This is a genomic window from Rugosimonospora africana (genome assembly GCF_016862975.1).
Lineage (GTDB): Bacteria > Actinomycetota > Actinomycetes > Mycobacteriales > Micromonosporaceae > Rugosimonospora > Rugosimonospora africana.
In genome coordinates this window covers 1-42,726 of record NZ_BONZ01000071.1, presented here as the reverse complement: position 1 = coordinate 42,726, position 42,726 = coordinate 1, and the positions used below count along the sequence as shown (strand labels likewise).

Here is a 42,726-nt window from a genome sequence, read left to right as displayed (position 1 = left end):
TGAGTAGGGATCCCGGTCCCCCCGCCGGCCGGTCCGGCCCTGCCGATGGGCCGGCCGGTTCGGCCTACACGTGGGCCGGCCCGCGTCCAGGCTGGACGCGGGCCGGCCGGCGGCGGATGTGTCAGGCCGGGGTGGTGCTCATCCGGGGGCGTTGGGTGGGCAGGTCGGCGCCCGGGTAGGTGGTCGTTGTTCGCCGGCCCTCGCGCGGCCGGCCGCCCTCCGTGAGCAGTGCCGCCACCGGCAGCGTCGCGGCGCCGAACGCGACCGCGTCCGGGCCCAGTTGGCACAGCTCGATGGAGGTCTGGCCGAGCGGGTGGCGTAGCGCGTGCGCCGCGGCCGCCTCCCGGATCTGGGGCATCAGCTGGCCGCCCAGCGCCAGGCCCGCCCAGCCGCCGAGCACGATGCGCTCGGGGTTGAACAGGTTGATCAGGTTCGCGATGCCGGCGCCCAGGAAGCCGGCCGTCTCGTCGAGCACCCGGGCGGCCGTCTTCGACCGTCCGGCAGCGGCCAGAAGCGCGTCGACGCTGGACTGTTCGTCGTCGCCGGGTACGGCGCGGCCCGACCGGGCCTGCCGGTACCGGTCCAGGATGCCCTCCGCCCCGACGTACGCCTCCAGGCAGCCGTGCGAGCCGCACCGGCACGGCCGGCCGCCGTACATGATGGTGGTGTGCCCCCACTCCCCGGCGCTGCTCGTGGTGCCCCGGTAGGTGCTCCCGTGGGTGATGACCGCGGCGCCCACGCCCGAACCGACCAGGACGATCACCGCGTGCCGGGCGCCACGCCCGGCGCCGAACCACATCTCGGCCTGTCCCTGTGTCTTCGCGCCGTTCTCGAAGTACAGCGGTAGCTCGATGCCGCTGGCCCGGAGCATGTCCTCCAGCTCGACCGCGTCCCAGCCGATGGTCTGGGCGTGAACGAGCACGGAGCGGCCCTGCTCGACCGTGCCGGGGAGACCGATGCCCACGCCCAGGACGCTGCGCTCCTCGATGCCCGCCTGCGCGATGACCTCGCGCAGGCCCGAGGCGATCTGCATGACGATGGTGGCCGGATCGGGTCGCGGCCCGGACAGCGGGTGGTCCACAGTGGCCAGTCGGGTCATGGCGAGGTCGTACAGCTCCACCTTGACGCCGGTCTCGCCGACGTCGATGCCGATGACGTGCCCGTAGAGCGGATCGACGCGGAGCAGGACGCGCGGCCGGCCGCCGTCCGACTCGACCAGGCCGGCCTCGACGATCAGCCGTTCCTCGACGAGTTCGGCGGTAACGTTACTCACCGTGGCCGCGCTCAGGCCGGTGAGATGGCTCAGCTCGTGGCGGCTGAGCGGACCGTCGAAGAACAGCTTCGACAGCAGCGCCGCCCGGTTGTGGCGGCGCAGGTCGCGGACCGTGGTGCGCTTAGATTCCATCGCCTTCCATCTCTCCGAATCTCGTCCTCACCAGCACACCTGTGCGTCCGGACGGCAGTCTTGACTACAGCATGCCTCACGCATTAAATAAGGGTCATATTTTAAACCATGAATTAGGTAATGTCGCGGGTCTTTTCGCGTCACTTCGAGAGGGTGTCGCGCACTGTCCATCGAGGACACACCGCGCTGGCTTGCCGGGCGTAGCGCGAGGCCGCCCGGCTTTTCGGGTGCCCAGCGGCGGGCGGGTGTGCCCGCGACGGGCCGCGGCGACCGCCGGGCGGCGGGCGTGTGTGTGCCCGCGGTGTCTGCGGTGACCGCCACGCGGCGGGCGTGCCTGGCCGCGGTGCCCGGAGACGGAGAAGGCCGGCCCGGGAGAATCCGGGCCGGCCGAAGGCGTGTGACGGCCCCGAGGAGCGCGCCCCGCTGGGATCAGTCGTCGGCGAGCCGTGCCGGGAACCCGCCCGTCGCGATCGGGCCCCACCTGTCGATGGTGACCCGGATCAGCGACTTGCCCTGCTTGCGCATCGCCTCCCGGTACTCGTCCCAGTTCGGGTGCTCGCCGGAGATGCACCGGAAGTATTCGACCAGTGGCTCCAGTGCCTCGGGCAGGTCGAGGACCTCGGCGCGGCCGTCGACCTGGACCCACGGGCCGTTCCAGTCATCGGACAGCACGCACAGCGACACCCGGGGGTCACGGCGTGCGTTGGTAACCTTTGCCCGCTCCGGGTACGTCGAGATGACGATGCGCCCGGCGGTGTCCACGCCGCACGTCAACGGCGAGAATTGCGGACGGCCGTCGGCGCGGGTGGTGGACAGGATCGCGCGGTGCCGGGTGGAGAGGAATTCGACGAGGTGGTCGCGGTCGATGTGGGTGGTGGTCGCGATGGTGCGTGGCATACCTCCACTCTACGAATCCAGGGTGGCGGCGACCCAGACCAGTCGGACGACCAGTCTGGTTCGGCGCGTCCGACGCGGGGCGGCGTGTCCCTTGATGGGGCGAAAGCGAGGCTTGCTAGCGTCTCGGCTAGCAATTCGGCTAGCCGAGGAGTGAGCGTGGAACGGGTAACCGGACCCGAGATGCCGGCGCGGCGGTCGCGCTGGCCGAGAGTGCAGCTCAACACGAGGGTACGGGTGGAGGTTGAGCAGTTGCTCCAGCGGTTCGTCAACGACAACGACACCACCGTGCAGAATTCGGTCGACCTGGCGCTGGTCGAGTTCCTGGCGGCGCGCGGCTACCCGCTGCCCGCGGGCAACAGCGTCGCCGGACACCGGGGAGTGACGCGGTGACCGGGATTCCGAACCACGCGCCGCCGGGCCGCCGGTCCGACATGCCGGTGGCCGAAACGGAGATGGACGCGCACCTGCAGCGCACCGTGCGGCGCACCTCCGTCATGCGCCAGGGCTTCTACTTCGTGGTACTCATCGTCGCGCTGGCCGGGCAGGTGTCCGGAGCCGTGGAGACGTTGGGCATCCCGCTGGCCGCCGCCGTACCTGCGGTCGCCGCGCTGGAGCTGGGCGGGATCGTGGTGCTCGCGAACGCCGACGTACGCCGCCGGCTCGGTGAACGGGCGGTTGCCTCCCGGCTGCTGTCCGTGGCCATCGCCGCGGGCGCGGTGGCGTTCAACTGGCTCGCGCACGCCAATCACCTGCTGGGCGGGTTCTTCGCCGGCATGTCCGCGCTCGGCTACCTGGTCTGGCTGATGCACACCGAAAACCAGCGCCGGGACCGGCTGCGCGCCAAGGGCGACCTGCCGCCGACCACCCCGGCCTACGAGGTCGTCGAGCACTGGCTGCGCCATCCGTGGCTCACCCACCGGGCGAAGAGCATGGCCAAGGCCGACCCCCGGCTGGGTTTGTACGACTCGCTCACCGCGGCGCGGGCGGAGGTCCGGCGGGAGCGCCGGCAGGCGGCGATCTCGAAGGTGTTGCACCGCAAAATCCGGGGGGCGGTCGACCCGAACACGGCGGACATCGCCATCGCCGTGTACGACCTCGACGAGATCGCGACCCGGCTGGCCGAGGGCGCGGACTACGACGGCCTGACCGCCCTCATCGCGGCGGATCTGGCACCGGCTCGACTCGGACTGGACTCGGGGGCGCTCCCGGCGCCGGCCGCACCCGTGCGACCGGCGCAAGCGCAGCCGGCGCCCGAGGCGGCGGCGACGACGGCGACCGCGCCGGCCATCGACGCTCCGCCGGCCACCGATGCTCCGGTGCTGGATGACGCCCTGGCTCTGGATGACGCCCCGGCGCCGGCCGGGAACGCGCGTGCCATCGACAGCCCGACCATCGAGAGCCCGGTGATCGGGCCGCAGGCCCGGGCCGTGGCGAGGGTGGAGCCGGGTACCGTCTTCGACTCGTCCCTGTACCGGAGCCTGGAGGAACTCGGGCTGGGTCGGCAGTCCGAGCCGGGGTCGGGCCCCTCGGAGGAGCCGGCGCGCCGGGAGCGCACCCGCCGCTCTACCGGCAGCCAGCGCGGCTCGGCCCCGGTGAGGACGGCGCCGGCTGCGGATGCTCCGGCGTTGGAAGGCGCCCCGGCCGCCCCGGTGACCGGTCCGCTGGCGGACACGCTGCCGCCCCCCAGCGAGTCCACCGGTGGACGCGCGCGCCGGGAAGGGGCGCTGCGCAGCCTGGTGCACGGCACGCTGGACCGGCACGTGCAGGCCGGCGACGAGCGGGACGAGAGCTCACTCGTGGAACTGGTCGCCGACGTGCTGGACCTCGACGACCTCGACCGGATCACCGCGGCCACCTACGTACAGAGCTGGAACCGGGAGGGCTCGCGGGTGGCGGTACCCGCTCGTAACGGCTCAGCCTGAGGCGCGGCGCACATGGACCGCCCGCCGTCTGCGGCGACGGCGGGCGGGGTCCTACGGGCGGTACGGGTCAGCGCCGGGAGATCTCCGGCAGGGTGACCCCCAGCTGCGCGCGCAGGCCGGCCTGGCCCACCGAGACCCGGCCCCGCGCGAACGCGTCGAGGTGGCCCCACCGGCCCGGGATGTCGAGCAGTTCCATGTGGCCGATCCCCTCGGGCAGCACCGGCTCGACCACCAGGTGATCGCCCACCGGCTCCAGCCCGAGCATGACCTGGATGAGCAGCATCGGTGCGCCGGTCGACCAGGCTTGCGGGCTACACGCGGTCGGGTACTGCACCGGGTACATGGTCTCTTCGCGGCGGTACCCGGCGAACGCCTCGGGCAGCCGCCCGTTGAAGAACTCGGCCGCGTCCAGGACACCGGCCGCGACCCGGGCCGCCTCGTCCCTGAACCCGTACCGGCGCAGTCCCCAGGCGATGAACGAGTTGTCGAACGGCCAGACGGTACCCACGTGGTACCCGATCGGGTTGTACCGGACCTCGCCCTCGGCCAGGGTACGGATGCCCCAGCCGCAGAACAGCCGCGGTCCCATCAGATGCCGGACCAGCGAGCTGGCCTTGGCCGGCTCCACGATGCCGCTCCACAGCAGGTGGCCGATGTTCGACGACAGGGTGTCGACCTTGCGCCCGTCACCGTCCAGGGCCAGCGCGAAGTACTCCCCGTCCTCCACCCAGAAGTCCTCGTTGAACCGCCGCTTGAGGTCGGCCGCCTCGGTCTCCAGCCGGCTGGCCAGCGCCGGATCGTTCCAGAACTCCCGGGCCAGCCGGGCGCCGCGAATCTTCGCGTCGTACGCGTAGCCCTGCAGCTCGCAAGTCGCCCGCGGGTACCCCGGCATGCTGCCGTCGCGGTAGGACAGCGCGTCCCAGGAGTCCTTCCAGCACTGGTTCTCCAGTCCGCTGTCCTCGTTGCGGCGCTGGTAGGAGATATAGCCGTTGCCCATGAGATCGGCGTACTCGTCGATCCAGTTCAACGCCGCCCGAGCCTCGTACTCCATCCGCTTGACCAACGCCGTGTCGCCGGTCCACCGCTCGTACTCGTCCATCAGGATCACGAACAGCGGGGTGGCGTCGGCGGTCCCGTAGTACGGGGAGTGCGGCCGCTCCTCGAACGCGGTCATCTCCCCGTACCGCAACTCGTGCGGGATCTTCCCCGGCTCCTCGTCGCGGAAGTCGTCCAGCCGGCTGCCCTGCCACTCGCCGAGCACGGTCAGCGTGGTCGCCGCCAGTTCCGGCGTGAACGCCAGCGTCTGCAGGCTGGTCAGGATGCTGTCCCGGCCGAACATCGTCATGAACCAGGGCAGGCCCGCGGACGGCAGCGCCCGGCTGCGCGCGATGGTGGGGGAGAACCGCAGTGAGGCCAGGTCGATCAGGCTGCGCCGGTAGGTGCGCTTGAGCGGGTCCCAGTCACACTCCAGGCGGGGCGCCTGACCGACCCACTTCTCCAGATCCTGCACCATCTCCGGCATGCTGCGGCTGCGCCCGCTGCCCCAGGCGTGCCCGATGTGCACCTCGCGACCGCCCAAGCCGCGGATGTCCGCGTCCACCTGGATCTCGGTCTCCCACCTGCCGTCCGGTTCGACCCTGAACTTGAAGGTGATGCCCTGCTTGTCGAGCTTCGCATCCCGGGACGTGCTGATGATGGTCTGCCGGTTGTACGTCTGCCGCTCGTACCCGAGGATCAGCCGCTCCGGCTCGACCGTCGCGCTGTACTTGCCCTTCTTGGTCAGTGCGTCCTTGACCTCGAAGAGGTCGGCGAAATCGGAGCCGACCTCCAGGTGGATGCTGAGGTCGACCGCTTCGTCGCCGTGGTTGAACACGGTCAGCACCTCGTGGAAGCCCTCGCATACGGTGCGCTTGCGGACCACCGACAACTTGTTGTCGGAGTACACCGTTCCGGGGCCGGGCACGAGGAAGAAGCGGGTCTGAAAGTAGTGCAGGTCGTCGATGGACAGCGGGCTGAGCCGCTCGCCGTTGATGGTCATCACCCAGGTTGACAGGAAACGGGTGTCGTAGGAGAACATGCCGGTCGGCTCCGACGGGGATGCCTCGATGTCGCCGCTGGTGTCGCTGACCACGAAGGTGTTGCCGTCAAGGATGTTTACGGACGTCTCGCTCATGGCTCACCTCTCCTCGGCGCGGGCCGCTGTCGGGTCGACGGTCAACCCATGGGAGGTCGGGTACCCGGCGCTGACCCGGGGATGGCCGCGCTTCACGTTGTCCGGGTTCGCCGCCGCGCTGCGGGCGAGGTTGCGGGGGCCGGTGGACGTCGGTGGTCCGGGCAGCAGTCGCTGAAGCAGAACGGCCAGCTCCAGGTCGCCACTGGCGGCCGCCTCGCCGCGCAGCAGCGCCGCCATCGCGTTCATCTCGCCGGCGGCCATCTTCTCGAAGACGGGCGCCGGGGCGTAGAAGACCGTACTCGGCTCCCCACCCTCGCGCTCGACGGTGACGTCACCACGCCGGATGGTGACGAACCAGTGGTCGACGCTCTTTCCCCGATCCAGGTCGACCCGCACGCATCCGCTCACTTTCTCCAGAAGGGGCTCGTGCGCCCGTCTGGCCAGCCCTTCGAAGAACGCCTCGGTCGCACTCGTCATCGCTCGCCCCATCCCGTGCCGCGGAAAGCATGGATTCACCATCACCGGACACCGAGTGACCGGGCCTCACACCGGGAGGGTGAAGTCGGGGGTCTCTGCGCCGCGGGACCGCGCGAGGCCCGATGGCACCCGCTGCGGGCCGCCGGCGCCCGGTGCGGGTTCGCGGGTGCCGATGGCGATCAGGCAGCCTGCCTGCCGGTCTGCGCCGGCTGGCGGTGTTCGTGGCCGTCGCGCGCGTGCCGGACTGATCGGGCAGATTACGAGGAAGATGCCATAAGCCCGCCGAGTCCGCTGTTACGCTCGGTGTTGATTGATGAACCCTGTGTACTCAGAAATGGTTGTGTCAACGGCGTCGTCGGGGGGTGGCCAGGAATGGTCCGCAAGATCCTGACCTGGCTCTTCATAGGCTTTCTGATCTTCTTTGTGGCGAAGCGACCGGCTGCGGCAGCCGTCGTCGCTCGATGGATCATGGGCCTGCTGGGCGGCATCGCGACCGGTGGTAGCGATTTCATGAGCAACCTGATCCATTGACCCCGCGAGCGCATCCGGACAGGTCGGTACGCCGGTGACGAGCTGCGGCCAGAGGGCGCGAAAGGCGGGGGGAGCCGGCTGATCCGGCGCCGGGTACGGCGAGGGGCCGATCACCCACGGGGGAAGGCGGTCGGCCCCTGCTTCCTGCAACGTTACTTGACCGCGCAACAAGTTGTCGACACCCAAATTTCGGGAAAACCAACTGCGTCCGAACGGCCACTGTCCGTAGACGATCGGAGCAGCTGAGGGGACCGATCCGTCCGGGGTGACATAGGGTGCCGCCATGGCAAGCCGCAAGGAAGTTCTGGAGGTCGCCGGCCGGGAGGTCACCGTCACCAATCCCGACAAGGTGTTCTTCCCGCAGTCCGGTCGCACCAAGCTCGACCTGGTCCGCTACTACCTCGCGGTCGCCGACGGCGTACTGCGTGGCGTGGGCGACCGGCCGATGGCGCTGAAGCGGTACGTCAACGGTATCGAGGGCGAAGCCTTCTACCAGAAGCGCGCGCCGCAATCCCGGCCGGAGTGGATCGGGACCGTCGAACTGCGCTTCCCGTCCGGCCGTACCGCGCACGAAATCGTCGTCACCGACGCGGCGCAACTCGCGTGGGTGGTCAACCTCGGCTGCGTCGACCTGCATCCGCACCCGGTACGCGCGGTCGACCTGCAACACCCCGACGAGTTGCGGGTCGACCTCGACCCGGTCCCCGGGGTGCCGTGGTCGGACGTGCGCGAGGTCGCGCTCGTGGTGCGCGAGGCGCTGACCGACTTCGGGCTGACCGGGTGGCCGAAGACATCGGGATCGCGCGGCTTCCACGTGTACTGCCGGATCGAACCCCGGTGGACCTTCCCCGAGGTGCGCCGCGCGGCCGTCGCGCTCGCCCGTGAGGTCGAGCAGCGGGTACCGCAGCTGGCCACCAGCCGGTGGTGGAAGGAGGAACGGCACGGTGTGTTCGTCGACTACAACCAGAACGCAAAGGACCGCACGACCGCGTCGGCGTACGCGGTCCGACCGACCGCCGACGCCAGAGTCTCCACACCGCTGCGCTGGGACGAGGTGCCGGACTGCGTACCGGAGGAGTTCACAATGGACAGCGTGCCGGCCCGGTTCGCCCAGTCGGGTGACCCGTGGAGCGGCATCGACGACGCACCCGGTTCCCTGACCGCGCTGCTCGAACTCGCCGAACGCCACGCTGATGCCGGACTGGCGGACGCACCGTGGCCGCCGCACTTCGAAAAGCAGGAGGGCGAACCGACCCGGGCGCAGCCGTCGAGGAGGCGTGCGCCGGACGCGGGCACGGTACCGACGCCGGCCCCCGGGAAGTCGAGCGGACCGACCGGCCGCCGGCGCAGCACCATGCCGCTGATCGAGATTGCGAGAGCGGCCCGCAAAGACGAGGCGATGGCCGGACTGGAGCGCTGGAAGGCGCGGTACCCGCGGGTGTGGGAGTACCTCGAACCGGCCGACGTTCTCGTCGACTCGATGCGTGGGCGCAGCAGTACGTGGACCCGGATCCGGGTGAACCTGCACAACGTCCCGGAGGATGAGCGCCCGGCGCAGGAAGCTCTCGAGGTCGACTTCGACCCGTGGGGCGGCCGTCCACCGTCCGCGAATCCGTAGCGACCGGCAACCTCCTCGGGGACCCTCCACAGTCGACGATCGGGCCCTCGACGGGGTCGTGACGGCTCCCGCACACCGTCTGAAGGCGTGTCGGCGGAAAAAAAATTGTTGACCACCCCCGGCCGCGATTGCCGACCGGTCGATGTAGACATTGACTGCGGATCCCTTTATCGCACAACGGTTTTATGCGTTTCCGAATCGGGTAGAGATAGCGTCAGAAGGCAGCGCGCGGATACGTCTACTGTGGAGGACGCTCGACTTTCTGCGCGAATCGGTGGCGCTTAGGAGTTTTGCGGTGCACAGTAATCACATGGATAACAGCGGGTCCGCCACCAGGTACTACTGGTGTCTCCGGCATAACCGCGTTGAGACGAGCGGCAACGCGTGCGCGGAGCGGTATCGGCTCGGGCCGTATGGCACCGAGGCCGAGGCGCAACACGCACTCGAGAAGGTCGCCGATCGAAACGCGGAGTGGGACGCGGAGGACGCCCGCTGGTCAGGGGAGAGGTTGTGACCGGGCCGGAACAGACCGACTCGGAACCACAGCGATCTCCATCGGTTCTCTGAAGGAGAGAGACACTATGGCCGTAGCGAATAAGGCCACGACCACACCGGCCGCGAAGCGCTCGGCTGCGAGGAAGACCGTAGCGGCCGCCGGATCCACCGCGCGGAAGACCGCCACCAAGACCACCGCGGCCAAGCGCACGACCGCTGCCAAGAAGACCACCGCGAGGAAGACGACCGCCGCCAAGGCCCCGGCGAAGCGGGCCGCCGCCAAGAAGACGACCGCCGCGAAGAAGACGTCGCCGGCGAAGCGGACCACCGCCCGCAAGACCGCGCCGGCCAAGAAGGCGACGACGGCGAAGCGGACAACCGCCCGCAAGACCACCGCGGCGAAGAAGGCGACACCGGCGAAGCGGACCACCGCCAAGAAGACGACTGCCAAGAAGACCACCGCTGCCAAGAAGACCACGGCGGCGAAGCGGACCACCGCCCGCAAGAGCACCACGGCCAAGGCGACCACGGCCAAGCGGGCCACTCCGGCCAAACGCACCGCGAAGAAGGCGGCGCCGGCGAAGCGCGCCACGGCCACCAAGCGCGCGACGGCCACCAAGCGCGCCACGGCTACGAAGCGGACGAGCGCCGCCAGTTCCAGCACCCGTCGCACCGCCACCGCGAAGGCGATGCCGCGGCCGGCGCGGCGCACGAGTTCCGCTCGGCGCACGCCCGCGTCGTCATAACGCTCCGCCCTCTAGCGCGGACACCACAACAACAACCGCATCGACGGGACGCCGGCCAGGTCGGCGAGTGCCGCGCGCCAGCGCTCCCGCCGTGAGTCACAGTGCCCTGCGCCGCGAGTTCCGGCTGCTTCCGCAGCCCGCTCGCGGCGCAGGGTCGTTTTCCGCCGTGCGGGCGTTCTGCCGCTCCGCCGTTCTGTGGCCCCGCAGTCCCGCCGTTCTGGGGCCCCGCAGCCCCGCAGTCCCGCAGTTCTGCGGCCCAGCCGCGCGAGCGGCCGAAGAAGTGCGGGCGGCCGAAGAAGCGCGGGCGGCCGAAGAAGCGCGGGCGGCCGAAGAAGCGCGGCGCCACATCCGTTTCGGGCGTGTGACGCGTGGCTCACTATTGTTCTGCCGACGCCGTCGGTCGCAAAGCGGAGCCATCCTCGGGGCAGGGCGCATTGCGCACTCCAGAGCACGCGCATTGTGACGCGGTTTTCACGGCGGCCGGCGTGATAGAAGTCGCGGTCGAGTAATTCTCCGGTTCTGCCAGGATGGAAGCATGGCACTCGATCTGAGCACGCTCCCCGACGTCTCCAACCTGTCCGTCGGGATTCTCGGCGGCACCGGCGATCAGGGTCGTGGACTCGCGTACCGGTTCGCCCGCGCCGGGCTTCAGGTCCGCATCGGCTCCCGGTCCGCCGACCGGGGTAAGAGCGCCGCCGAGGAACTGGCCGCGCTGCCCCGCGTCGCCGATGGACTGCTCACCGGCGGGGACAATGTCTACGCGTGCGGCGCCGACGTGGCGATCGTCGCGATTCCCTGGGACGGACACGGCGAACTCGTCGCCTCGCTCCGGCCCTATCTGGCCGGCAAGGTGGTCGTCGACTGTGTGAACCCGCTCGGCTTCGACAAGCAGGGCCCGTACCCGTTGACGGTGGCCGAGGGCAGCGCCGCCCAGCAGGCGGCCGCGTTGCTCCCCGAGTCGACCGTGTGTGCCGCGTTCCATCACGTCAGCGCCGTTCTGCTCGTCGACCCGCAGGTCGGCCGCATCGACCTGGACGTGCTCGTCCTCGGCGAGGACCGGGAGGCGGTGGCGCTGGTACAGGCGCTGGCCGGGCGCATCGACGGCATGCGCGGGGTCTACGCCGGCCGGCTGCGTAACGCCGGTCAGGTCGAGGCGTTGACGGCGAACCTTATCGCCATCAACCGGCGCTACAAGTCGCACGCCGGGATCCGGCTCACCGACGTCTGATCGCGCCGTCACACGAGACGACGTGAGGTCGCGCCGCCGACCGGAACGACATGAGGTCGCGCCGCCGACCGGAACGACATGAGGTCGCGCCGCCTACCGAGGCGACCTTCGCGCGCGCCGTTACACGAAACGTCGCCGCCGCCCGGCTGACGACCGGACGGCGGCGACGATGACGGACGGAACCGTTCTCAGAATGTGTGCTCCGGCCCCGGGAAGGCGCCGTCGCGAACCTCCTCGGCGTACCGGGTGGTGGCCTCCCGCAGGACGCCGGCCAGGTCCGCGTACCGCTTGACGAACCGCGGCATGTGGCCGCCGGTACGCAGGCCGGCCATGTCCTGCCAGACCAGCACCTGGGCATCGGTGTGCGGCCCTGCCCCGATGCCGATGGTCGGCACCGGCACGTCGTGCGTGATGCGCTTGGCCACGTCGCCGGGAACCATCTCCAGTACCACCGCGAACGCCCCGGCCCGCACCACCGCTTCGGCGTCCGCGATCACCTCGTCGGCCGCGTCGCCCCGGCCCTGCACGCGGTACCCGCCGAACACGTGTTCGCTTTGCGGGGTGAAGCCGATGTGTGCCATCACCGGAATGCCGGCCGCGGTCATCGCCTCGATGGCCGGCGCGGTGCGCCTGCCGCCCTCCAGCTTCACCGCGTGGCTGCCGCCCTCCTTCATGAACCGGACGGCGGTGCGCAGCGCCTGGGTCGGCCCCTCCTCGTAGGAGCCGAACGGCAGGTCGGCCACCACCAGCGACCGCGATGTGGCGCCGACCACCGCCCGTACCAACGGAATCAGTTCGTCGACGGTGACCGGCAGGGTGGTCGGGTAGCCGAACACGTTGTTCGCCGCCGAGTCACCGACCAGCAGTACGGGGATGCCCGCCTCGTCGAAGATGCCGGCGGTGTACTGGTCGTAGCTGGTGAGCATGGCCCACTTCTCGCCACGTTCCTTGGCCAGGTGCAGGTCGCGGGTGCGCACCCGGCGGGTGGCGGGTCCGCCGTACAACGACGGTACGGAATCCTGGGACATCGATGTCTCCTCTGATCCTCGAGGCCGCGCCCGTGCGGTCCCCGGGTATACCGCCGATCGTCGCACCGGCTCCGGCCGTCCCGTCAGGTTTGAGTGGAGGATTTCACAGGATCGTGCGCCGGCGTGGCGATCGGGACGGCGGCCTCCCGGTACCGGTTGGTGATGGGCAGCCGCCGGTCGCGCCCGAACGCCTTGACGGAGATCTTCGTGCCCGGCGCCGACTGCCTCCGCTTGTACTCCGCCAGATCGACCAGGCGCAGTACCCGGTCCACCAGCGCCGCGTCGTGCCCGGCCAGGATCAGCTCCTCCCGCCCGAGGTCGCCGTCGATGTACCCGGCCAGGATCGGGTCGAGCGTCCCGTAGTCAGGCAGCGAGTCGGTGTCCAACTGGCCGGGGCGCAGTTCCGCGCTGGGTGGCTTGCGGATCGTGTTCTCCGGGATCGGCGGCTGCTCGCCGCGCCGTACCGCCTCCTCGTTGCGCCAGGTCGCCAGCCGCCAGACCATCGTCTTGAAGACGTCCTTGAGCGGGTTGAACCCGCCGACCGAGTCGCCGTACAGCGTGGAGTAGCCGACCGCCAGCTCGCTCTTGTTGCCGGTGGTCAGCACCAGGTGACCCTCCTGATTGGACAGTGCCATCAAGACAATGCCGCGGACCCGGGCCTGGAGGTTCTCCTCGGCCAGGCCGGACAGCGGGCTGCCGGCCTCCGCCATGTTCGTCAGGAAGGCGTCCACCATCGGCTGGATCGGCTGCACCCGGTAGCTCAGGCCGGTGCGCTTGGCCAGGTCGGCGGCGTCGTCCTTGGAGTGCTCCGACGAGTACGAGCTGGGCATCGACACGCCGACCACGTTGGACGGGCCGAGCGCGTCACAGGCGACCGCGGCGACCACCGCCGAGTCGATGCCGCCGGAGACCGCGATCACCACCGAGGGGAACTTGTTCTTCCGTACGTAGTCGCGCAGCCCGTGTACCAGCGCCTGCCACACCTCGGCCTCGTCGACCACCCGGTCGGCCATGCCCCCGTCCGCGGCCGGAGCGGCGGAACTACGCGGCGGGTGCTCGCCTCCGCCAAACCCCGGCTCCGGCTGTGCTCCCGCGGAAGCCGGCATCGCGCGGGACACCAGCACCCGCTCGATGTGCATCGCGTCACGCACCCCGGCCGCCTGCCGCTTGCCGATCCCGGCGCCGCCCTCCGAATCGCTGTCCACCTCGTCGTCGAACACGTCGGCCGGCCCCGACCGGCTCGCGTCCACAGTGGACTCGGGCAGTTCCAGGTCGTGTACCAGCAACTGCTCGGTGAACTGGACACCCCGGGTCAGCAGGTTCCCGTCGGCGTCGACGATCAGCGAGTCGCCGTCGAACACGAGTTCGTCCTGACCGCCGATCATGTTGACGTAGGCCACCGCTGCTCCGGCCTCCCGGGCCCGCCGGGCGACCAGCGACAGCCGCACGTCGTCCTTGTTCAATTCGTACGGCGACGCGTTGATGTTCACCACCAACCCGACTCCCGCCTGCCGGGCCACCGCGAACGGGCCGCCGGCCTGCCAGATGTCCTCGCACACGGTCAGCGCCACGTCCACCCCACCGATCCGGGCCACCGTCAGGGTGTCGCCCGGCACGAAGTAGCGGTTCTCGTCGAACACGCCGTAGTTGGGCAGGTGGTGCTTGAAGTACGTGGCCACGACCCGGCCGCCGTACAGCAGCGCGAGCGCGTCGCGCGGGCCGCGGTCGATGGGGGACGGAACGTCCTCGGGCGGGCCGGCGATCGTCACCGTGGCGCCCAGCCGGGCCGGGCCGTCCGCGTCGATGTAGCCGACAACGGTCGGCAGCTCGCCCAGTCCGTCGGCGGCCAGGTCGGCCGCGAGCTGGCGGAGCGTGTCGCGGGACGCGGCCACGAACGACTCCCGGAAGACCAGATCCTCGACCGGGTACCCGGTGAGCATCATCTCGGGGAACGCGACCAGGTGGGCGCCGGCTTCCGCGGCGCGGCGGGCCCACTCCCGGATGATCGCCGCGTTTCCAGGGATGTCGCCTACCACCGAATTGACCTGGGCCAGAGCGATACGCATAGTCGCCATGCCTCCATCTTCTCTCAGTGGATCGTCCCCGACACCCGGTGGGCAGGCCGCCGCACGGGACCCCGATCACCGCCGCCGGCCGCGCTGCCGCCCGGAGTACCGTGGGCGCCCGGCGACCCGGTGGCGACTGTGGATGGATGGCGTAACGTCGGCGTAACCGAACCGGGGGAGACTTGCCCGGTTGGGACCTTTTCAATCGGGCCCACGGTGTCGAGGGGTTGAGGTGGACCGTCAGCAGGAGTTCGTGCTCCGTACCCTGGAAGAACGTGACATCCGGTTTGTCCGGTTGTGGTTCACCGACGTGCTCGGCACGCTGAAATCGGTCAGCGTGGCGCCGGCCGAACTGGAGGCCGCCTTCGACGAGGGCATCGGCTTCGACGGTTCGGCGATCGAGGGCTTCGCCCGGGTGCACGAGTCGGACATGGTGGCCATGCCCGACCCGACCACCTTCCAGGTCTTCCCGTTCGAGGGCGGCGGCAGCGGCGAGAGCGCCCGGATGTTCTGCGACATCCTGCTGCCGGATGGCACGCCGTCCTGGGCCGACCCCCGGCACGTGCTGCGCCGGATGCTGTCCAAGGCGGCGGAGAAGGGCTTCACCTTCTACACCCATCCGGAGATCGAGTTCTTCCTGCTGGAGTCGCTGCCGCCGGACGGCGCCGCGCCGGTACCGGTCGACGCCGGTGGCTACTTCGATCACACCACCCACGCGGTGGCCCGCGACTTCCGCCGCCAGGCGGTGCTGGCTCTGGAGCGCATCGGAATCTCGGTGGAGTTCAGCCACCACGAGGTGGCCCCCGGGCAGCAGGAGATCGACCTGCGCTACGCCGACGCGCTCACCACGGCCGACAACATCATGACCTTCCGGCACGTGGTCAAGGAGGTCGCCCTGACCCAGTCGGTCGAGGCGTCGTTCATGCCCAAGCCGTTCACCGACCAGCCGGGCAGCGGGATGCACACCCACCTGTCGCTGTTCGAGGGCGAGCGCAACGCGTTCCACGACGGCGGCGACCCGATGAAGCTGTCCAAGGTCGCCCGCGCGTTCATCGCCGGCCTGCTCGTCCACGCCCGGGAATACACCGCGGTCACCAACCAGTGGGTCAACTCCTACAAGCGGCTGTTCCCCCAGGCCCTGCCGGACCGGATCACGGAGTCCCCGGCGTACGTGTGCTGGGGTCACCTGAACCGCTCGGCGCTGGTGCGGGTGCCCGCGTACGGCAAGCCGAACTCGGCCCGGGTCGAGGTGCGCTCGCTCGACTCGGCGTGCAATCCATACCTTGCCTTCGCCGTCATGCTCGGTGCCGGGCTCAAGGGCATCGAGGAGGGGTACGAGCTCCCGCCGGGTGCCGAGGACGACGTGTGGGCGCTGTCCGCCGCCGAGCGCAAGGCGATGGGGTACGAGTCGCTGCCGCAGAACCTGTCCGAGGCGATCGACGTGCTGGCCAGCTCGGAACTGATGGCCGAGATCCTCGGTGAGCACGTGTTCGACTTCTTCCTGCGCAACAAGCGGCAGGAGTGGGAGCAGTTCCGCCACCAGGTCACCCCGTACGAGCGGCAGCGGTACCTCGGCCTGATGTAGCGGCCGGTCGTCAGCGATTCCGGGAATCCCGGTTGCCCGCCGGGGTTACCGGCCGCAGGATCGGGCGGTGACCATCCGCGCTCTGACCGCCGGTGATGCCCCGGCCTGTGACGCCATCATCGCCGGGCTGCCGTACTTTTTCGGCATCGACGCCGGGGTGTTCGAGTGCGCGCGTGCGGTACGCAGCCAGCGCGGCTGGGTGGTGGAAGAGGCCGGCCGGGTGCGTGCATTCCTCACCGTGGACCGGCCGCTGGGCACCCCGCCGGACAGCGTGGCGCCGGAGATCAGCTGGATGGCGGTGGACGCCGGGCGGCGCCGCGACGGGCTCGGTGGCGCGCTAGTGCAGGCCGTCGCCGGCGAACTGGCCGCGGAGGGTGAGCGGGCGCTGTCGGTACTGACGCAAGCCGCCTCGGTACCGGAGACCGGCCCGGACACGTACGCCGGTACCCGGGCCTTCTACCGCAAGGTGGGGTTCATCCCGATCCGGGAATTCCACCCACCCGGCTGGGACGTACCGGCGCTGCTGCTGGTCCGGCCACTACCGGGTCACGGCTGAGCCCGGGTCTCTTCCGGGGCGATTCCGCTCCGTCGCGGGGATGTCGTACGTCACGCCTAATCTCCAACCGTGAACCGGACGGATCGGCTCTACGCGATGGTCGAGGAGCTGCGCGCCGTCGCGCCCCGGCCGCGCAGCGCCAACTGGCTGGCCCGGCGTTTCGAGGTGTCCGCCCGCACCATCGAGCGGGACATCAACGCGTTGCAGCAGGCTGGCGTGCCCGTCTACGCGGAGCCCGGTCGCACCGGCGGCTACACGCTGGACAAGAGCCTCACGCTCCCGCCGGTCAATATCAGCCCGGAGGAGGCGGTCGCGATCGCGGTGGCGCTGGAGACGTTGCACGGCACGCCGTTTCACCACGCGGCTCGTTCGGCGTTGCGCAAGCTTGTCGCCGTGATGCCGGCGACCCGCGCCGCCGAGGCGCACGAGCTGGCAGGGCGCATCAAGTTGGTCGGGCCGGCCGATCTCCAGTGGCCGCCGGCCGAGGTTCCAGCCGTCATCGCCCAGGCACTGTCCGCCCGCCGGGTGCTCCGTTTCGGGTATGTCGACCGGCACGGCGAGCCGACCGCGCGGGAGATCGAGCCGATCGGATACCTGGGGGGTCGCGGCGAGCGCTGGTATCTACTGGGTTGGTGCAGGATGCGCGGAGCGCTGCGGGCGTTCCGGCTGGACCGGATCGCCGACCCGGTCGCGACCGACGAGGTCGCCCCGCCCCGCCGCCTCGATCCGGCCGACCTCGCCGACATCCCCGCGCGACTGCGCGAACCGACGCTGCGCTGAGCCCCTGAGCCCCTGAGCCCCTGAGCCCCTGAGCCCCTGAGCCCCTGAGCCCCTGAGCCCCTGAGCCCCTGAGCCGCTGAGCCGCTGAGCCGCTGAGCCCGCCGGGCCGTCGAGCCGCCGGGTCGTCGGGCCGCTGAGCGCGCCGGCCGTCGAGCCGCCGGGCGAGGTGCCGCCCGCCGCCCCGGAAACACCGACATACCGTTGTCGCCACGCCTCGCGAAGCTGGCCGGGAGTTCACCACAACGAGAGGCGACAACGATGCCCACGATGACCAACGCGGTCACCTGGTTCGAGATCGGTTCGAGCGACCCCGCCGCGACGACCCGGTTCTACGGCGACCTGTTCGGCTGGACGTTCTCGACGGACAAGGCGTATCGCGAGATCAGCGCGCCGGCCGAGGGGGCGATCGGTGGTGGGGTCTTCCCGCTGGACGGGGACAGGCCCGGATACGGCATCTTCTACGTCCAGGTCGAGGATGTGGCGGCCACCGTCGCGGCGGCGGAGGCGGCCGGTGGGAAGGTACTGGTACCGCCGACGGGTGACCCGGGCGGGCTGATCTTCGCGCACCTGCTCGACCCTGCCGGTACGCACTTCGGCGTGTTCACCCCACCGCCCGCTCAATCCTGAACGGAGAGCGGAGGACGCCGGCCCCGGCTCTCCGACTGGTCTGGCTCGGCGCGTCTGACACCGCGCGACGACCCAGACCAGTCGACCTCCGCGGGGCGGGGCGGCTCGGCGTCGGGCGCGCCGAGCTGGGTGCGCGCGTAGCGGGTCTTGTCCGGGTTCAGTACGGCGAAAATCTCCGCGATCCGGCCCTCCCGGACGCCGATGCCGACGACCTGTTCCTGGTCGCCCATCCGCAGGTACGCCGCCGGCTGCCCGTTGACCTCGACGAACCGGACATCGGTGGCCGCGTCGAAGCGGGCGCGCAGCCCGGCGATGAACCGCAGGACGTTGTCCACGCCGGTGACCGGGTTGAGCGCGGCGCGGACCTTCCCGCCGCCGTCGTTGTACGCCACCACGTCCGCGGCGAGCAATTGCTCAAGGTCTGACAGGTCTCCGGACTGGGTCGCCGTCACCAGGCTCTCGAACAGGAACGCGTGCCGCCGCGTGTCGGCGTCGAACCGGCTGGCGCCCGAGGCGATCCGTGCCTGTGCCCGGTGATGCAGCTGTCGGGCGTGCTCGGCGGTCATGTCGAGTACCTCGGCGATGTCCTCGTACGGCAGCTCGAACGCGGAGCGCAGCACGAACACGCCGCGCTCCGGCGGGGTCAGCTGCTCCAGCAGCCGCATCGTCGCCATCGACAGCGAGTCGCGCTGCTCCACCGTTTCCAGCGGGCCGAGCGCCGAGTTCCCGGTGAGTACCGGTTCGGGCAGCCACGGCCCGTAGTAGGTCTCCCGGCGTACCCGGGCCGAGCGGAGGTGGTCGAGAGCCAGCCGGGTCACCATTGTGGTGAGGAACGCCAGCGGCTCCCGGATGTCCGTCCGGTCCAGTTGGAGCCAGCGCACGGTCGCTTCTTCCACGATGTCCTCCGCGTCCCAGGCGCTGCCCAGCAGCCGGTACGCGACCCCGAGGAGACGTGGCCGGTAGGCTGCCAGCTCCTCGGCGGTTTGATCTTGATCCACTGTACGAGCCTACGTCAGTGGTTGAGCTCGGCCGGGAATCCGTCGCGCCAGCTGCGGTACCCCGGGCGCCAGTCGAGCGCCAGCCGGGCCCTGGTGTTGTCCGCCCCGCGCAGCTGGTTCATGAACGCCACGCCGTAGCTGCCGACCATCGTCCGGGCCAGCCACGCCGGTGCCGGCTTCGGCCGCTTCGCCCCGAGCAGGCCAGCGAGGACCGGGAGCCACTCGTGCAGCGGCGCCGGCTCGTCATCGACGATGTTCAGCGTGCCGGCGATGTCCTTGTCCAGGCCGGCGAGGACCGCCATGGCGGCGTCCCGCGTGTGGGTGAACGAGAACGTGGCGTTCCCGCCGCCGACGAGCGGTACCTTGCCGGCCGCGACGTCCGCGGTGAACGATCCGTCCCGGGCGAACGCGGTACCCGGGCCGTACAGGTGGCCGAACCGCAGCACCAGTCCGTGCTCCCGCGCGGTACGGTCCTCCAGCTCCCGCAGCGCCGCGACGACCGGCTGGAACTGCGCCGGTCCCCGGGCCCACAGCGGCGCGTCCTCGTCCGCGAGCCCGGTCCCGGGCGCGTACGCGTAGGCCAGGCCCTCCGAGATCACCCGCTTGGTGCCCGCCTGCCGCGCGGCGTCGAGCAGGTTCCGCGCCCCCTCGGTACGCAGCCGGTTCGTCATCGCCATGTCCCGAGCCAGTTTGGCCGGGTTGATCCGGGCCGGGATCGCGGTGAGCAGGTTCACGACCGCGTCCGGGCGGACCGTCTCGACGGCTGCCCGCACCTGGTCCGGCTGGAGCGCGTCGGCGACGACGTGCCGACCGGCCGCGGCGGGGCGGCGGACCATCCCGACCGCCTCGTGGCCCGCGCTGGTGAGCAGCGGCATCAGCTGGCGCCCGATGACTCCGGTCGATCCGGCAACGAGGATTCGCATGGTCTGTCTCCTTCTCCGTCGGGTGTTTCGCGGAGCTGACGAGACAGCCCGGCCGGTGCGTGACAGCCGGAGGCGGTGACCTGAGCCACTAGCCTGGCGCGTTCGCCGTCTGGCTCGGCGCGTCTGGCGCCGCGCCACTTCGACCAGTCTGGCTCGGCGCGTCTGGCGCCGCGCCACGACCCAAACCAGTCGCCAGACTGGTCGGTCAGCGGGGGCGGCGCACGGCGGACGAGGCGGTCAGGGTGCCGGCTTCGACGTCCAGGGTCGCCGGTACGCCGACCGGCACGGACAGCGCTCCCTGCCCGTGCCCCACCGGGAGCCCGCCGAGCACCGGTACCCCCAGATCACCCAGCCGGTCCACCAGAACGTCCATAATGGACATCGGCCAGTCGTCCTCGCACCCGGTGAACTGACCGATCGCGATGCCGGCCAGCCCGCGCAGTACGCCCGACCGGCGCAGCTGAGTGAGCATCCGGTCCACCTTGTACGGCGGCTCGTCGACCTCCTCGATCATGAGGATCGCGCCGTCCAGGGACGGGAAGTCCGGCGTACCCAAGGACGCGGTGAGCAGGCACAGGTTGCCGCCGAGCAGGGTACCGGTGACCGCCGGCCCGGTTACCGTGACCGGCCCGGTCTCCGCCTCCGGATCGCGGGTCAGCACCACCCGCCGGTCGCTCATGATCACGCTGCGCAGGGACGCCAGCGACGCGGCCGGGAACGCGCCGGTCAGCTGGGTGAGGACCGGCCCGTGCACGCTGGCCAGCCGGGCACCCCGCCAGAGTGCCAGGTGCAGGGCGGTGATGTCGGAGAAGCCGATCACCAGCTTCGGGTCCCGGAGGATCACGTCCAGATCCAGCTCGTCGACGATGCGCTGGGCGCCGTACCCGCCCCTGGCGCAGACCACCGCGCGTACCGCCGGATCGGCCAGCGCCGCGGCGAGCGAGGCACCCCGCCGCTCGTCGGTACCCGCCAGGTATCCGTGCCGGGCGTACACGTCGGTGCCGAGTACCACCTCGAGCCCCCACCCGGACAGCAGCGCCAGACCCTCGGCGATCCGCTCCTCGCGCACCGGCCCGGACGGCGCGACCACGACGGCGGTGTCGCCCCTCCGCAGCGCGGGAGGGCGGCGGATGGCGAGCCTCGACATGACAGGCGAGACTAGCCGGATAATCTCGACTGCGTGGCCAACAACCGGACTCTGGTGATCGAGATTGACCCCTCCGACGACATCCGGCGCCTCGGCGACTGGCTGACCGGCGCGGGCCTGGCGCTGGAGACCGTCCGGCCGCACGCCGGCGACCCCCTCCCGGACTCGCTGGACGGCTATGCCGCGCTGGTCGTCATGGGTGGCGCTCAGGAGGCATACCCGGGGCCCGACGGGCGCCCCGCCGAGCCCTGGTTCCCGGCGCTGGAGGGGCTGCTGCGCAAGGCGGTCCGCTACGAGGTGGCCACGCTCGCGGTGTGTCTCGGCGCACAGTTGCTGGCCAGCGCGCACGGCGGCCTGGTGGAGCGCGGCGAGGCCGGCCCGGAGATCGGGCCGGCGCTGGTCGGCAAGCGCGACGCCGCGGAGAAGGACCCGCTGTGGGTCGGGGTGCCGATGGCGCCCGACGTCCTGCAGTGGCACCAGGACGAGATCACCGAACTGCCCCTCGGCGCCACCCTGCTGGCCGCGTCGACCCGGTACCCGCATCAGGCGTTCCGGCTGGGCGGCCGGGCCTGGGGCATCCAGTTCCACATCGAGTGCGACGACGCCATGATCGCGAACTGGGTGGCCAATGACCGGCCGCTGCTCGATGATCTCGGGTACGACCCCGAGGTGGTGATCGACGCGTGCAATCTGATCATGGTCGACCTCGAAGAGGCATGGCAGCCGTTCGCCGAGCGGTTCGCCGCCGTCGCGAAGGGTGAGCTGGCCACGCCGCCGCCCGAGCCGCCGGGCCGCCGCCTGCCGCTGCTCGGCTCCTGATCATGGCGGACCTGGGCCGGTCCGGCAGGCCGGTGAGCGCGGCCGGCCGGCTGGCCCGGTACGGACTCGTCGACCTGGATCGGGCGCGGGGGATGCTCGGCCCGGAGCAGCTGCGGCTGTGGGACGAACAGCGGCAGCAGCCTGCCGACCAGGGCGCCGACGCGGTGCTGGCGGCGCTGTCCCGGGCAGCCGATCCGGATCTGGCCCTGCGCCAGCTCTGCCGGCTTGAGGAGGCCGAGCGGGCCGCCGCGCCGGGGGCGCCCGGCGACGACGGTGGCCAGGCCGGGACCGCCGGCCCGGGTCTGCTGGCCAGCCTGCGAACCAACGCAAGCCTGCGCGACCGGCTGATCGCCGTGCTCGGCGCGAGCGACACGCTGGGCGACCACCTGGTGGCCAACCCGGGGGAGTGGCGCACGCTGAAGTCGCCCAGTGGGTACGCGCTGAGCTTCCCGAATCCTCAGGAGCGGCCGCTTGACCGCGACGCCTCGTCCCTCGGCGCCGCTGGCGGCCGCGCGGGCGACACCGTCCCGCGGCTGCGCATGGCGTACCGGCGCAGTCTGCTGCGCATCGCGGCCGGCGACCTGACCGGCGCGCTGGACCTGGAACAGACGATGACCGCGCTGTCCGCGTTGGCCGACGCCACCCTGTCCGCCGCCTTCGCGCTCGCTACGAGAAACCTGGGTCGTGGCGCGGCGGCGGACACGCCCGCCGGCATCCCGCTCGCGGTCATCGCGATGGGCAAGTGCGGCGGCCGGGAACTCAACTACGTTTCCGACGTCGACGTCATCTTCGTGGCCGCCGACGACGAGGACCTGGCGCCCGCCACCGCGATCGCCGCCCGGCTCATCGAGATCTGCGGGCAGGTCGCCTGGCCGGTCGACGCCGCGCTGCGTCCGGAGGGCAACCACGGGCCGCTGGTACGGACGCTGGCCAGCCACCTGAGCTACTACCGGAAGTGGGCGCGCACCTGGGAGTTCCAGGCACTGCTGAAGGCCCGGCCGGCGGCCGGGGACCTGGCGCTGGGGGCCCGGTGGCTCGCCGAACTCCAGCCGCTGATCTGGCGGGCGGCCGAGCGGCCCGAGGCGGTGACCGACATCCGGGCCATGCGGCGCCGGATCACCGACGCGATACCGGCCGCGGAACGGGACCGGGAGATCAAGCGCGGTCCGGGCGGGCTGCGCGACATCGAGTTCGCGGTGCAGTTGCTGCAACTGGTTCACGGCCGGGCGGACGAGGCGTTGCATTCACCGTCTACATTGGATGGACTGCGGGAGCTGACCGCGGGCGGGTACGTGGGACGGGCCGACGGTGAGGCGCTGGACCGGGCGTACCAGTTCCTGCGAACCGTCGAGCACCGGTTGCAGTTGCAGAAGCTGCGGCGCACCCACACGGTACCGGCGGATCCCGGTGCGCTGCGCTGGCTGGCGCACGCGATGGGATACCACGGCACCAAGGAACGCGACGCCGTGGAGGGGTTCCGCGCCGACTGGGTAGCGCACGCGGCCGAGGTACGGCGGCTGCACGCCAAGCTGCTGTACCGGCCGCTGCTGGAGGCCGTGGCGCGGGTACCCAGCGACGACCTGCGACTGACCCCGGACGCCGCCCGGGCGCGCCTGGAGGTTCTCGGCTTCGCCGAGCCGGCCGGAGCCCTGCGTCACATTCAGGCGCTCATCGGTGGTGTCTCCCGCACCGCCGCCATCCAGCGGCAACTGCTGCCCGTGCTGCTGTCGGCGTTCGCCGACGCCCCGGAGCCGGACCGTGGCCTGCTGGCGTACCGGCAGGTGTCCGAGAAGCTCGGCGCCACCCCGTGGTACCTGCGGCTGCTGCGCGACGAGGGACCGGTCGCGCTGCGGCTGGCCCGGCTGCTCGGCCTGTCCCGGTACGTGACCGAACTGCTCAGCCGCGACCCCGAGGCGCTGCGGCTGCTCGCCGACGACTCGGAGCTGACGCCACGCGACCGCGGGCGGCTGCTCGAAGGATTCGTCTCGGCGGGCGCCCGGCACGACGACCCGGCCGCCGCGATCGCGGCGATCCGAGCCTTACGTCGCCGGGAACTGTTCCGGATCGCCTGCGCCGACCTGCTCGGCCGGCTGGACATCGACGCGGTCGGCACCGCCCTGGCCGACGTGGCCGACGCGACGCTGACCGCGGCGCTGGCCGTCACCAACCGCGCCGGGCTGCCGTTCGCCATCATCGGCATGGGAAGGCTCGGCGGGTACGAGATGAGCTACCCGTCCGACGCCGACGTGCTGTTCGTGTACGAGCCGCCGCCCGGTACGCGTGACGACGAGGCCAGCGGCCGGGCGCTCGCCATCGCCGAGGAGTTGCGTACCCTGCTCGCCGCCCCCGCACCCGATCCACCGCTCGGCATCGACGCCGACCTGCGCCCGGAGGGGCGGCAGGGTCCGCTGGTGCGCAGCCTCGCCGCGTACGCCCAGTACTACGCCCGGTGGTCGCGCGTCTGGGAGGCGCAGGCATTGCTGCGGGCCAGGTTCGTGGCCGGCGACACCGAGCTGGGGGAGCGGTTCCTCGCGCTGGCCGGCCAGGTCCGGTACCCGGCCGGCGGACTGTCCCGCGAGCAGGTGATGGAGATTCGCCGGATCAAGGCCCGGGTGGACAACGAGCGGCTGCCGCGCGGCTCGGATCCGGCCACCCACGCGAAGCTCGGCCGGGGCGGGCTCGCCGACGTCGAGTGGACGGTGCAGCTGCTCCAACTGCGGTACGGCGACACGGTGCCACAGCTGCGTACCACGCGTACGCTGCCGGCGCTGGAGGCGGCCCGCCGGGCGGAGCTGATCGACGGTGCGGACGCCAGCGCGCTGGCCGTCGCGTGGCGCTCCGCCTCACGGGTACGCAACGCGCTGATGCTGGTCCGCGGCCGGCCCTCCGACCAGTTGCCGCGCCACGGACCGGAGTTGGCCGGCGTGGTCGCCATGCTGGGGGGCGGCGACACCGGCGAGTTCGTCGACGACTACCTGCGCGCCGCCCGCCGGGCGCGTCAGGTCTTCGAGCGGGTTTTCAACACAAGTTGAGCTCGCTACGGCTTCAGGGTCAGAGTGTCCACTGAGGACGATTTGATCGTCGCCTCGTTCCAGCGCATCGGCAGCGTCTTCCCGGTGCGCCACAGGTCGAACTGGTCGTGATAGTGGTCGCTGAACGCGTGCCCCGACTCGCCGGTCAGCTGCACCCAGCGGGACGCGTCCAGGTTCGACAGGTCCACGATCATGCGCATCGACGGCACCGCGTTCACCTCGTACCCGGCCGAGGGATCCCAGCCGGTGGCGTTCACGAGGTTGCTGCCGCCCGAGACCCCCACCGGCCCGTAGTTGAACAGCCACTCGATCGGGCCGATGCCGGACGTGCCGAACGACTGGTTCTGCACGTACAGAGTGTGGATCGCGCCCCACCGCCAGTCGGCCGGGTCGTCCCCCAGTTTCTTCGTCAGCTCCGCGGTGGCCGCCGCCATAGCCTGTCCCAGGATGTCGTCGCGGGTCTCCACCGCCGGGGTGGACCGGTTGTCCCACCACGGCGAATCGGGCTGGCTCAACAGGTTCGTGACCACCAGCCACCACCGGTCGCTGCCGTCCGGCTTGCGGTCCGCCGGAAGCTCGTCGAACGTCTTGCTCAGCAACTGGCGCCACACCACATTGAAGTACGCGGCCGCGGCCGAATCGCGGCCCGTCGCGCTGTCCGGGTCGCCGTCCGCCGGCTCCTGGAAATCCCAGCCACGCAACAGATCCTGCGCCTTCACGGCCGCACCCCGCTGCGGTACAACCAGCAGCGCCGGCACCAGAGCCGGGGCCAGCCCGTTGCGGTTGTCGAACTGCATGCGTTGGACGTCGGCGACGGAAACCTTCGCGCCACTGGCGATGGTCGACGAGATCATGTCCTTGATGCGCTGGCTGCGGTACCCGTAGGACCAGTCGTCCGTGAGGAAGTGCGGATAGTTCGCCGGGTCGATGACGGCCTGGTTCGCGGTCGCGAAGAAGCCCTCCGGCGGATTGAGTTCGGAGGGCAGCTCGTCGAACGGCAGGTACCCGGTCCAGTCGTACGCCGAGTCCCAGCCCGGTGCCGGCCAGCGCCCGTCGCCCTTGCCCCGAACCGGGATCCGGCCCGGCGACTGGTACCCGATGTTGCCGTTGGTGTCCGCGTACACGATGTTCTGCGCCGGTACCTCGAACTGCGCCGCCGCGGCACGGAACTCGTCCCAGTTTCCCGCGGCGTCCAGTGCGAACAGCGCGTCCATCGTGCGGCCCGGGTCCAGTGCGGTCCAGCGCAACGCGACCGCATAGCCGGCGCTGCCCGCGTCGGCCGCCGGTGCCGCCGCGGTGGGGGCCGACGACCCGCTCGGGTCCACGTCGGGCTTCGTCCCGATCGCGCGCAACTCCGCCGAGGCGTCGGACAGCAGCGGCCCGTTGCCGGTGGTGCGGATGGTCAGTGTCACCGGCTTCCCGCCGGCCACCTTGATGGTTTCCTTGCGAATGGCCAGATCCCGCCACCGACCGTCCACTTCGTACTGGTCGCCCCGCACCCGCTCCAGGTACAGGTCGCTGACGTCCGGGTCCAGATTGGTGAAGCCCCAGGCGATCCGGGAGTTGTGCCCGATGATGACGCCGGGTACCCCGGAGAAGGTGAACCCCTCGACGTTGAACTGGCAGGCACAGTGCAGCCCCATCTGGTACCAGATGCCGGGCATCGACGGTTCGAGGTGCGGATCGTTGGCCAGGATCGGCTTGCCCGTGGCGGTGTGCGTGCCGGAGATGACCCAGGAGTTGGAGCCGATTCCGGGAAACGCGTTGTCGACGAGGTCGGGCATGCTCCGCATCGCGCGGTCGACGTCGGCCAGCGCAGGGGCCGCCGCGGCCGGCATCGCCCCGGCCGACGTGTGGGCCGCGGTGGTCTTCGCCGCCTTCGGGGCGGTCACGATCGGGCTGTGCTGGTCGTACGGGTATGCCGGGTACAGCTGCTCGACCTGGGTACGGGACAGGCCGGCGGCTAGCAGGCTGGCCCGTTCGATCTCGTCGTCCATGTTGCCGAGCAGGTCCCATGCCAACGCCTTGAGCCAGGCCAGCGAGTCGATGGGATCCCACGGCGCGATCCGGTACCCGGGCGCGCTCAGCTTCAGCACGCTGTACTCCAGGCTGATCGAGGTCGCCCGGTGCGTGCGCAGGTACGCGTTCACCCCGTCCGCGTAGTCCCGCAGGTACTCGCGGCTCTGCGGGCTGATCAGGTTCCACTCCTGCTCGGCCACCCGCCGCCAGCCCATGGTGCGCAGGTATGCGTCCGTCTCCACCTCGGTCGAGCCGAACATCTCGGAGAGCCGGCCGCTGGTCAGGTGGCGGCGGAAATCCATCTCCCAGAAGCGCTCCTGCGCGTGCAGGTATCCCTGCGCGATGAACAGGTCGGTGGCATTGCTGGCGTACACCTGCGGGATAGCATGCGCGTCGTGGTACACGGTCACCGGTGCGGAAAGTCCGGCGATGCGCAGTTCACCGCCGTACTGGGGGAATGATGTGCGTACCGTCCAGACACCGCCGATCGTCGCGGTGACGACGAGTACCAGCACCACGATGAGCGACCACCGGACGACTCGCAGCCACCGGCGGCGCCTGCGCGGTTGCGGCGTTGCGGTGTCTTCGGTCGGATTGTCGATCGGTTCCGATGTATCGGTGTCGGCTCGCGGACTGGGTACGGCCTCGGACGATCGGCCGACGACGCTGTCGCTCACGACCAGCGATCCTAGTCTGAGTTGATCGATAGTCCATATAGACCGTATAGCCGTCAAGGACGGTCCGGTGCGTCAGTGGTGACAGCCGGTGCCCGGATTGTGGGCGCGCAACCGCTGCGGGCGTAGGCCAGAATTCAGCCATGACCCAGTCCGAGCCGCCAGCGGGGTCGGGCGAGCCCCGTCCCGCGCCGGGATTCCCTCCGCCACCCAACCGCCCGACGGTGCCGCAGGCCGGTTATCTGCCGCCCCCACCGAGCCCGATGCCCGGTTACCCACCGCCCGGATACGGTTACCCGCCGCCTGGGTACCCGCTGGGCGGGCCGGTCCTTCCGCCCGGCATCGCGCCCAACGGCCAGCCGCTCGCCAGCTTCGGTGACCGCCTGCTCGCGTACCTCATCGACTCCGCGATCATCGGTGGCGCGCTCCTCGTCGTCGCCGTTCCCGCGATGATCATCGTTCTGATGTCGTCGATGCACAATCTCCGACTCAACGCCGACGGCACCCTGGATACCGGGAACGTGTTGTCGTTCTACGGGCTGTTCTTCGCCGTCGACGGCGCGCTCCTGCTTCTCGGCGTGGCCGCGGCATACGTGTACCAGGTCGAGATGATGTACCGCAGCGGCCAGACCGTCGGGAAACGCGCCATGAAACTGCGGGTCGTCTGCCTCGACCCGGGTGCGCCGATGACCCGGGGAGTGGCCGCCAAGCGATGGCTGATCGGTTGGGTGGTGGGCATCATCGTTGGCCTCTTCGCCTGGATCGACGGGCTGTGGCAGCTGTGGGACCAGCCGTTCAAGCAGTGCCTGCACGACAAGGTCGCGGGGACCGTGGTGGTGAAGCAGGCTCCGTGACCCGGTGGCCGTGATCACAACGACTCCTCGCCCGGTCACATCTGTCCGATGCGGCGGGTCAGCCCAGCGACGAACTCACCACACGCCGCAGGGCCAGCCCGAAGCGGCGTTCGCCGCAAGCTGAGGAGCAATGAACATGTCTACCGCCGCCATCGTCGTCACCGTGGTCGCCGCCGTCTGGGTCGGCTTCTCGGCCGTCTCGGTGTTCGCCCGCGCGCAGTGGGTCGTGAAGCCCCTGGCCGACTACGGCGTACCCCGTTCCTGGTGGCCCTGGCTGGGCACGGCCAAGGCAGCGGGGTCGGTCGGTCTCCTGGTGGGCCTGGCCGTGCCGGTCATCGGGGTGCTGGCCGCGATCGGTCTGGTGCTGTACTTCACCGGGGCGGTCATCACCGTGGTACGGGCGCGCTCGTACTCGCACATCCCGTTCCCGCTGATGTACGTGGCCCCGGTGATCGGCGCCCTGGCGCTCGGCCTGGCGGCCCGCTGAGTGCGGTTCGCGGCTGGCGCAGCCCACGGGAACGGCGCCGCGAAGGCCGGCAACGTATCGTGAGCGAGGTCGAATCCGAGGACTCCGCCCGTATGTGAACGGCGGCCACGCCGGCTTGGGAGCCGGGCGTGACCGCCGTCGCGCAGTGAATCCGAGTGCGGATCAGACGTCGTAGTACATCGCGAACTCGTGCGGGGTCGGGCGCAGCCGGACCGGGTCGATCTCGTTGGTCCGCTTGTAGTCGACCCAGGTCGAGATCAGGTCCTCGGTGAACACGCCACCCTCCTGGAGGTACCCGTTGTCCGCCTCCAGCGACTCCAGCACCTTCTCCAGCGAGCCCGGCACCTGAGTGACGTTCGCGAACTCGTCCGGCGGCAGGTCGTACAGGTCCTTGTCGATCGGCTCCGGCGGCTCAACCTTGTTCTTGATGCCGTCCAGGCCGGCCATCAGCATCGCCGCGAAAGCCAGGTACGGGTTCGACGACGGGTCCGGCACCCGGAACTCGATGCGCTTGGCCTTCGCGTTCGTCCCGGTGACCGGGATGCGGGTGCAGGCCGAGCGGTTGCGCTGCGAGTAGACCAGGTTGACCGGCGCCTCGAAGCCGGGCACCAGCCGGCGGTACGAGTTGACGGTCGGGTTGGTGAACGCCAGCAGCGACGGCGCGTGGTGCAGCAGACCGCCGATGTACCAGCGGGCGTTGTCCGACAGGCCGGCGTAGCCGGTCTCGTCGTAGAACAGCGGCTCGCCGCCGGCCCACAGGCTCTGGTGGGTGTGCATGCCGGAACCGTTGTCACCGAACAGCGGCTTGGGCATGAAGGTCGCCGTCTTGCCCGCGGCCCACGCCTCGTTCTTCACGATGTACTTGAACAGCTGCAGCTGGTCGCCCGCGTGCAGCAGCGTGGAGAACTTGTAGTTGATCTCGGCCTGGCCGGCGGTGCCCACCTCGTGGTGCGCCCGCTCCACGGTGAAGCCGGCGCCGATGAGCCGCCCGACGATCGCGTCACGGAGGTCGGCGTAGTGGTCGACCGGCGGTACCGGGAAGTAGCCACCCTTGTACGCGGTCTTGTAGCCGCGGTTGCCGCCCGGCTCCTGGGCCCCGCTGTTCCACCAGCCCTCGATCGAGTCGATGTAGTAGAAGCCGTGCTGCGCCGAGGTCTCGTGCCGAATCGAGTCGAAGATGTAGAACTCGGCCTCCGGCCCGAAGTACGCGGTGTCCGCGATCCCGCTCGCGGCGAGATACGTCTCCGCCTTCTTGGCGACGTTGCGCGGGTCGCGGCTGTACGCCTCGCGGGTGAACGGGTCGTGGATGAAGAAGTTCAGCGCCACCGTCTTCTCGACGCGGAACGGGTCGACGAACGCCGTGGCGACGTCCGGCAGCAGCAACATGTCGGACTCGTGGATCTGCTGGAACCCGCGGATGGACGAGCCGTCGAAGGCGAGGCCCTCGGTGAACACCTTGTCGTCAAACGATTCGACGGGCACGGTGAAATGCTGCATGACACCCGGCAGGTCGCAGAACCGGACATCGACAAACTTCACGCCTTCGTCTCTGATGTACCGAAGGAGCTCCTCGGAATTGGCGAACAACACGTCCTCCTGGTCAGCCACAGGTGGGTCAGCAGCGGCAGCGCTGGATAGTTGTCGCGACGCTATGACTACGGGATTGCCCGAGCATGTCTCGAATGTTTCCACCATGTTACGGCCGCCCGGGTGTGGCGCAGGCCATGCGCTGCCGATTGGCCAGGTTGGGCGACTACGCTTTGCGGCATGGCTCAGCGCTCGACAAGACCAGGTTCGTACCCTAGCGTGCCGACCGGCGCGCAACCAGCCGGTACGGCGATGGAGCCGGCGGGCCTGGGCCGGCGCTTTGCCGCACTCATGATCGACTGGATTCTCTGCCTGCTCGTGTCCCGGTTGTTCGTCGGGTCCGTGAGTCAGGCATGGGCGCCGCTCGTCGTGCTGATCGTCGAATACACGTTCTTCGTCGGCCTCTTCGCGCAGACCCCGGGCATGAAACTGACTCGGATCCGCTGCGAGTCGGTCACCACCGGGGGAGCGCCCGGGATTCCCCGCACCCTTCTCCGGTCGGTGCTGCTCGCCCTGCTCATCCCGATCCTGTTCATGGACGAGCGGCGCCGCGGCCTGCACGACCGGGCAGCCGGCACGATCGTGACCGAGCCGCCGGCCCAGTAGGCCGAAACGCCAGAAAGCCGAAACCCTAGGAAGCCGAAACCCTAGTAGGCCAAAACGCCCCGGTGCCGCGCGCCGTCGAGCGCGGGCCACCGGGGCGGAGGGCTGTGCGCGGGTTAGCGGGTGCGACCGCCGCGCGGCATGTTCTGCGGCCGCATGTTCTTCGGGATGGCGCCGCGGGGCATCTGAGGCCGTGCGGACAGCGCCTTGAGCCGGGTCTCCAGCGCGTTGACCTCTTTGCCGGTGATGGTGCGCGGCAGCTTCATCAGGGTGGTGCGCAGCTTCGCGATCGGAATCTGACCCTCTTCGTTGCCGATCACGAAGTCGTGCAGGTCGGTCGAACCGATGACCTTGGAGAGCCGGCGCTTCTCCTGCCCGAGCATGCCGCGAATCCGGGACGGGTTGCCCTCGGCCAGCAGAATCACGCCGGGTCGGCCGATCACCAGGTGCACGAAGTCGAACTGGGTGGTCGACGCGATCGCGGGAGTCACCCGCCAGTCGCCGCGCATCGTCTCGACGATCTGGGCCGCCGCGCCCGGCTGCCCCTCGGCCTCGGTCATCATCGCTTTGTTCGACCGGAAGTTCAGCACGATCAGCGTGGCCAGCAGCGCCACGAGCACGCCGAGCGCCAGGTAGATCCAGCTGAAGCCCAGCGCGATCAGGACGCCCACGGCGGCCAGCGGCACAACTACCGCAACCGCTACCAGCGGGACAAACAACTTGTCGCGCTTGGCGGTGAACGAAAAGACCATCCCGATCTGCCGGAGTCGCTGGAAGAACCCAACCTTCTCCGGCTCTGCTGCCTTCGCCATGGCGCAGAGTCTAGTGGTCCGGGCCCACCTCGGGCCGCCGGGACCGCAGAGCCCCGCGCGGGAGGGGGGTCAGCGCGCCGCGCGTGCCTCGATGGCCTGCTGGTAGAGCCGCCCGGCGCGGTACGACGAGCGGACCAGCGGGCCGGACATCACCCCGGCGAAGCCGATCGCGAGCGCCTCCTCGCGCAGCTCCACGAACTCCTCCGGCTTCACCCAGCGCTCGACCGGGTGGTGGCGGGGGGTGGGGCGCAGGTACTGGGTGATGGTCAACAGCTCGCAGCCGGCCTCGTACAGGTCGTGCAGCGCCTGGGTCACCTCGGCCCGCTCCTCGCCCATGCCGAGGATCAGGTTCGACTTGGTCACCAGCCCGGCTGAGCGAGCCTCGGTGATCACGTTCAGCGACCGCTCGTACCGGAAGGCCGGGCGGATCCGGCGGAAGATCCGGGGGACGGTCTCCACATTGTGGGCCAGCACCTCGGGCTGGGCGCCGAACACCTCGGCGAGCTGATCGGGTTCATCGTTGAAGTCCGGGATCAGCAGCTCCACGCCGCAGCCGGGCAGCAGCGCGTGGATCTGGCGCACCGTCTCGGCGTACAGCCAGGCGCCGCCATCGGGCAGGTCGTCGCGGGCCACCCCGGTGACCGTGGCGTACCGCAGGCCCATCGCCGCCACCGACTCGGCCACCCGCCGCGGCTCATCGGCGTCGAACTCCGCCGGCTTGCCCGTGTCGATCTGGCAGAAGTCACAGCGCCGGGTGCACTGGTCGCCGCCGATGAGGAAGGTCGCCTCGCGATCCTCCCAACACTCGTAGATGTTGGGGCAGCCCGCTTCCTGGCAGACGGTGTGCAGGCCCTCCCGCTGCACCAGGCCGCGAAGCTGGGTGAACTGCGGTCCCATGCTCGCTTTGACCTTGATCCACGGCGGTTTGCGCTCGATGGGGGTCTCGGCGTTTCGGGCCTCGATCCGGAGCAGGCGGCGGCCCTCGGGAGCGACAGTGGTCACGACGCCGAGAGTACGCCGACAAGGCCTCCAAAGACCTCGTCAGCGGTCCTTACGCGACGGAGGTCACGTCCCGGCCGGATCGGCGACGGCAAATTTCGAATGCGCGATCGCGGATTGTGCGTCTAGCGTACGGCGCAACGGTGATGACGGAACCGAGTAGCACACCGATGCGCCAGCACAGAGAGCCGCCGTAGCTGAGAAGGCGGTGTGGCGCCGGTGTGCGAAGACACTCCCGAGCCGTGGCACGGCCAATGAGGCCGCCGGTTTACCCGGGCGCGAGCGGCGCCGGAAACGAGGCGGCGAAGGTGTGGTGGCACCGCGAGGCACCCTTCTCGCCCACACCCCCAAGGGACGTGTTTCGGGTCGAGGTGGTCTGGGTCGCGGCGCGGCGCCAGACGCGTCGAGCCAGACTGGTCGAGGTGTGACATGCAACGAATTCTGTCCGACCAACTGCCGTACCAGGCCGGCCGTCCGGTCACCCTGTCCGGCTGGATCCACCGGCGCCGGCTACTCAAATCGGTGGCGTTCCTCATCCTGCGGGACCGGGCCGGTCTCGCCCAGGTGGTCGTCGCCGAGCCGCACGCCCGCGCGGCGCTCGACCGGCTGGGTGAGGAGACCGTCGTCCGGATCACCGGACAGGTACGGGAAAACCCGGCGGCACCGGGCGGTTTCGAGGTCGTACAACCGGTGATCGAACCGCTGTCCGACCCGGCCGAGCCGCCACCGGTGGAGCTGCACCGCCCGCAGCTGAACGCCGGCCTGTCCACGCTTCTCGACCACGCCCCGGTCACTCTGCGCCACCCGAGCTGGCGACGGGTGTTCGAGGTCTCCGCCGCGGTGGTGAGCGGCTTCCGCGGTGCCCTCACGGAATCCGGGTTCACCGAGATCCATACCCCGAAACTGGTCGCGTCGGCGACCGAGTCCGGCGCCAACGTCTTCTCGCTCGACTACTTCGGTACCCGCGCCTATCTGGCGCAGAGTCCGCAGCTGTACAAGCAGATGATGGTCGGCGTCTTCGAACGGGTCTTCGAGGTGGGGCCGGTGTTCCGGGCCGAGCCGCACGACACGTCGCGGCATCTGGCGCAGTACACGTCGCTGGACGCCGAGCTCGGTTTCATCGGCGACCATCGTGACGTGATGGCGGTGGTACACAAGGCGATCGGCGGCATGGTGGCCGGGGTGTCCACAGTGGACGCCGTGGTGCCGGAGGCGATCCCGGAGGTGCACTTCGCCGACGCGGTACGGATGGTCGGCGAAGCGCTCGGCGAGGACCTGTCGGCCGAGCCTGACCTCGCGCCGGCGCACGAGCGCTGGCTGGGGGAGTGGGCGGCCCGCGAGTACGGCAGCGACTTCCTGTTCGTCACCGGGTACCCGTTGGCGAAGCGACCGTTCTACACGCACCCGGAGCCGGGGCGCGAGGGCTACACCAACAGCTTCGACCTGTTGTACCGGGGCGTCGAGGTGGTCACCGGTGGGCAGCGGCTGCACCGGTACGGCGACTACCTGGCCGCCCTCGCCGAACGCGGCGAGCCGGCCGACCAGTACGAGCCGTATCTCCAGGCGTTCCGGTACGGCATGCCGCCTCACGGCGGGTTCGCGATCGGACTGGAACGGTTCGTGGCCCGGCTGCTCGGGCTACCGAACGTACGGCAGGCTGCCCTGTTCCCCCGCGACCTGCACCGGCTCACCCCGTAGGTGGATGATCGTCAACTTGGACTTGACGAGCGCCATGCGTCAAGTCAGACTTGACGCATGACGCCACTCGACGTGAACCTGCGACACCTGATCGAACAACTCGACGCGGACCTGGCCGACGCGGACGCGTTAACCAAGGTCACCGAGGCGCAGCAGCGCGCTCGGTCGCTGAGCGGGATCGGCGACCAACTGATCGACCACTTCGTCCAGCGGGCCCGGGAGGGCGGCACCTCCTGGAGCCAGCTCGGCGAGGCGCTCGGCGTGTCCAAGCAGGCCGCCCAGCAACGCTGGGTGCCGGGCAAGAGCGGCAACCTGTTCAGCCGGTTCACCGACCGGGCCAGGCACGTCGTGGTGCTCGCCGAGGCGCGGGCCCGCGAGCTGCGCCACGGCCGGGTGGACACCGAGCACATGTTGGCCGGCCTGGTGGGCGAGGAAGAGGGGATTGGCGCCCAAGCCGTGTTCGCGCTGGCCGGCTCCAAGGAGGCGGTCGAGCGGGCTCTCGGCCCGGTGCTGGCGCCGGGCACCGACAACCCACCGGCGCACGTCCCGTTCACCGATCTGAACAAGCAGGTGTTCAAGGAGTCGCTGAACGTGGCGCTGGAGATGGGCCACAACTACATCGGCACCGAGCACATCCTGCTGGGCCTGCTACGGGTTCCCAGCGGCAAGGCCGCGCAGATCCTGGAGCAGGCCGGGGTGACATACCAGGCGGCGCACGCGGAGCTGATCAAGAGGATCGATGCGATCCTCACCGCCCGGCGGGCCGAGGCCAAACAGGCCGGGGGCACCGGTGAGGGCGGAGCCAACCAGGCCGAGGGCGCCGGTGAAGGCGGCGCCGAGCAGCAGGGAGCTGGGGCCTAAGCGACCAGCAGGCCGAGGTGCCGCTCGACGATCGGGAGCACCTCGGCCACGGTCACGTCGCGACCCAGCTCGGCGGAGAGCGAGGTGGTCCCGACGTCCCGCAGCCCGCACGGCACGATCCGGTCGAACGCGGTCAGGTCGCAGTCGCAGTTGAGCGAGAACCCGTGCAGGGTGACCCCACGGGCCACCCGGATGCCGATCGCGCCGACCTTGCGGTCCGGGCCCCGGTGGTCCGCGGTCACCCAGACGCCGCTGCGGCCCTCCACCCGGGAGGTGGCCAGGCCCAGCTCCGCGCACACCGTGATCAGCACCTGCTCGACCCGGCGGACGTAGGCGACCACGTCGATCGGGTCGGGCAGGGTCACGATCGGGTACCCCACGAGTTGACCCGGCCCGTGCCAAGTGATCTTGCCGCCCCGGTCGACATCGACCACCGGCGTGCCGTCCATCGGCCGGTCGAGCGGCTCGGTGCGCTTGCCGGCGGTGTACACGCTCGGGTGCTCCAGCAGCAGCACCGTGTCCGGGTTCTGGCCGGCGACCACGGCCTCGTGCAGCCGGCGCTGCTCATCCCAGGCCGCCTGGTAATCGACGAGTCCGGCGCGCACGACCGCCAGCGTGGGAGCGGCGGGCGTGGCGGCCTGGACAGCGGTACTCGACATACGGCGAGCGTAGTCCGGTTCGCCGAAGACGCACTCCGGTCGGTGCCCCGGCTCACAACCGGTCAAGGTCACACCCGGATCCCGGTCAGACCGCCCCGATTCGGCATGGCGTACCCAGTCCTGGGTAGCCGATCGGAAACCAGACGATCGAGGCGTCGAGGGGGACGGCGTGGCCCAACACCGCGCGGAGCGCCACCGGCACCCGCTGCGCTGGCTGCTGCCCGCACTCGCGGTACTCGCCTGGCTGGTCGTCGGCGGAACGCTCGGCCCCCTGTTCAGCAAGACCACCGACGTACAGAAGAACAACAACGCGGCGTTCCTGCCCAGCAACGCCGAGTCCACCAAGGTCCAGGCGCTGGACAAGAACTTCACGTCGACCGAGACCACCCCGGCGATCGTCGTCTACTTCCGGGCGGGCGGCCTGACCCCGGCCGACAAGGCGAAGATCCAGTCGGACGTGTCGCAGATGAGCCAGCGCTTCGCCGGCAGGATCGCTGGGCCGCCGGCCGGACCGGTGATCTCCAAGGACGGCCAGGCGGCGGCGGTCACCCTCCAGTTCACCAGCTCCGATCAGAACGCCCTCAAGACCGAGATCCCGGCGCTGCGCGCCCTGGCCGGCACCGCCCCGGGGCTGTCCGCACACGTGGCTGGGCCGGCGGGCATCCTCGCCGACCTCGTCGACTCGTTCAAGGGGCTCGACGGGATCCTGCTGTACGTCACCGGGCTCATCGTGCTGGTCATCCTCGTCCTCGTGTACCGCAGCCCGATCCTGCCCGTACTCGTGCTCGCCTGCTCGGTACTCGCGCTGACCCTGGCCAACGGCCTGGTGTACCTGTTGGCCAAGAACGACGTGCTCACCCTCAACGGGCAGAGCAACGGCATCCTGGACGTGCTGGTACTCGGCGCGGCCACCGACTACGCGCTGCTGCTGGTCTCCCGGTTCCGGGAGGAGTGCCGGGTGCACCGCGGCCGGTTCGACGCGATCCGGGCGGCGCTGCGCGGCGCCGTCGAGCCGATCGGGGCCAGCGGCACCACGGTCGCCATCGCGCTGCTCTGCCTGCTGCTGTCCGACCTGTCCTCCAACCGGAGCCTGGGTCCGGTCGGCGCGATCGGCATCGGGTGCTCCCTGCTGGCGATGCTCACCCTGCTGCCGGCCGTACTGGCGCTGTTCGGCCGCGCGGCATTCTGGCCGTTCCGGCCGCACTTCCAGTCCCACCCGGCCGAGCAGCACGGAGTCTGGTCGCGGATCGCCCGGGCGGTCGGCCGGCGGCGCCGGCCGGTGTGGATCATCACGGTCCTGGTGCTGATCGGGCTCGGCAGCGGCCTGTTCCAGTTGAACGCGAACGGCATCCCGGAGGACAAGTCGTTCTCCAAAACCGTCGACTCCACCACCGGTGCGGACGTGCTGGCCGCGCACTTCCCGGCCGGTTCCGGATCACCGGCCGAGGTGATCTTCAAAGCCGACAAGCTTCAGCCGGTACTGGCGGCGGTCCGGCGGGTACCCGGAGTGGCACAGGCGGTCCCGTTCGCCGGGCAGGACGTGCCACCGGGAGCGCCGGGCGCGACGCCGAAGGTGGTGAACGGGCTCTCCCGGGTCGACGCCACGCTGGCCGCCGACCCCGACTCCACCCGCGCCTTCTCGATCCTGCGGCAGATCCGCGCCTCGGTTCACGCGGTACCCGGCGCGGACGCCAAGGTCGGCGGCTTCACCGCGACCAACCTGGACGTGGAGGACACGGCCAAGCGGGACCGCAACGTGATCATCCCGGTCGTCCTGGCCGTGGTGTTCGTGATCCTCGTCCTGCTGCTGCGCTGCCTGGTCGCCCCGCTGGTACTCGTGGTGACCGTGGTGCTGTCGTTCCTCGGCACCCTGGGCGTGTCCGGGTATGTGTTTCACAACCTGTTCAAGTTCGCCGGGGCGGACGCGGCGTTCCCGCTGTTCGCGTTCGTGTTCCTGGTCGCGCTCGGAGTGGACTACAACATCTTCCTGATCTCGCGGGTGCGGGAGGAGGTGTGCAAGCGGGGGCACCAGGCCGGCGTGCTGTCCGGCCTGACCGTGACCGGCGGCGTGATCACCTCGGCCGGCTTCGTGCTCGCCGCGACGTTCGCCGCGCTGACCGTGATCCCGTTGGTGTTCCTCACCGAGATCGCCTTCACGGTCGCGTTCGGCGTGCTGCTGGACACGCTCGTGGTGCGCTCGTTGCTGGTACCGGCGGTCCTGGTGGACATCGGCCGGCCGGCGTGGTGGCCCAGCCCGCTGTGGCGCCAGGGACCCTGACCCGCTACGCCACCCGCCACAGCCAGACGTCGTCCACGCGCTGCGGCGGACCGAACAGTTCGGTCGCCGTGGTGCGCAGCTTGCCGGCATTGGCGGCCCACTTGTCGCCGGGGCCGGGGGCGGAGAGCACGATCAGCTTGGCGTGCCAATATGCCAGATCCTGCCGCGCGTGCAGCCGGTCGAGATCGGTGACCTGGATGTCGGCGCCGGTCAGCGCGACGGTGGTGAGCAGGTCGTAGGTCGGCCGGGGCACCGGACCGATGCGGCTGCGCCCATCCGGCCCGCCCGGGCCGAGGAAGAACCCGGCCGGGATGGCGAAACCGAAGTCCGTCGCGGTCTGCCAGCGCTGCCCGTTCGGCAACAGGTCGGACGGGGGCGGCACGGGTACCAGCGTCTGGCCGGCGTGGACGTACTGGCGCCAGGTGCCGTCGGTGAAGAAGTTCGGCACCGGGTCACGCTGGGCCGCCGGGATCGACAGCGGGACGATCGGCAGCAGCGCGACGACGACGCCGGCGAGCCAGGCGTTGCGCCGGCGCGCCGGCAGCAGCAGGGCCCGGTCCAGGGCGAACGCGAGCAGGAAGCCGATGATCGGAATCAGGGTGAGGTCGATCCGGGCCGGCAGCGCGGAGTCGAAGATCGGCAACTGTGCCAGCGCCGCGTACGGCAGCGGTACCGGCGTGCTCCACGACCACACGTGCAGTCGCGGCCCCAATGCCAGCACCGCGAGTATCAGGCCGGTGATGGCCATCGCCCGCACCACCGGCCGGCGCCACAGCACCGCTACGACCGCCACCACGAGGATCAGCAGCACCGGACCGAAGAACGTGGTCTGTTCGGTGAAGTTGGGCGCCAGATTGTGCGACAGGCCGGCGAGCCGGGCCAGCGACAGGTACGGGAACGTCGCGTACGAGGCCAGGTTCTCGCTGTGGATCCGCTGGTCGAACCCGATGCCGTGGTACCGCTGCGGGCCGGCGAACTGCATGTACAGCGGGTACCCGAGCAGCACCACGCTGACCGCGGCGGCGATGCCGAGCCCACGCAGGAAGTTCGGGGCCGCGGCGCGCGCCTGTTCCCGGCGCGTCCACGCCCACAGCGCGACGAACAGCGCCAGCCCGAGCGCGACGAAGAACAGCATCTCCGCGCCGATGGAGAATTCCAGCACCACGAGTACGCCGAGGGCCAGGCCGTCGCGCACCGGACGGCGGCGCTGGCCCAGTCGCAGCACGACCAGCACGATGAACGGCACCAGGAACTGGCCGGTGAAGTTCAGGTGGGCGTTGGCGTGCGACACCATGCCGGGTGCGAAGCCGCAGAAGAGGGCGCCCAGCACCGCGGCGGCCCGGGTGCGGGTCACGTGCCGGGACAGCACGTGGTACCAGGCGTACGGCGTGAGGATGAGGTTCAACGTCAGGACGACCAGGAACGCCACCGGCGCGCCCAGGGTCAGCGTGATCGGGGAGAGCAGCCCGCCGACCACCACCATCGAGGTGTTGACCGCGAGGTTGACCCCGATCGGCGCGTTGAGCAGGGTGGTCCAGAACGGGTTGTCCAGGTGGGTCACCGAGTGCGCCGCGTAGGTCAGCAGCCACTCGAACAGCGACTGGTCGCCCCGGTTGTGCAGCACCACCCGGTGGTTCGGGTCGACCCACAGCTCCCAGGTCAGGTAAAACGCGCCGGCCACGCAGGTGGCCAGGACTGCCAGGTCGTACCGGCGGCTCGTGGCCCGGCCGGTGGCCGCACGCTGCGGCGACACGCTACTGGACTCGGCGGTCTCCTCGACCGCAGCCGTCACTTGCCTACCACCCATCGCAACGCGGACCTCAGGTCCTGGTGTTCGTACCGGAAGGACGACGCGGTCAGCACGCCCGGCAGGACACGCTGACTGATCACCGCCTCGTGGGCGAACTCGCCGGTCGCCACCCGTAGGACGGGCGCCGGTACCGTGAACAGCGCCGGCCGGCCGAGTACCCCTGCGAGAGTACGGGTGAACTCAGCGTTACGCACCGGCGCCACCCCGGTGAGGTTGACCGAGCCGGCGATGTCGGTTCGCAGTAGGAACTCGATCGCGGAGAGCTCATCGGCAAGCGAGATCCACGGCATCCACTGGCGGCCGGAGCCCAACTTGCCACCCAGTCCGTACTTGAACAACGGCATCAGCGGCTTGAGAAACCCGCCCCCCGGACCGAGGATCAGGCCGCTGCGGATGCGCACCACCCGGACCCCGGCCTGCTCCGCCGGGGTCGTCGCGGCCTCCCATGCCTGGCAGAGGTCGGCCAGGAAGCTGTCCCCGGGCGGTCCGCTCTCGTCGGTCTCCCGCTCACCGGTGTCGCTGTAGTACCCGACCGCGGACGCGTTGATCATTACCCGGGGCGGGGACTGCGCCGCCGCGGCGCTCTTGGCGATCGTCGAGGTGGCGTTGATCCGGCTGGACCGCAGCAGCTTCTTGAACTCGTCGTTCCAGCGCTGGTCGCCGACCCCGACGCCGGCCAGGTTGATCACCGCGTCCACGCCGTCGAGCACCGCGGGGTCCAGCTCGCCCTGGTTCGGGCGCCAGGCCACCTCGTCCGGGCCGCTCGGCTCCCGCCGGACCAGCCGCACGACATCGTGCCCGGAATCGCGCAACCGCTGAACCAGGGGCTTGCCGATGAAACCCGACGCGCCGCCGATGACGATCCGCATGCCATCCATCCTCGCCGACAAAGTGCGGTGGCGCCCGCGCGTACCACGCAGGCGCCACCGATGGCGTACGAGGCGCTCCTCCGGCCCGGCTGAGCCCAGAAGGCCGGCCGAACCCAGAGGGCCCGGCCGAGCCCAGAGGTCAGAGCCCCAGCTCGGCCTCGAAGTTGCCGCCCTCCAGGCGCTCCTTGATCGTGCCCAGGAACCGGGCCGCGTCCGCGCCGTCCACCAGGCGGTGGTCGTAGGACAGGGCCAGGTAGACCATCGACCGAGGAGTGATCACTTCGCCCAGGTCGGGGTCGTTGACCACCACGGCGCGGCGCACCACGGCGCCGGTACCGAGGATGCCGACCTGCGGCTGGTTGATGATCGGGGTGTCGAACAGCGCACCTCGGCTGCCCGTGTTGGTCAGCGTGAACGTGCCGCCGGACAGCTCGTCCGGGCTGATCTTGTTGTTCCGGGTGCGCTCGGCGATGTCGCCGATCCGCCGGGCCAACCCGGCCAGGTTGAGGTCGCCCGCGTTGCGGATCACCGGTACGACCAGGCCCCGCTCCGTGTCTACGGCCATGCCCAGGTGCTCGGCGTCGTGGTACGTGACGGTGCCGGCCTCCAGATCGAGCGAGGCGTTGACGTTCGGGTGCACCCGCAGCGCCTCGATCGTGGCCAGCGCGAAGAACGGCAGGAAGGACAGCTTCACGCCCTCGCGCCGCTGGAACTCCGCCTTGGCCTGGTCGCGCAGCCGGGCGATCTTCGTGACGTCGACCTCGACCACCGTGGTCAGCTGCGCCGAGATCTGCAGCGACTCGACCATCCGCCGGGCGATCAGCGCACGCATCCGGGGCAGCTTCTCGGTGCGACCGCGCAGCGGGCTCGGCTCCGGCTTCGCGACCGGCGCGCTCGCCGCCCGGGTCGCCGGCTTCGCGGCGGCCGCCGCCTCGGCCGCGCGCTTGGCCTCGGCCGCGTCCAGCACGTCCTGCTTGCGGATCCGGCCACCGACGCCGGTGCCGCGCAGGCTGCCCAGCGCGACGCCGTGCTCGGCGGCCAGCTTGCGGACCAGCGGGGTCACGTAACCGGCCTCGTCACCGGCGCCGGTCGGCGCGGTCTCGTGCACGGTCGGGGTCTGGGCGGGCGCGCTGACCTGGTCGGCGGCCGGCGGCTGGGCGGCACGAGCCTGCGCCGCAACGGTCGGCTGGGCCGGCGCGGGCTGCGCCGGAGCCGGGCGCTGCTGTGCCGGTGCGGGGGCTGCCTGAGCCGGAGCGGCCTGCGCCGCGGGGGCCGCCTGCGGTGCCGGTGCGGCCTGCGGTGCCGGTGCGGCCGGAGCAGCCCCGGCGGTGCCGATGACGGCCAGCTTCGCGCCGACCTCGACGGTCTCGTCCTGGTTGACAGTGATCTCCAGGAGCGTGCCGGCGGCCGGTGCCGGGATCTCGGTGTCGACCTTGTCGGTGGAGACCTCCAACAGCGGCTCG

Annotated in this window: 34 protein-coding genes and 1 pseudogene; 17 read left to right on the top strand and 18 right to left on the bottom strand. The window is 70.6% G+C overall.

Annotated elements, in window-relative coordinates:
* Nucleotides 1-121: 121 nt before the first annotated feature.
* Nucleotides 122-1,405: an ROK family transcriptional regulator gene (locus Raf01_RS34500; protein ID WP_203922284.1), complete on the bottom strand. Its 1,284-nt coding sequence runs from the start codon at nt 1,403-1,405 to the stop codon at nt 122-124.
* Nucleotides 1,406-1,834: 429 nt separating this feature from the next.
* Nucleotides 1,835-2,302 (bottom strand): PPOX class F420-dependent oxidoreductase, encoded by a 468-nt coding sequence (locus Raf01_RS34495; protein ID WP_203922283.1) that lies wholly within the window; start codon nt 2,300-2,302, stop codon nt 1,835-1,837.
* Nucleotides 2,303-2,458: 156 nt separating this feature from the next.
* Here Raf01_RS34495 and Raf01_RS34490 point away from each other — a divergent pair, with 156 nt between their 5' ends.
* Together Raf01_RS34490 and Raf01_RS34485 are read left to right on the top strand one after the other, a co-directional pair.
* On the top strand, nt 2,459-2,692 hold the full coding sequence (locus tag Raf01_RS34490) for a hypothetical protein (protein ID WP_203922282.1): 234 nt from the start codon (nt 2,459-2,461) through the stop codon (nt 2,690-2,692).
* Nucleotides 2,689-4,224 (top strand): hypothetical protein, encoded by a 1,536-nt coding sequence (locus tag Raf01_RS34485; RefSeq protein WP_203922281.1) that lies wholly within the window; start codon nt 2,689-2,691, stop codon nt 4,222-4,224. Before Raf01_RS34490 ends, Raf01_RS34485 begins: the two co-directional genes overlap by 4 nt.
* A gap of 67 nt (nt 4,225-4,291) precedes the next feature.
* On the opposite strand, the gene Raf01_RS34480 is transcribed toward Raf01_RS34485, so the two are convergent.
* Together Raf01_RS34480 and Raf01_RS34475 are read right to left on the bottom strand one after the other, a co-directional pair.
* Complete coding sequence (locus tag Raf01_RS34480; protein ID WP_203922280.1) at nt 4,292-6,397, bottom strand: amylo-alpha-1,6-glucosidase; 2,106 nt, start codon at nt 6,395-6,397, stop codon at nt 4,292-4,294.
* Nucleotides 6,398-6,400: 3 nt separating this feature from the next.
* Nucleotides 6,401-6,874 carry an SCP2 sterol-binding domain-containing protein gene (locus tag Raf01_RS34475; RefSeq protein WP_203922279.1) on the bottom strand — a complete coding sequence of 158 codons (474 nt, stop codon included), beginning with the start codon at nt 6,872-6,874 and terminating at the stop codon, nt 6,401-6,403.
* Between the two features lie 372 nt (nt 6,875-7,246).
* Between Raf01_RS34475 and Raf01_RS34470 the strand changes: the two genes are divergently transcribed.
* Entirely contained in the window at nt 7,247-7,405 is a 159-nt protein-coding gene (locus tag Raf01_RS34470) for a hypothetical protein (protein WP_203922278.1), read from the top strand.
* Between the two features lie 283 nt (nt 7,406-7,688).
* A pseudogene (gene ligD / locus Raf01_RS34465) lies at nt 7,689-8,684 on the top strand (non-homologous end-joining DNA ligase); the annotation flags it as partial.
* A gap of 835 nt (nt 8,685-9,519) precedes the next feature.
* Here the strand turns inward: ligD and Raf01_RS34460 are convergent.
* A complete protein-coding gene (locus Raf01_RS34460) occupies nt 9,520-10,248 on the bottom strand; it encodes a hypothetical protein (protein WP_203922276.1) in 729 nt (242 codons plus the stop codon).
* Nucleotides 10,249-10,799: 551 nt separating this feature from the next.
* Here Raf01_RS34460 and npdG point away from each other — a divergent pair.
* The gene (gene npdG, locus Raf01_RS34455; protein WP_203922275.1) at nt 10,800-11,492 is read left to right on the top strand and encodes an NADPH-dependent F420 reductase; all 693 of its coding nucleotides are present in this window, start codon (nt 10,800-10,802) and stop codon (nt 11,490-11,492) included.
* Nucleotides 11,493-11,680: 188 nt separating this feature from the next.
* Here the strand turns inward: npdG and panB are convergent, their stop codons facing one another.
* Together panB and Raf01_RS34445 are read right to left on the bottom strand one after the other, a co-directional pair.
* A complete protein-coding gene (panB, locus tag Raf01_RS34450) occupies nt 11,681-12,520 on the bottom strand; it encodes a 3-methyl-2-oxobutanoate hydroxymethyltransferase (RefSeq protein ID WP_203922274.1) in 840 nt (279 codons plus the stop codon).
* A gap of 83 nt (nt 12,521-12,603) precedes the next feature.
* Nucleotides 12,604-14,595, bottom strand: a complete 1,992-nt coding sequence (locus Raf01_RS34445; protein ID WP_203922273.1) for an NAD+ synthase — start codon at nt 14,593-14,595, stop codon at nt 12,604-12,606.
* A 223-nt stretch (nt 14,596-14,818) separates the two neighbouring features.
* Here Raf01_RS34445 and glnA (Raf01_RS34440) point away from each other — a divergent pair, with 223 nt between their 5' ends.
* The 4 genes from glnA (Raf01_RS34440) to Raf01_RS34425 all read left to right on the top strand — a co-directional run bounded on the left by glnA (Raf01_RS34440) (nt 14,819) and on the right by Raf01_RS34425 (nt 18,134).
* The gene (glnA, locus tag Raf01_RS34440) at nt 14,819-16,171 is read left to right on the top strand and encodes a type I glutamate--ammonia ligase (RefSeq protein WP_203922272.1); all 1,353 of its coding nucleotides are present in this window, start codon (nt 14,819-14,821) and stop codon (nt 16,169-16,171) included.
* 67 nt (nt 16,172-16,238) lie between these two features.
* The gene (locus Raf01_RS34435) at nt 16,239-16,727 is read left to right on the top strand and encodes a GNAT family N-acetyltransferase (RefSeq protein ID WP_203922271.1); all 489 of its coding nucleotides are present in this window, start codon (nt 16,239-16,241) and stop codon (nt 16,725-16,727) included.
* Between the two features lie 69 nt (nt 16,728-16,796).
* Nucleotides 16,797-17,507, top strand: coding sequence for a helix-turn-helix transcriptional regulator (locus tag Raf01_RS34430; protein ID WP_203922270.1), 711 nt, complete (start codon nt 16,797-16,799; stop codon nt 17,505-17,507).
* A 267-nt stretch (nt 17,508-17,774) separates the two neighbouring features.
* Nucleotides 17,775-18,134, top strand: coding sequence for a VOC family protein (locus Raf01_RS34425; RefSeq protein WP_203922269.1), 360 nt, complete (start codon nt 17,775-17,777; stop codon nt 18,132-18,134).
* Here the strand turns inward: Raf01_RS34425 and sigJ are convergent.
* The 3 genes from sigJ to Raf01_RS34410 all read right to left on the bottom strand — a co-directional run bounded on the left by sigJ (nt 18,125) and on the right by Raf01_RS34410 (nt 21,202).
* Complete coding sequence (gene sigJ, locus Raf01_RS34420) at nt 18,125-19,132, bottom strand: RNA polymerase sigma factor SigJ (RefSeq protein WP_203922268.1); 1,008 nt, start codon at nt 19,130-19,132, stop codon at nt 18,125-18,127. The genes Raf01_RS34425 and sigJ overlap by 10 nt on opposite strands.
* Before the next feature lie 14 nt (nt 19,133-19,146).
* Entirely contained in the window at nt 19,147-20,055 is a 909-nt protein-coding gene (locus Raf01_RS34415; RefSeq protein ID WP_203922267.1) for an NAD-dependent epimerase/dehydratase family protein, read from the bottom strand.
* A 205-nt stretch (nt 20,056-20,260) separates the two neighbouring features.
* The gene (locus Raf01_RS34410; protein WP_203922266.1) at nt 20,261-21,202 is read right to left on the bottom strand and encodes a S66 peptidase family protein; all 942 of its coding nucleotides are present in this window, start codon (nt 21,200-21,202) and stop codon (nt 20,261-20,263) included.
* Between the two features lie 33 nt (nt 21,203-21,235).
* Between Raf01_RS34410 and Raf01_RS34405 the strand changes: the two genes are divergently transcribed.
* Nucleotides 21,236-22,021 (top strand): type 1 glutamine amidotransferase, encoded by a 786-nt coding sequence (locus tag Raf01_RS34405; RefSeq protein WP_239134198.1) that lies wholly within the window; start codon nt 21,236-21,238, stop codon nt 22,019-22,021.
* A 2-nt stretch (nt 22,022-22,023) separates the two neighbouring features.
* Complete coding sequence (locus Raf01_RS34400) at nt 22,024-25,053, top strand: bifunctional [glutamine synthetase] adenylyltransferase/[glutamine synthetase]-adenylyl-L-tyrosine phosphorylase (RefSeq protein WP_203922265.1); 3,030 nt, start codon at nt 22,024-22,026, stop codon at nt 25,051-25,053.
* A gap of 5 nt (nt 25,054-25,058) precedes the next feature.
* On the opposite strand, the gene Raf01_RS34395 is transcribed toward Raf01_RS34400, so the two are convergent.
* The gene (locus tag Raf01_RS34395; RefSeq protein WP_203922288.1) at nt 25,059-27,617 is read right to left on the bottom strand and encodes a penicillin acylase family protein; all 2,559 of its coding nucleotides are present in this window, start codon (nt 27,615-27,617) and stop codon (nt 25,059-25,061) included.
* A 272-nt stretch (nt 27,618-27,889) separates the two neighbouring features.
* On the opposite strand from Raf01_RS34395, the gene Raf01_RS34390 reads away from it, so the two are divergent.
* Both Raf01_RS34390 and Raf01_RS34385 read left to right on the top strand, forming a co-directional pair.
* Entirely contained in the window at nt 27,890-28,600 is a 711-nt protein-coding gene (locus Raf01_RS34390) for an RDD family protein (RefSeq protein WP_203922264.1), read from the top strand.
* A gap of 136 nt (nt 28,601-28,736) precedes the next feature.
* Nucleotides 28,737-29,087 carry a DoxX family protein gene (locus tag Raf01_RS34385; protein ID WP_203922263.1) on the top strand — a complete coding sequence of 117 codons (351 nt, stop codon included), beginning with the start codon at nt 28,737-28,739 and terminating at the stop codon, nt 29,085-29,087.
* A gap of 162 nt (nt 29,088-29,249) precedes the next feature.
* Here the strand turns inward: Raf01_RS34385 and glnA (Raf01_RS34380) are convergent, their stop codons facing one another.
* Nucleotides 29,250-30,674 carry a type I glutamate--ammonia ligase gene (gene glnA / locus Raf01_RS34380; RefSeq protein ID WP_203922287.1) on the bottom strand — a complete coding sequence of 475 codons (1,425 nt, stop codon included), beginning with the start codon at nt 30,672-30,674 and terminating at the stop codon, nt 29,250-29,252.
* Between the two features lie 252 nt (nt 30,675-30,926).
* Between glnA (Raf01_RS34380) and Raf01_RS34375 the strand changes: the two genes are divergently transcribed.
* A complete protein-coding gene (locus tag Raf01_RS34375) occupies nt 30,927-31,280 on the top strand; it encodes an RDD family protein (RefSeq protein ID WP_203922286.1) in 354 nt (117 codons plus the stop codon).
* A 113-nt stretch (nt 31,281-31,393) separates the two neighbouring features.
* Here the strand turns inward: Raf01_RS34375 and Raf01_RS34370 are convergent, their stop codons facing one another.
* Both Raf01_RS34370 and lipA read right to left on the bottom strand, forming a co-directional pair.
* Complete coding sequence (locus tag Raf01_RS34370) at nt 31,394-32,089, bottom strand: DUF4191 domain-containing protein (protein ID WP_203922262.1); 696 nt, start codon at nt 32,087-32,089, stop codon at nt 31,394-31,396.
* 69 nt (nt 32,090-32,158) lie between these two features.
* Entirely contained in the window at nt 32,159-33,091 is a 933-nt protein-coding gene (gene lipA, locus Raf01_RS34365; RefSeq protein WP_203922261.1) for a lipoyl synthase, read from the bottom strand.
* A gap of 426 nt (nt 33,092-33,517) precedes the next feature.
* On the opposite strand from lipA, the gene aspS reads away from it, so the two are divergent.
* Complete coding sequence (gene aspS / locus Raf01_RS34360) at nt 33,518-34,786, top strand: aspartate--tRNA(Asn) ligase (RefSeq protein ID WP_203922260.1); 1,269 nt, start codon at nt 33,518-33,520, stop codon at nt 34,784-34,786.
* Between the two features lie 57 nt (nt 34,787-34,843).
* Nucleotides 34,844-35,647, top strand: coding sequence for a Clp protease N-terminal domain-containing protein (locus Raf01_RS34355; RefSeq protein WP_203922259.1), 804 nt, complete (start codon nt 34,844-34,846; stop codon nt 35,645-35,647).
* Here Raf01_RS34355 and lipB read toward each other — a convergent pair.
* Nucleotides 35,644-36,306, bottom strand: coding sequence for a lipoyl(octanoyl) transferase LipB (gene lipB / locus Raf01_RS34350; RefSeq protein ID WP_203922258.1), 663 nt, complete (start codon nt 36,304-36,306; stop codon nt 35,644-35,646). The genes Raf01_RS34355 and lipB overlap by 4 nt on opposite strands.
* A 169-nt stretch (nt 36,307-36,475) precedes the next feature.
* On the opposite strand from lipB, the gene Raf01_RS34345 reads away from it, so the two are divergent.
* A complete protein-coding gene (locus Raf01_RS34345) occupies nt 36,476-38,584 on the top strand; it encodes an MMPL family transporter (RefSeq protein ID WP_373319660.1) in 2,109 nt (702 codons plus the stop codon).
* 4 nt (nt 38,585-38,588) lie between these two features.
* Here Raf01_RS34345 and Raf01_RS34340 read toward each other — a convergent pair whose 3' ends face one another.
* The 3 genes from Raf01_RS34340 to sucB all read right to left on the bottom strand — a co-directional run.
* Nucleotides 38,589-40,376 carry a DUF6311 domain-containing protein gene (locus Raf01_RS34340; RefSeq protein ID WP_203922257.1) on the bottom strand — a complete coding sequence of 596 codons (1,788 nt, stop codon included), beginning with the start codon at nt 40,374-40,376 and terminating at the stop codon, nt 38,589-38,591.
* Nucleotides 40,373-41,263: a TIGR01777 family oxidoreductase gene (locus Raf01_RS34335; RefSeq protein WP_203922256.1), complete on the bottom strand. Its 891-nt coding sequence runs from the start codon at nt 41,261-41,263 to the stop codon at nt 40,373-40,375. Before Raf01_RS34335 ends, Raf01_RS34340 begins: the two co-directional genes overlap by 4 nt.
* 139 nt (nt 41,264-41,402) lie before the next feature.
* Nucleotides 41,403-42,726 (bottom strand): 2-oxoglutarate dehydrogenase, E2 component, dihydrolipoamide succinyltransferase (gene sucB / locus Raf01_RS34330; protein ID WP_203922255.1); only part of this gene is annotated, 1,324 nt, incomplete at its 5' end.

Bases quoted from the DNA above. Each gene is read 5' to 3' on its own strand.
- Raf01_RS34500 (WP_203922284.1), bottom strand. From the start codon at position 1,405: ATGGAATCTAAGCGCACCACGGTCCGCGACCTGCGCCGCCACAACCGG.
- Raf01_RS34495 (WP_203922283.1), bottom strand. From the start codon at position 2,302: ATGCCACGCACCATCGCGACCACCACCCACATCGACCGCGACCACCTC.
- Raf01_RS34480 (WP_203922280.1), bottom strand. From the start codon at position 6,397: ATGAGCGAGACGTCCGTAAACATCCTTGACGGCAACACCTTCGTGGTC.
- Raf01_RS34475 (WP_203922279.1), bottom strand. From the start codon at position 6,874: ATGACGAGTGCGACCGAGGCGTTCTTCGAAGGGCTGGCCAGACGGGCG.
- Raf01_RS34470 (WP_203922278.1), top strand. From the start codon at position 7,247: ATGGTCCGCAAGATCCTGACCTGGCTCTTCATAGGCTTTCTGATCTTC.
- npdG (WP_203922275.1), top strand. From the start codon at position 10,800: ATGGCACTCGATCTGAGCACGCTCCCCGACGTCTCCAACCTGTCCGTC.
- panB (WP_203922274.1), bottom strand. From the start codon at position 12,520: ATGTCCCAGGATTCCGTACCGTCGTTGTACGGCGGACCCGCCACCCGC.
- Raf01_RS34445 (WP_203922273.1), bottom strand. From the start codon at position 14,595: ATGGCGACTATGCGTATCGCTCTGGCCCAGGTCAATTCGGTGGTAGGC.
- Raf01_RS34425 (WP_203922269.1), top strand. From the start codon at position 17,775: ATGACCAACGCGGTCACCTGGTTCGAGATCGGTTCGAGCGACCCCGCC.
- Raf01_RS34415 (WP_203922267.1), bottom strand. From the start codon at position 20,055: ATGCGAATCCTCGTTGCCGGATCGACCGGAGTCATCGGGCGCCAGCTG.
- Raf01_RS34410 (WP_203922266.1), bottom strand. From the start codon at position 21,202: ATGTCGAGGCTCGCCATCCGCCGCCCTCCCGCGCTGCGGAGGGGCGAC.
- Raf01_RS34400 (WP_203922265.1), top strand. From the start codon at position 22,024: ATGGCGGACCTGGGCCGGTCCGGCAGGCCGGTGAGCGCGGCCGGCCGG.
- Raf01_RS34390 (WP_203922264.1), top strand. From the start codon at position 27,890: ATGACCCAGTCCGAGCCGCCAGCGGGGTCGGGCGAGCCCCGTCCCGCG.
- Raf01_RS34385 (WP_203922263.1), top strand. From the start codon at position 28,737: ATGTCTACCGCCGCCATCGTCGTCACCGTGGTCGCCGCCGTCTGGGTC.
- Raf01_RS34375 (WP_203922286.1), top strand. From the start codon at position 30,927: ATGGAGCCGGCGGGCCTGGGCCGGCGCTTTGCCGCACTCATGATCGAC.
- Raf01_RS34370 (WP_203922262.1), bottom strand. From the start codon at position 32,089: ATGGCGAAGGCAGCAGAGCCGGAGAAGGTTGGGTTCTTCCAGCGACTC.
- aspS (WP_203922260.1), top strand. From the start codon at position 33,518: ATGCAACGAATTCTGTCCGACCAACTGCCGTACCAGGCCGGCCGTCCG.
- Raf01_RS34355 (WP_203922259.1), top strand. From the start codon at position 34,844: ATGACGCCACTCGACGTGAACCTGCGACACCTGATCGAACAACTCGAC.
- lipB (WP_203922258.1), bottom strand. From the start codon at position 36,306: ATGTCGAGTACCGCTGTCCAGGCCGCCACGCCCGCCGCTCCCACGCTG.
- Raf01_RS34335 (WP_203922256.1), bottom strand. From the start codon at position 41,263: ATGCGGATCGTCATCGGCGGCGCGTCGGGTTTCATCGGCAAGCCCCTG.